This is a genomic window from Alistipes sp. AM16-43 (assembly GCF_003435745.1).
Classification (GTDB): domain Bacteria; phylum Bacteroidota; class Bacteroidia; order Bacteroidales; family Rikenellaceae; genus Alistipes; species Alistipes onderdonkii.
The window spans coordinates 291,592-349,262 of record NZ_QTUQ01000001.1 but is presented as its reverse complement, the minus strand read 5'-3'; the positions used below and the strand labels follow the sequence as shown (position 1 = coordinate 349,262).

Below are 57,671 nucleotides of genomic sequence, written 5' to 3'. Positions count from 1 at the left end.
GATCACCTTCCCGATCAGCATCGGCCCGGGCAGCGTCTCGGTCATCCTGACGCTGATGGCCTCGGTGAGCATGAAGGACGGCTGGGCCAAAGGGCTGCTCTCCTATGCGATCATCGCGCTGGTAGTCGTGCTGATGTGCCTGATCCTCTACCTGTTCCTGTCGCAGGGCGAGCGCATCATACGGAAAATCGGCACCAGCGGCAGCATCGTCATCAACAAGATGGTCGCCTTCTTCACCTTCTGCGTCGGCGTGCAGATCGTCGTGACGGGCATCGCCAAATTATTCCACTTGCACCTATAACCGAAAACCGAGCCGGCAATTTCGCGCGGACACACGAACTTGCCGGGCGCGCAACCCGTAGAAACTATTTATTTTTCTTATTTTGCGGATCGAAATAAACCATGTAACTATGTCATTCTGGTCGCGACTCTTCGGCCCGGATCACAAGCCCCGGATGGGCGGGTTGGAGATTTTCAAATACATCGGCCCCGGACTGCTCGTCACCGTGGGGTTCATCGACCCCGGCAACTGGGCTTCCAACCTGGCCGCAGGCGCACAATACGGATACACGCTGCTATGGATGGTGACGCTCTCGACCGTGATGCTGATCGTATTGCAGCACAACGTCGCACACCTGGGCATCGCCACGGGCCTCTGCCTGTCGGAAGCGGCATCTGCATACCTCAAACCCGCATGGTCGCGCCCGTTGCTGGGTTCGGCCGTGCTGGCGTCGATCTCCACCTCGCTGGCCGAAATCCTGGGCGGGGCGATCGCATTGCAAATGCTGTTCGGCGTACCGGTGCGCATCGGCGCGCTGCTGGTGCTCGTGTTCGTGGTCGTCATGCTCTTCACCAACAGCTACCGGCTGATCGAAAAATGGATCATTGCCTTCGTCTCGATCATCGGGCTGTCGTTCATCTACGAACTGTCGCTGGTAACGATCGACTGGCCGCAAGCCGCCCGGGCATGGGTGACGCCCTCGTTCCCCGAAGGTTCGATGGTCATCATCATGAGCGTATTGGGCGCAGTGGTAATGCCCCACAACCTGTTCCTACATTCGGAGGTGATCCAGAGCCGCCAGTGGAACCTGAGCGACGACGCGGTCATCCGCAGACAACTGCGCTACGAATACGCAGACACGATCTTCTCGATGCTGGTGGGCTGGGCGATCAACAGCGCGATGATCCTGCTGGCCGCAGCGACCTTCTTCGCGACGAAAACACCCGTGGAGGAGTTGCAGCAGGCCGATTCGCTCCTGCAACCGCTCCTGGGGCGAAGCGCAACGCATATCTTTGCCGTCGCCCTGCTCTTCGCGGGGATCTCCTCGACGATCACCTCGGGAATGGCCGCGGGCTCGATCTTCGCCGGGATATTCAAAGAGCCCTACGACATCAGGGACAACCACTCCCGGACGGGCGTGATGGTTTCGCTGGTCGTCGCATTCCTGATCATCCTGCTGATCGGCGACCCGTTCAAAGGACTTATCTACTCCCAGATGATACTCAGCATCCAGCTGCCCTTCACGGTCTTCCTGCAGGTACACCTGACCTCTTCGGAGCGTGTGATGGGCAAATACCGGAACTCGCGGTTCACCAAATACCTGCTCTACGGGATCGGGGCCGTAGTGACCGTCCTGAATGTAATGCTGCTCGTCAGTTTCTTCCGGTAGGCGCGGCACGGCGTCCGGCGAGGATATGCGATATATGTCCCCCGGCAACGGCTGTGGCAGCCGCTTAGGCACCGCCCGGGCAGCTGGGTGAAATCAAAAAAGACGATTGAGACCTCGAATAAGCCCGTTTATCGGGGGAATTGCCGTTGTGCAATCATCGGATTTTTAGTAACTTGCCACGATTTTACGGGCTGCCCGTAAAACCAAGAGCGCTTTCACGCACCAACACATTGTATTATACGGCGTTACAATACACGACACTATATTTTAATGCTGAAAAAGATCATCAAATATACGCTCCGTGCGCTGCTCGTTGTCCTCGTCGTCCTGATACTGGTTCCTGCCCTGCTCTACATACCGGCCGTACAGGATTTCGTTCGGAAGCGCGCGGTCGGCTATGCCTCGCGGGCGCTCGGGATGGATTTGTCCGTCGAACGTCTCCGGCTCTCCTTTCCGCTCCGGTTATCGGTGGACAACACGCTGCTGGTCGACAAGGCCGATACGCTCCTCAGCTGCGGCAGGCTCTCGCTGGATGTCGCCCTGTGGCCCCTGGTTCGGAAAGAGGTCGTCATCCGGAGCTTCGGGCTGGAGCGGGTCGCCGCCCGCTACAAGGATTCGCTGGCGGGCATGGACATGCGCCTTTCGGCGGGCCTGTTGTCCCTGGATGCGGCCAAGGCCGACCTCTCGGCAAATACGGCAGGCATCGCCAGCCTCGTCCTGTCGGATGCCGATGTCCGGCTGGACATAACGCAAGCGGCTCCGAAAGAGGAAGCGGACAGCACGGCCGCACTGCCGTGGACGATCGGCATCGGGAAACTCTCGGTGGGCAACCTGGCTTTCGGGATGCGGACGGCACCTGCCGTATCGGAACTCTCCGTCCGCCTGGCCGAAGGCACGGTGGATGAATGCCGGGTGCGGCTCGACAGCCAGCAGGTATCCGTGAAAAGCGTACTGCTGAACCGGGGCGGCTACTCCTACCTGACAGGGCCGGCAGTGCCCGGAAAAGAGAAACAGGAGGCAGCTCCCGCGCCCGGCGGCAGCACGCCGTCGCTCCCCTGGACGGTTCGGGTCGGCAGCGTCGTGCTGACCGGCAACCGGGCGGAATACGGGCTGCTGAACCATCGTCCCGCAGCGGGATTCGACCCGTCGTTCATCGCCCTCTCGACGCTCGACCTGGCGGTCGATTCGATCTACAACCGGGGTGCGGACATAGCCCTGCAAATCCGCCGCATGGCGTTCACCGAGCGCAGCGGGCTCACGGTGAGCGACATGACCGGGGACATCGGCATGGACGCCTCGGGCATATCACTTGCCGGCGTCACCCTGAAAACGCCCTTTTCCCGGATCGAGGCCAACATCTCCGCCGGGGAGGGGATTCTGGCACTGGCTCCGGATTCGCCGCTCAAGGCAGACCTCATGGCCGACGTGAACACCAAAGACCTAAAATACCTCTATCCGGCGCTGATACCGCCCGTGCTCGACGGACGTATCGTCAGCCTGGCGCTCACCGCAGCGGGGACGCTGGGCGACATCGGAAAAGCCGGGCTGGACATCTCCTCGCCCGGACACGTCGCATTCACGGCGGACGGGGCGGCGAGAAACGTGCTCGACCCCGGCCGCATGGAGGCTTCCGCACGGTTCGAAGGCGATTTCAGGGATATGGCGTTCCTCGAAGCGCTGTTGCCCGACTCCGCCCTGCGGCGGCGCATAGCGATCCCCGACCGCATCCGGCTCCGCGGAACGGCCGGCGCAGACAAAGGGGCGTTCTCGGCCGCTTCGACGCTCTCGGCCGACGGCGGGGAGATAGCCCTGCAAGGCCAGCTGGATACCCGCAGCGAGGCCTATGGCATCGAATTACGGTGCGACAGCTTCCCGTTGAACAGGTTTTTGCCGGCCGATTCGCTGGGCCTTATAGACCTGGTGCTGCAGGCCGGGGGCAGCGGATTCGATCCGCTCCGGGCGCAGACCCGGGGGAACATCCGCCTGCAGGTTGACCGGGCGGAGTTCCGCGGCAGGGATTTCGGAGGCGTGGAGCTGAACGCAAACCTCGAAGGAGGACAGCTTTCCGGCCGCCTGTCCGACCGGGACGAGGCACTGCGGCTGTTGCTGCTGGTCTCGGGCACGCTGACCGAACGGAAACAGGAAGTCAGGCTCACGGGCAACGTCTTTGATTTCGACCTGGCAGAGCTGGGAATCTCCCCGCAGAAAATCGGCGGGTCGTTCGCGCTGGAGGCCGGGGCGTCCGCCTCGGACGCCGGCAGCTATACCGCCCGGATAGCCCTGGACAGCATCGAGGTCAGAACCCGGCACCGCACAGACCGCATCCGTCCGACGAGCCTGTCATTGAGCTCCGACACGACGGCGACGCGGGCCAGACTGGCATCCGGCGACCTGTCGCTGGCATTCGTCTCTCCCGGGCCCGTGGATTCGCTGGTTCCGGCCCTGACGCGGAGCGCCGACATACTCGCACGGCAGATACGGGCACAAAGCGTCGACATGGAAGCCCTGAAACCCGCATTGCCCGATTTCAGCCTGCGGGTCACGGCCGGACGCGAAAATATCCTGAATAATTTTCTGAAAACAAAAAAGGTGTCGTTCGGCGCGCTGGACATCGAAGGCGTGAATTGCGACTCCCTGCCGGTATCCCTCCGGATAAAGGCGGAGAGGCTGGCCTGGGGAGGCGTCGTCCTCGACACGCTGACGGCAGGCATCGCGCAGGACGGCCGCCGGCTGGATTATTTCCTCCGCACGGCGAACGTCCCGGGGAACCTGGACAACGTAGCCCTCGCAGGGCTGTACGGCCATGTGGCCGGAAATAGGGGCCAGGTAAACCTCTGCCAGAAAAACCGGGCGGGACGCGAGGGGTTCCGTTTCGGGCTGGACGTTGAATGGAACGACAGCCTGGTCAGGGCGGGCGTAACGCCGCCCGACCCGGTATTCGGGTACGAACCCTGGACGGTAAACCCCGGCAATTACCTCGTTTACAGGTATGGCAAAAGCATCGACGCCGACCTCGACATGAGGCACGGCGACCAGCGGTTCGCAATCCAAACGGTTTCCGGAGCGGGGGCGTCCGACAACATCCGGCTGGACATCGCGGGCCTGAACATCGGTTCCGCACTGGGGCTGCTGCCCTCCGCCCCGCCCGTCGACGGTGTATTGGGTACGGAAATGACGCTGGGCATGACGCCCGACAGCCTGACCCTGCGCGGCGACCTGTCCATCGCGGAACTGTCGTACGACAAACGGCGCTTCGGCAACGTCGACTTCGGACTCTATTACAAGCAGGATCAGGGACATATGGCCGATGCGCGGCTGACGCTCGACGGCGCCGAGGTACTGACCGTCCGGGGAGATTACCGCGCAGAGCGCGAAAGCCCGCTCGACCTCACGGCGACGATCCCCGGATTCCCGTTGCAGCAGGCCAACGTATTCCTGCCCGACGACCTGATCCGCCTGCGGGGCCGGTTGCAGGCGAAAATCCACGCAGGAGGCACCGCTAACCGGCCGAGGCTGGACGGGGGCGTGCACTTCGCACAGACCGAAATCCGCGTACCGATGATCGGCACGTCGTTCCGGTTGTCGTCCGACACGATCCGCATCGACGACAGCCGCGTCATATTCGACGACTACACGCTCCTCGCCCCGAACAGCAAGCCGCTGACGATCGGCGGCGAGGTCGACTTGGCCGATTTCAGCCGCATGACGGCCGACCTCGCGCTCCGGGCGTCGGATTTCCAGGCAGTCGACGTAGCCCGGAAAGAGGGGACGTCGGTTTACGGAAAGGCCTACCTCGACCTGGACGCGACGGCCAAAGGCCCCCTGGACGAACTCGTCGTCCGCGGGAACGTAGCCCTGCTGGGCGGCACGGACATCAATTACGTCATGCAGGACTCCCCGATGGACGTGAAGGAGCGTCCGCAAAACATCGTGACGTTCGTCTCGTTCCGGGAACTGGATTCCCAGGGACAGGAAGAGACATCGCAGGCAATACGCATCGGAGGCATGGACGTGCTGGTGAATGTCGACATCAACAACGACGTACAGGCGGCCGTAGACCTTTCGGCGGACGGCAACAACCGGATCGACCTGAAGGGAGGCGGCAACCTGACCTATACCATGAATCCGCTGGGCGACGTCCGCCTGTCGGGAAAATATGTGCTTTCGGGCGGAAGCGTACGCTACAATCCGCCCATCATCTCCCAAAAAATCTTCAAGATCACGCCGGACAGCTATGTCGAATGGATAGGGAACATCGCCGACCCGGCTTTCAACATCACGGCCGTGGAGACCGTACGTGCCAATGTCTCCTCGGACGGGCAGGACAACCGTGCGGTGAATTTCGACATCTCCATCAACATCCGCAATTCGCTCGACGACCTGGAGGTCAGCTTCGGACTTTCGGCCCCCGAAGACCTCACCATGCAGAACCAGTTGAATTCGCTCACGGCCGAGCAACGCGCCAACCAGGCTATGAACCTGCTGATATACAACACCTACACGGGCCCCGGAACCACGGCGAAGGTCAGCTCCGAGAACCCGCTCAACTCGTTTATCCAGAAGGAGCTGAACCAGTGGGCGCAGAACAACCTGAAGGGCGTAGACCTGAGCTTCGGCATCAACTCCTACGGCGAGGACGACCCCAACGGCCAGCGCACCGACTACTCCTACCGGTTGTCCAAAAACCTGTTCAGCAACCGCGTGCGCGCCGTCATCGGAGGCAAGTTCAGCACGGACGCCGACCCGTCGCAGAACCTCAAGGAGAACCTGATCGACGACATTTCGCTGGAATACATGCTGACCAAGCGCGACAACATGTATCTGAAAGTATTCCGCCATACCGGGTACGAAAGCATCCTCGAAGGCGAAATCACCGAAACGGGCGTAGGCTTCGTGATCCGGAAAAAACTGCTGAGGCTGGGCGACCTGTTCAAATCGACGAAACCCAAAGCGAAAAAACAGAAACGAGATGAGGCCGGCACACATTAGAAATACCTGCATCCTGGTTTGCGCCGTGTTGTCGGTAGCGGCCTGCTCCACCACCCGCCGGCTGGGGTCGGACGAGGTGTTGTATACGGGCGTGAAGAAAATCCGGATCGAACCCGACTCGGGCGTCGTGCTCTCCGCCGCAGCCGAATCGGCCGTGAAGGAACCGCTGTCGGTCGCCCCGAACAACCCGCTTTACAGCCCCTATATCCGCACCCCGCTGCCGATCGGGCTGTGGGCCTACAACTACCTCTACACGCCCAGGCAAAAGGGATTCAAATACTGGTTATTCAAACGGCTGGCCAAACAGCCCGTGCTGATCTCGAAGGTACAGCCCCGGCTCCGGACGAAGGTCGCGGAACAGGTGCTCGAAAATTACGGCTATTTCGGCTCGCACGCCGCAGACTCCCTGCTCTACCGCAAACACGGGCGGAAGGCAAAGGTGTACTATACGCTCGGCATAGCGCCGCCCTGGCACTATTCGAAGATCGCCTACCCGGAGGTGGACAGCGGCATGGAGCATCTCATGGACAGTCTCCGGGCCACGTCCCTGCTCCGCGTGGGGGCGCAGTACAACATGGACAGCCTCACGCTCGAACGCAAACGGATCTCCCAGCTGCTGCGCAACAGGGGATATTACTATTTCCGTCCCGAATACCTGGAATACCTGGCCGATACGACCTCCGGTCTGCGGCAGGTCGACCTGCGCCTGAACCTCAAGCCCAACCTGCCGGAGGTGGCGCTCAAGCCCTACCGGGTGGGCGGCATCACGGTGCGGCTGACGAACATCAAACCCGGCCCGACGGACACGCTCCGCCTGCGCAATGCGACGGTCATCGCCCAGAAGCCGGTGAAAATCCGCCCCAGGATCCTGTCCAGGGCCCTCACGCTCCGAAGCGGGCAGCTCTTCACGGTAGATGCCCAGAACCGCACGCAGACCGACCTCAACAAGCTTGGCATTTTCCGTTCCGTCAACCTGAGTGTCACGCCGCTCGACTCGCTGCGGGGCTCCGACACGCTGGACGTCGCCATCGACGCGCAGTTCGACTATCCGCTGGAAGCCGCCCTGGAAACGGACGTAACCTCGAAGTCGAACAGCTTCATCGGCCCCGGCATCACCTTCAAGGTCAGCAACAACAACCTGTTCCGGGGCGGCGAAGTCCTCGCCCTGAAACTGAACGGCTCGTACGAATGGCAGACGGGCAACAAAAACTCCGGCGGCCGTTCCTCACGGCTCAACTCCTATGAGCTGGGACTGAATGCGAACCTCAGCATTCCGCGGCTGTTGCTGCCGTCGTTCATCACGCGCAGGCTGAAATACCCCGGGAGCACGACGTTCCAACTCGGGGTCGACCTGATGAACCGCCCCAGCTTCTTCCGGCTGATCGCGTTCAGCGGCTCGGCGGGATACAATTTCCAGACCTCGCCTTACAGCCGCCATTCGCTGACCGTATTCAAACTCACCTACAACAAGCTGCTGCACACGACCGAAGCCTTCGACAAGACGATGGACGAGAACCCGGCCATCGCCATGAGTTTCCGCAACCAGTTCGTACCGTCGATCAACTATACCTATACGTTCGACAAGACCTACGGCAGCACCGGCAACCGCCGCTTCTACTGGCAGAACAGCGTCACCTCGGCCGGGAACCTCCTCTCGGGCATCCTGAGCCTGTTCGGCGAAAAACAGCCCCAGCACCTGTTCGGGAACCGCTTTTCGCAGTTCGTCAAGGAGGTGAGCGAAGTGAAGTTCTACCACCGCATCGGGCGCCGGAACAACTGGCTGGCGACGCGGCTGCTCGTCGGCGTGGGATATGCCTACGGGAATTCCGAGGTGATGCCCTACAGCGAGCAGTTCTACATCGGAGGCGCCAACAGCATCCGCGCCTTCACGATCCGGTCGCTCGGGCCGGGCAGCTACCGTCCCCCGGCCAACGACCGCAACGGCTATCTCGACCAGACGGGCGATTTCAAGCTGGAGGCCAACGTCGAATACCGCTTCGGCATCATGGGACGCCTGAACGGCGCCGTTTTCCTCGACGCCGGGAATATCTGGCTGCTGAAAAAAGACCCCAAACGCCCCGGTGCGGAACTGAAATGGAAAGGGCTGCTCAATGAAATCGCGCTGGGCACCGGATTCGGGTTGCGTTACGACATCAGCTACCTGGTCATCCGTGCCGACCTCGGAATCGGCATCCACACCCCCTATCCCAATCCCGACAAGACGGGGTATTACAACATCTCCAGCTTCAAGGATGGGCTCGGGTTCCACCTGGCGATCGGCTATCCGTTCTAAGGTGTGGGACCAGGTCACCCCTACGAATACGAACAGGCCGGCTGGTAATACCAGCCGGCCTGTTCCATATCTGTCTTTCCTTCTATGGCGAACGGATTTCCCGCCGCATGGACACCGAATCAGAAGACGAACTTTTCGAGTTTCATCTCGCCGAGCTGGTGCAGGCGCGGTACGAGGGTCGTGAAATGCGACGCCTGCTCGTGCGCGGCCAGCGCCTTGGCGTCGCTCCACGTCTCGCAGATCATCAGCACGTCATTGCGCGTAGTGCTTTCGAACAGGTCATAGGCCACGCAGCCTTCGTCCTTGAGCGAAGCCGCCACCAGTTCCTTGGCCGTATTTACCACTTCCTCGCGGTTGGAATCCGTCGTACGGATAAAAACATTCAATCGTATCATTTCGTTCTATTTAATTAAGTTTAAAAGGCTTTCACGGCCTCGACGGCCGCATCGTAATCGGGTTCCTCGGTAATTTCGGGCACGAGCTGGGTGTAGACCACCTTCCCCGCCTTGTCGATCACCACCACGGCACGGGCGAGCAACCCAGCCAGCGGGCCGTCGGCCATCAGCACGCCATAGGCGCCGGCAAAACCCGCAGCACGGAAATCCGACGCGGGAACGACGTTGGCGATACCCTCGGTCGTACAGAACCGGGACTGCGCGAAAGGCAGGTCTTTCGACACGGCCACGACGACCGTGTCGGGCAGCGAAGATGCCAGCTTATTGAATTTTCGCACCGAAGTCGCACAGACGCCCGTATCGAGGCTGGGAAATATGTTCAGCACGACGCGCTTGCCTTTCAGGTCACTGAGTTTCAGCGGGGAGAGATCCCCCTTTACCAATTCGAAATCGGGAGCCTGGGCGCCGGCCCGGATGAATTCGCCGTCGATATGCACGGGCGTGCCCTTGAATTTTGTCGTTGTCATCGTCTTTTTATTTTTCTGTCGTTTCATAAAACGTAAAACCGGCAGGTTTATTGTCCGGCAGGCGACATGCCGCCAACGGAAACCGTGCACGGATGCCGCACCACAAATTTAGTTCCTTTTCGGGAAGATTCCAACGGCTATTTCATATTCTTTTCAGGTTTACCGCCCAACTTTGCAGCGACTTAACCGGGTAAGAGCATATTTTTTGTATTTTTGCCCGAACCCGGCCGAAACGAAACGAAACAAAACGAAACAAACAGACAGACAAGACCGACATGAAAAAGACACTCCTTCTGCTCATGCTGACGTGCAGCTGCGCAATCGCTGCAGCACAGGAACGCTCGCCACTGAGGCAAACCGAATTCATCTCCGCCGATTCGCTCGAAGACGAACACGAACTGTTGGAGCGCATACGCAACATGCCCAACCTCGAAGTCGGCAAGGGCATCACGTTCCGTCCCAAAAGCAACTGGTTCTCACTGACGATGCGCTTCCGGATGCAGAACATGGTGGGACTCTCGTTCGACAAGGATTTCACGCTCACGAAAACCGATGCGCAGGTCAAGCGCCTGCGCCTGCGCTTCGACGGGTACATCTATTCCCCGAAACTGGTCTATTCGGTTCAGCTGGGATTCACCTCCTACGACACGGAACCGCTGCCCAACGGCAATATGAACATCGTCCGCGACGCAATCGTCTACTACGTCCCGAGTCCCAAGTGGAACATCGGGTTCGGGCAGACCAAGATCAAGGCCAACCGGGCGCGCATTAACTCTTCGAGCGCCCTGCAATTTGTCGACCGCAGCATCGTCAACAGCGAGTTCAACCTCGACCGCGATTTCGGGTTCTTCGGCGAATACAACATGCGCGGGGGCGAGGGCTTCAACCTCTCGGCCAAAGGTTCGGTGACGCTGGGCGAAGGCCGCAACTGGGGCAGTTCGTCCAACGGCGGGCTCGCCTACACGGGACGGCTGGAGCTCTACCCGCTGGGGCGGTTCAAGTCGAAAGGCGACGTGATGGAGGGGGATTTCGAAGGCGAGGAGCAGGTCAAGATACTCGTGGCCGGAGCCTACTCCTACAACCACAAGGCATCGCGCCTGAAAGGCCAGCGCGGCGCCGTCATGCCGGACGACGCGACCCGCAACATCGGCTCCTATTTCGCGGATTTCATCCTCAAATACCGGGGCTTCGCATTCTATACCGATTTCATGGGACGCAGCTGCGACCGACCGCTGTTCGACTCCCAGAGCAATGCCTTCGTATACAGCGGGCAGGGGCTCAACATACAGACCAGCTACCTGTTCGACAAGAAATGGGAGGTCGCCCTGCGTAATTCGACGCTCTTCCCCGAGCACGAGGTACAACCCTTTGCGGGGTACAAGCGCTGGAACCAGACGACCGTAGGCATCACCCGTTACATCATCGGCCACAGCCTGAAAGTACAGGCCGACATGTCGTACAACCACCGCAGCGAATCGTTCGACCCCGACTACAACCGCTGGGAAATCCGCTTCCAGCTGGAGCTGGGGCTCTGACCCGGCAACAGGAAAATACGAAAACTCCCGGCTATTGCCGGGAGTTTCTGTTTCGGGGCAGGAGCCCCGTTACAGGATTTTCAGCGCGATCCGCGCGCACGCCTCGGCATCGGCCAGGGCATGGTGGTGGTTGGCAAGGTCGAAACCGCACGCCGCCGACACGGTATGGAGCTGGTGGTTGGGCAGGCGGCTGCCGAACGTCCTGCGCGAGGCGCGGCACGTACAATAGAACCGGTAGCCGGGGTAAGGCATCCCGTACAACTCGAACACGGCGCGCAGGCACCCCTCGTCGAAGGGCGAGTTGTGCGCCACGAGCGGCAGCCCCTCGATGCGGGGTGCAATCTCGCTCCATACGGCCGCGAAGTCGGGCGCCTGGGCCGTATCCTCGTAGCTGAGGCCGTGGATAGCCGTGGTAAAACGGCTGTAAAAATTAGGACGCGGGCGGATCAGGCTGTAAAGCGTGTCGACCACCTCGCCGCCACGCACCACGACGACGCCCACCGAGCAGACGCTCGTACGCCGGCCGTTGGCCGTCTCGAAATCTATGGCTGCAAAATCTTTCATCGGTCAGGAGTGAATATCCGGGGCAAAGATACGGATTTTAACGCTTCCCGGTATCGCCGGCAACGAAAAAACGGCCGCCTTTCCGAGGGCGGCCGTCGTTTCTGCCGGAGCGGGTTATTCGGTATACTCGTCGTCCGACGTGTCGGGCGTAACCCACGAGTCGGCCGGCGTCAGCTGCTCGACTTCCGCCTCCGTCAGGAAGGCGTCTTCATCGAACATGATGTCGTCGAAATAGTTGACCGTGCACTGGTAAGCGCCGTAGTTGTATGTCCAGTCCTTGGAGTAGATGCCGAAGATGGCCATGATATCGCCTTTCGCGCCGTCGCGGACGACGGGATACTGGGCGAAACGCGAATAACCGCTCGTGCGCACCGTATAGACACCCTTCTTGTTGGTCGTCGAAGGCAGGGTGCTGTCATAGGTGAAAAGCACCGAACCGTAGAGGTTCGTACCAGCATTGCTGAACGCCCACCGATACCAGACCTTGTTCATCACCGGGCGGATGTCGGTATACATCCACGCGGGATAGATGTTCGACCCTACCGTCCCGTAACGGCACGTAACGCCGCGCAGGATCACCAGGCGCCCGAAATACTGCTGCCCGTTCTGGCCGAAGAAATCGTCGCAGTTGGCTTCGGTGACCTCGAGGATCTCCTTGCCCAGCTCCAGCTGCGTCTCCCCGCCGAGGAATACGCGCTTGCGGATCTCCGTCGGGTCTTCGATGTTCGAGTTGGCATAGAATTTATGTTCGCCCACCTTGTTGTAGGAATCGGTAGGCCCCTCGCCCAGCGACAGCATCATGCGGTAGTTGCCGATATAAAGGCCCGAGACCTTGACATAGACCCAGTTCGAGGGGATCGTACCCGTGGCCTTGTCGAAACGCCCCATCGGATAGGTAAAATAGAGCCCCGTGGTGAGCTTCACCTCGATGGCACCCGAATCGTCCACCAGGTAGAGCGACTTGTAGACGTTGCCCTCCTCGTCGCTCGACTGCACCTTGCCCTTGATGTAGTAATCCAGCCCGTCGGGCGACTGGCCGATCTGTACGTACTTCGTATCGCCCCAGCTCGAGTTGCTGCCCGTACCGCCGAGCGACTTGTGCTCATCGAGGAACATCTGTTTCACATCGGCGATGGAGATATGCTTCATCCCCGCGAAATCCTCGTCGGTATAGACTTTGGCGGGCTTCGGCGCATCGAAATCATTATAGCACCCCGTAACCGCAAACATCACGGCCAGCACGGCACATAACTGAAATATCTTTTTCATAATCGTCATATCGTATTAGAAGCGGAAATATACATTCAGGTAATAGGTCGTCCCCAGCAGGTAAAAGTACTTCGAATCGAACGGTACGTAGTACTGGATCGGCTGGGCGGCCGCACCCTCCTTGTTCACATAGGTACGGCGCGAAAGGCGCATCTGTTCGTAACCGCCCGTGCGGATCGTCTGGTCGTTGAGGATATTCTTCACCTCGAGGCTGAAGCCCAGCTGGTAGATGCGGTGGATGTACCAGTTCTTGCCGACGCTCAGGTTGAGCGTATAGGCCGAGTCGAATTTCTCCTGCTCGCGCAGGTTCATCAGCGCCGTGTATTTCACGGCGCCGGGAAGCTGTGCCGCCTCGTCGGGGCGCAGTACCGTGGCATAAGCGGCACGGGTACGGCGCGCGGGGTTCATCGAGAGGTAGATACGGTCGTAATAGTTGAAATCGACCGAGGCGAACCAGTTGCGCGGGCCGCGGTAGCTCAGACCGAGGTTGAGCGCCGTCTGCGGCGTGCTTTCGACGTAGAGGTCGTCCCAGAGCACCTTGTCGCCGCGGAGCACCTCCTCGCTGTTGTCGCGCGTCTGCGTGAAGTTGGCGTCCGACGTATAGCGGTAGTCGCCCAGGCTCAGGGCGCCGTTGAACGAGATGCCGCCCCAGATGGGAACCACGACGCCCACTTCGAGGCCGTAGTAACGCTTGTCGATGCCGCTCATGGCAAAGTTGGTGAACGACGACTGCGTATCGTCATAGTACGAGATAACCTTCGACTGGTCGGCGACCGAGGTATAGTAACCCGAAACGCGCGCCGTGATCCACGGCAGGTTGAGGTTGTAGGACAGATCTACGCCGAGTACCTTCTCGGAATCGAGGCCCGGCGTAGTCGTATTGCGGGTACGCGCCGAAACGAAAGCGTCGCGGAACTGCGGGGGATTGACCATGTAGGCCACATTGGCGTCGATGGCGTGCGCACCCGAGAAACGGTACGAGAACTCGCCCTTGAGCTTGTAGGTCAGGTAATCGAGCGTCTTCGATTTGCCGAGCGAGTTGTTCGCGAAGAGGCCCTTGCGCAGCCGGCCGTCGCGCCACATGGCCGTATAGCCGACCTCGCCGCCGAGGCTCATCGTGAAACCGCCGAACGAGGCGTAATACTGCGCCCAGACCTGTGCCTGGCGCAGGTTGGCGTAGTAATCGTAGCTGAACTTATCGCCTTCCCCGACGCGGCGGGCCTCGCCGTGCTTGAGGTAATAATCCAGGTCGTTCTGCGAAAGCAGCGGGTTGTAGTTGCCGTTGTCGCGCAGGGCGAACTTATCCACGTCGAGCCAGTAGTCGGCACCGAGCAGGTCTTTCACCTCGTCGTAGTACTCCGTGCGGTTGACACGCGCCGTCAGGCCTCCGCGCAGCACGGACTGGTTGCGGAACGTATGGGCGATGTTGGCCGCGAAGTTGAAATCGCGCTGGTCGGTATGGCGTTCTTCGATCATGTAGATGCCCGAAGCCCCGGACTTGTTGCGGTTGTAGTTCATGCGGAACATGTTGTCATAATCCATCTGGCTCTTGCTGGGGTCGGTGATCCACTCACGCATCGAACGCAGCGCAAGGTCGTTGTACGTCCCCAGATCCGAACTCTCGATGCCCTCGGACAGCTGGAGGATACGGTTCGTGTAGAAGCTGGGCAGGTAACGGTAGTAGTCGGGGCGCGGGTCGGGGCCGTCCGTCCACGTCAGGGCCGAATAGCCGTTCTTGCCGAAGCGGAACGAAGCCGCGGCGGCAAGTTTGGTATTCGACGAAATGTCGAACCCGTAGTTGAGCATCACGATCGGCTCGTGGTAATCGCGCACGCGCGAGTTGCGCAGCTTGCCGTCCTGCTTGCCCACGTTGGGGTTGTAGTAGTTGTTACTCAACAGGTCGTAGGCCTCCTGCGTCGACGCCTGCTGCGCTCCGCGCTCGGTCGGTGCGCCCAGGATGGTCAGCGCCAGGTTGTGGCGGTCGTCGCCGAAACGCTTTTCGACCGATGCGAAGTAACCGTAGGCATTGTAGTACACCCCGTCGACATAGGAGTTGCCGCCCTGGCGGGTCGAGAACGAGAAGGCGTACGACCATCCGTTGTCGAGCAGGCCCGAAGCGTAGGAAACCATCGCGCGGAAGCGGTACATCGAGTTGCCGTTCACGACGCTGGCACGGAAGCCCTTACGCATCTGCGAAGCGCGCGCATTGACATTGGTCGTGCCGCCGATGCCGTCGATGCCGTAGCCCGACGAGCGCAGCCCGGCGGTATTCTCCTGGTTACGCGTGGCGTCGTTCAGGCCGCTCCACAACGACCAGGGGCCATAGCCCGTCATGGCATCGTTGAACCGGATGCCGTTCAGGTAGATGCTCGAATACTGCGAGTCGTAACCGCGCACGTTGAAACGCATCTCGCTGAATTTATACGAGGCGATGTTGTTGAAGACATCCTTCGACGACGAAAGCGACGAAGGCAGCGACTGCCCGTCGGCCGCCGTGTCGGAGTCGAACTCCGCGAACACGGCATCGTCGATGACATACTGCACATCGGGGGACATCACCACCGAATTGAGGTTCTTGACCATCTTGTCGACACGAACCGCCAGGTCGAGGTTCTCGAACTCGGGGGCTTCGAATTTCAACTGGTATTCCCCTTTGGGCAGCTGGTCGATATTGAAATTACCGTGGTTGTCGGTCATGACGGTGACGCCGAGCGGTTCGACGACCACCTTGACATTGCTCAGTGCGACACGGCCGTCACGCGAGACGACCTTGCCTTTGACGCCCCCGTCCTGGGCATACGCCCCGGCACAGGCCAGCGTGAGCAGGATAACAAGTAAAGCTCTGATCTTCATAATTACTTTGTTGGGTTATTTACCGATGTAAATGAATACGGGAAGGTGGTCGCTGTATCCCCCCTGGAAATTGTTGCCCACGAACGTACGCAGCGGGTAGCCCTTGTACTGGCCTTCCTGCTGGAACAGATAGGGGGCACGGAAAATATTGCCGTAATATTTCCCCTTGGGGGCACGCTCCAGCTTGAGCGAACCTGTCGAGCCGGTAGCGAGGTTCTCCGACACGACGATATTGTCGAACAGGTTCCACTGGTCGCGGTAGGCAAGCGAACCGATACCCGCCTTCAGCATGTCGATAAAAGGATTGTAGTATCCGCCCGGTTGGAGCTTGCGGATGTTGCCTTCGGCGCCGAGCACCTCGGTGATGCTCTTGTCGGTGGCGTCGTCGTTGAAGTCACCCATCATCACGACCTTGGTCGCGGGGTTGATCGCCAGCACCGAGTCGGCGGCATGGCGCATGATCTCGGCGGCGCGCTCGCGCTTGGGAGCCGAAGCCTCCTTGCCGCCCAGGCGCGAAGGCCAGTGGGCCACCATGAAATAGAACGGTTCCCCGTCGATCGTCCCCCACATCGTCACCACGTCGCGCGTGCGGAAATTCGGCAGGCTCTCCATCGTAAACGGGATCGGGGCGCTGCCTTCGAGCTTGAACACGTCGGGACGGTAGTAGAACGCCACGTCCACGCCGCGGGCATCGGGCGAATCGTAGTGCACGATGCGGTAATTGGCCGGGGCGAGTTTGGGCGTAGCGATCACGTCCTCCATGACATTGCGGTTCTCGATCTCCGAAACACCGATCACCACCGGGTAGTCCTTGTTGATGGCGGCGATGTCGAACAACACGCGCGAAAGGTTATTGATCTTTTTGGTGTACTTGGGCGTATTCCACTTCTTGGGCCCTTCGGGCGTAAACTCCTCGTCGTAAATCTCCGGGTTGCGGATCGTATCGAAGAGGTTTTCGAAGTTGTAGAAAACGACCTTGTAGGGTTTCTGGGCGAAGCAGGCGACGATCAGCGCTGCGAAAAGCCCGGTAAAAAGCAGTTTCTTCATATAATTCAGATTAATTTATACCCCAGTCGGAGGGATTGTTCTGTGCCTTCACGTCGGCGGCAATGTCCTCGTCGAGCATCGTAAAGAATTTATAGCCCGTTTTCTCTTCGATGTCGGCGACGCTCGTGAGATATTCCTTCAACCCGTTTTTGCTCGACGAAGCGTTTTTCGCCCAGAACCCGATGGCCATCAGCTGCGACGCATCCGTAATCTGGTCGACCCGTTTCCCCGTCCGGCCGCTCCGGGTACGCAGCAGCACCTTCCAGCAATACTCCGGAACGGCGACCGACGTACCCGCCTTGTCCGAACCGGAACCCTGCACGCCGTAGGTACCCGTCACGATATAAAGCGTATCGGCACACCGTTTCGACGATGCGGTATTCTCCATACTGAGCCAGGAGCCACCGTTAAACGCAGAATTCTGCGGCATGATGTTGGTCGAATAGAAGGTCTGTTCATTCAGCAGCGGGGAATAGGGAACATAGCGGTGGTTGGACATACACTGGTGACCGCGAATACCGCCGCTGCGATAGGAACCGAGCGAGAGGTCGGCTTGATACTGGGACGGTATGTCGGGATCATATGCCCATGTGTCCGCACGGTTGTATGAACCCTGCATATAACAATCGTGGATCGGATAGGCGACCCAGTTGGCGATGCGTTTCTTCGTGTCGTAGCAGATCGTAAAGTTACGTGCCGTCACAGTCGAAGAGAGCGGCGCGTAATGTGTTACGTAACGGTAATCGGAGTCTTCGACATAGGCGGGCAATTCCGCCCACGCGTGATCCATCGACGCCGGAACCGAGTAGTCCGCCTGGTCGATCGTCAACGTGAATTCGTGCCCGCCGTCGAAAACGACATCGACCGCAGCCCGGCGCGAAGCGCCCGTTTCATTATCGTCCAGGTAGAGGTACACGACATCGTTCGCCGAAACGAGTTTCGCCGATTTGGTCGTGGTATGCGTCCTGCGCGACGTCCAGCACCAACTGCCGCCTTCGGTCACGGTGACGGTGTAAGCCGTACCTACGGGCCCCGTCAGTACGAGCCGGGGATCGGTCGCATAACCTTTGGCGTCGAGCGTGGTCGTCTCGGTTTCCATGAACACCGCGGAAATATTCGCCGGGGTGCCGTCGTCGGAGGAACCGCACCGCCCGAAAACCAGCAGGAGCGCCCCGAGCACCATAGCCCGCCCGAAAAGTTTCAATAACCCGTTTGTCAAAATCATGTGGGAATTTGCAGATAAAAATGTCAGGTAGAAAATCCGACAATCATCCCCGGCGGAAGCCAATCCGCCGGGGATGGATTATCGGAATCAGAGAGTTGCTATTCGCTCAATTCATAAAGGGCGACAGTAATATACCCTTTACCTATATTTGAAGTTGCATATCCTCCAAAACGATTGTCATACTCAGTGTCTCCATTTCGGTATAGGAGTGCACGCCCCGTCACCTCGGAATCTTTAATCAAAAATGTCCCTGCAGTTTCTTCATCAGCAACCCATTTTCTTGATGATGCATCAACAATTGCCAACTGCGTCTTACCACTACTATTATTAGCGTACTCAATAAATTTGCCTGCTGTATTTTGGATCGTATACGCACCGTCACTCGCTACAATGGTAACAGCATGGGCATTATTTGCCGCATTTGCTTCGATTTTTCCATTTGCAACCGTAATCGCAATTCCATCAAACAATTTGCTAGCGTTCAACCCCGCAGATGCCGGTAAAACAGCATATTTATCTCCATTTTCAGCCACTATCAGGTATTTTTTACCCGATGTAATAGAGGTTACGCGCACATACCCGCTTCCCACTATTTTCCCGGCCTGCGAAATCGCAACGGTTTTGGTATCCACAGCAGCACCGGCCTTCATCAGTTTGATGGTCAGCGTGGCGGTGATAGCCTGCTCCGTCGTGTTTTCCTTGGGCGTCACGGTTACAACCATCCCCTTTACGGAAGTCGTGAACTGCTCCGATTTATCCGTAGCGGCTTCGATCGTGCAGTCGTCGGCATTGGCAGCCGTGACCGTCACGGTCTTGGCATTGTCCGTCGCAGCGAAAGAAAGCGACGTCGGGTCGAGCTTGGTAATCTTCGGTTCAGCGGGTGCATCACCATCCTTTTCGACCGATACGGCAATCGTGCTAAGCATCTTACTCTGGTTGGTCATACCTAACGTATAACCCTTGACAATAACAACCTGTCCATTAAGGGACGCATCGACAAAACCATCGGCGGGATATGCCAGAGAGCCCTGCAGATCCGTACCATCGACAGCTATATTATAGTAATACCCGTCTATCGTAAGCGTGCCCGAATATTCGATATATTTAATAACGGGAGTGGCTGCCGCATAGGCATCGAAAGCGGCTCCGTCGAACTTCTCGGGAGTAGGCTGTGTGAAGGAACCGTCAGACACCTTTTCTATTACCAGGTCGGTTTCAGAGAACTGTACCAACTTACTGTAAGTAGTCGTCTTGCCGGTCACCTTGACAGTCTGGCCAATCGTAGCGGAATAATCTACCACAGGCTTATTATCTTTCCATCCAAGATAGACCAGAATCTTCCCGCTATTGTCCTGAATCAGGAAACTACGTCCGTTAATCGCCACGACTTGTCCCTGCGTAGTATAGGTCGCGCCTACCGAACCGGCAATGACTTCAGCAATGGTCTTCGTTTCAGTTACAGGAGGAGTAATATTGTCCAGGTCGACCTCCGTACCACCGATGCCCTCGAAAAGTTTCACGTCGTCGATACGGTGTGCGGATGTAAGATCCGAAGTAAATTTAATGTAAAGTTCCGAAGGCACCTGTTTCAGCGTGAAATTGGCCGTCGCCAAAGCCCAGGTACCGTAGTTAGAGTGCTCGTCGTCCCCGACAGGGCGGTCATAGGTAATTTCCGCCCAGTTTTCACCGTCCTTGCTCAGATATACATGGAACTCCGAAGTCTTGAAGGCATTGTCCTTATCTTCAAAAATACTACGGTATGAACCGAACGTAAGTTGAAGGTTCTTCTGGGTAGATTCAAGTGCGATTTTCTGAATCTCAAAAACACCGCTCGTTCCGAAGAACATATTGTTGACACCGGAAGCGTCGTCCTTGTACTTCGAATGGCTATCGTTCGAAGGCGAATTCGAACGAACACTTATACCGCTCGTTTTATAAGCAACATTGTCGGCACCCGTACCGGTCTGATTCTTCCAGCCCTCGAATGCATCTGCGAAGGGGAATTTATTATCCGACCCCTTTTGAGCCTGCTCCTTATCGAAATCGTTAGCATAGATAGCATCGCCCGTGGGGGGGGGTGTAACCCCGCTGCCGTACTGTTTTACGGCTACGGACGACTCGGCCTGACCCCATTTGCCGAATTCGGGGTGGATAAGCGTGAAGGAGATTTTGCCTTCGCGCAGGTTCGTACCGGCGGGCAGCTCGGAAACCGTAACGGAGATCGTTCCGTTGCCTTTGCCGCTCATCGGGGAAATGGTAGCCCAATCCAGGTTACTTGCAGTAACCGTCCATTCGCAGTTCGCCGTGATGGCAACGGTCTGCGTCGTCGCCGTCTCATCGGTGAAATCAAGCGCCGTCGGATCCGCCGTCAACTTCGGCGTCAGCGACTTGTCATCATCATCGGAGCATCCCGTAAATGCCGTGGCAGCCACGAGGAAGAATGCGCCGAACAACAACCTAAAAAGATGTTTACTCATAAAAAATAGTTTTAATTAGGTGATTATAAACTAATATCTGTACACAATAAATGACTTACGATTCTTCCGTTTTTTCAAGGGGAAACTATTACAAAGATAGTTTTTATTTCAAAAATACAAAAGGATTTCGGCATATATTTACTGTTAATATTCCGTTACATAGCAAAAAAAACGTTCCATGCTGCTTCGAAAGGGACAACCCGTCCGGCAGACAGCCTCGCAAGCACCCAAATCAAGGCATCGGCGGAGGCTTCCGTCCGGAACCGCCCCCCTGGCGCACCTTCGGCCAGGCAAAAAAAAAATTCCGCCCCGGAAACCGGGACGGGCGAAGTTTCAAGGCTGGTTGGCGGATTGCATCGGCAGGAGTCATAAACCGGCATCGTTTCCGATGCTGCAAAATTACCCTGCGGCTATTTCATCGTTGCGACAGTCCCGTTACAATCCCGGGAATATGGCATTACACGCACGTTGCAGCAGCCGGCAAAGCCGCTCGACCACACCACCCGGCCACAAAAGCAGCCTGCCCGGACTGTAAACGTCCGGGCAGGCCATGCCGAATAACGGGTTCGGCAACGATTGCAATACGGCGGCGGCCTGCCTCACACAGCGGCCGCGCAGGGATCATACCCTATTCCCACTCGATGGTTGCAGGCGGTTTCGAGGAGATGTCGTAGACGACGCGGTTGACCCCTTTGACTTTATTGATGATGTCGTTCGACACATTGGCAAGGAACTCGTAGGGCAGGTGCACCCAGTCGGCGGTCATGCCGTCGGTCGAGGTCACGGCACGCAGTGCGACGCAGCTCTCGTAGGTTCGCTCGTCGCCCATCACGCCGACGCTCTTCACGGGGAGCAGGATAGCCCCCGCCTGCCACACCTTGTCGTAAAGTCCGGCATCGCGCAGGGCGTCGATGTAGATTTTGTCCACGTCCTGCAGGATTCCGACCTTTTCGGGCGTAATGTCGCCCAGGATACGGATCGCAAGGCCGGGCCCCGGGAAGGGATGGCGCCCGATCAGCTGCTCGGAGATCCCGAGCGAACGGCCTACGCGGCGCACCTCGTCCTTGAAGAGCAGGCGCAGCGGCTCGACGATCCCGAGGTGCATCTTCTCGGGCAGCCCGCCGACGTTGTGGTGCGACTTGATCGTCGCCGAGGGGCCGTTGACCGACACCGACTCGATCACGTCGGGATAGATCGTCCCCTGCGCCAGCCAGCGCACGTCCTCGATCCGGATCGCCTCGTCGTTGAATACCTCGACGAAATCGCGGCCGATGATCTTGCGCTTGGTCTCGGGATCGCTCACGCCGGCCAGGTCACCCAGGAACTTGTCGCCGGCCTTCACGCCCTTGACGTTCAAGCCCATGTTCTTATACGACTCGAGCACGTCCTCGAATTCGTTCTTGCGCAGCAGGCCCGAATCCACGAAGATGCAGTAGAGGTTCTTGCCGATGGCCCTGTGCAGCAGCACGGCGGCCACCGACGAGTCGACGCCGCCCGAAAGCCCGAGCACGACCTTGTCGTCGCCCAGTTTCTCCTGCAACTCGCGCACGGTGGCCTCCACGAAACTCTCCGAGGTCCACTCCTGCCTGCAGCCGCAGATACCCACGACGAAATTCTTCAGCAGGTGCGTGCCGTCGGTCGAATGGTAAACCTCGGGGTGGAACTGGATGCCCCAGGTCTGCTCACCCTCGATGCGGAACGCAGCCACGCGCACCTCCTCGGTGCTGGCCACGACCTTGTAGTCAGCCGGCACGGACGTGATCGTATCGCCGTGCGACATCCACACCTGCGTGGTCGCAGGCAGGCCGCGCATCAGCGGGTCACCGGCATCGCCCACCGTAAGCATCGCACGGCCGTACTCGCGGCTGGGCGCAGGCTGCACTTCGCCGCCGAAGGCCGATGCGAGGAACTGTGCGCCGTAGCAGACCCCCAGCAGGGGCAGTTTGCCCTTGATGGCCGAAAGGTCGGGGGCAGGGGCATGCTCGTCCCTCACGGAGAAGGGACTGCCCGAGAGGATCACGCCCCGCACCGAAGCATCCGGCACCGGAATCTTGTTGAAGGGGTGGATCTCGCAATAGACATTCAGTTCGCGTACGCGCCGCGCGATGAGCTGCGTATACTGCGACCCGAAGTCGAGAATCAGGATTTTTTCCATAATATAATGTAAGTCCGACGAATCTGGGTTCATCAATTTCGGAAGGTTTACAAGCCATGAAACTCGCCGGACTCACTCTACGGCGTCTCCGACGCCGGTTCCAGGCTTAATATCCCTCTGAATCTCCCTTTGGCAAGGAAGACCCCGAATCCTTATTATTTTCTTTTTACCGGACGGTTGTAGCTTCCCGAAAGGCGCATCTCCGCGGCGAAAGCCTCGTTCCCGACTTCGCGGATGCGTTCTATGCAACCTCGGCGGTCTGAGCGAAAAACGACCTGAAAAACCCCGGCGATGAAATTATTGAACTTTCCGCAGGCATCCAGCGGCACCAGCGTGCATTCGGCGCAACTCTGCCAGCCGTTCTCCCGGCAGCAGGAACGAACCTTGCACCACACGGCCTTTTCGTTATCGCGGCACCCCGGACAACTCCCTTTCCGGAATTTCCGGCATGAACCGCAAAAAAGCCCGCAGGCCGCAATCCCGGGATCGGAACTATTCACCGCGGGAATAATTGGGCGTTTCACTCGTGATGGTCACGTCGTGCGGGTGGTTCTCCGTAACGCCGTTCGAGGTGATGCGGATGAACTGCGCACGCTGCAAAGCCGCGATGTCCCTGGCACCGCAATAACCCATGCCCGAACGGATGCCGCCGATAAGCTGGAAGACAGCCTCGCTCAACGTGCCCTTGAAGGGTACGCGCGCCACGATCCCTTCGGGAACGAGCTTGTTGATATTGCCTTCGCAGCCCTTCTGGAAATAGCGGTCGGCGGAACCCGCCTTCATGGCGTCGATCGAGCCCATGCCGCGGTAGGTCTTGAACTTACGGCCATTGTAGATGATCGTCTCGCCGGGAGACTCCTCCGTGCCGGCGAACATCGAGCCGATCATCACGCAGTCGCCGCCCGCAGCCAGCGCCTTGACGATGTCGCCCGAATAACGCAGGCCGCCGTCGGCGATAACCGGGACGCCCGTATCTTTGGCGGCCGACGCCGCGGCATAGATGGCCGACAACTGGGGAACGCCCACGCCCGCGATCACGCGGGTGGTGCAGATCGAGCCGGGGCCGATGCCGACCTTGATGCCGTCGGCGCCGTTCTCGATCAGGAACCGTGCGGCCCCTGCCGTGGCGATATTTCCGACCACCACGTCGAGCGACGGATAGGCAGCCTTGATCTCCTTGAGCTTATTGACGATATTCATCGAATGCCCATGCGCGGAGTCGAGCACCACGGCATCCACATCCTCCTCGACGAGCGCCTTCACGCGATCCAGCGCATCGGGCGTGATGCCCACGCCGGCAGCGACGCGCAGACGGCCTTTGGCATCCTTGCAGGCGTTGGGATGATCCTGCACCTTCGTGATATCCTTATAAGTAATAAGCCCCACCAGATGGCCTTCGTCGTCGACCACGGGGAGCTTTTCGATCTTGCAGTTGAGCAACACCTCCGAAGCGTTGGACAATTCGGAGCTATGCGTGGTGATGAGGCGGTCGCCGGGGGTCATCACCTCCTCGATACGGCGCGACATGTCGCGCTGGAACCGCAGGTCGCGGTTGGTGACGATACCGATCAGCTTCCGATCCGCGTCCACGACCGGGATACCCCCGATCTTGTTCTCTTTCATCAGGTTGAGCGCATCGCCGACCGTATGGTCTTTCGAGATGGTCACCGGGTCGTAAATCATGCCGTTCTCGGCCCGCTTCACCCGGCGCACGTGGGCGGCCTGCTCGGCGATGGACATGTTCTTGTGGATCACGCCGATCCCGCCTTCACGAGCCAGCGCAATAGCCATCGGCGCTTCGGTAACGGTGTCCATGGCAGCGGACACAATGGGGATGTTGAGTTTGATATTTCGCGAGAAACGGGTCTGGACACTGACCTCTCGCGGCAACACTTCCGAATAGGCGGGTATAAGCAGCACATCGTCGAACGTAAGTCCTTCGGGCTGAACCCTTTCATTGATAAAAGACATAATGAACGTGGATTTTTGTTGCTCGCAAATGTAGTGATAATTTTCGAAACGGCCTAATATCCGGGGCAACGCGACGATTTTTTTTATCAACAATTTATCAAAGCCGCCGGGTGCGGGCGAAATCCGGAGCCCCCGGGACAACGCCCGGCCAGCCCCGCGACGGGTAAATACACACGCCTGCGTCCGGGACAGCCCCCGGCTTCCCGGCCCGGGGCGCCGGGAAGCCGCCCGCGCAGTCCCGTACAAGCCGGAGGGGACGCTCCGCGCCCGGAATCCCCGGACAGCAATCGGGGGCATCCTCCCGCCGCCGACTTCCCGGACAGGAAAAATCCCCGGCCTCAGGGTCGGGGATCGAAATTATTCCGTCACGGCGGCCTGCGCACCCGGCGGGGTCAGTACTGCTCCTGCCCGTTGGGGAAATCGCACGACTTGACGTCCGTGATATACTGCGACACAGCGTCCGACATGACGGTATACAGGTCGGCATAGCGGCGCAGGAAGCGCGGCGAGAAACCCTTGTTGATGCCCAGCATGTCGTGGATCACCAACACCTGCCCGTCGCAGCCGTTACCGGCGCCGATGCCGATGGTCGGCGCGGAGATTTCGGAGGTGACGCGGGCGGCCAGCGCCGCAGGAATCTTTTCGAGCACGATGCCGAAGCACCCCGCATCGCTCAGCAGGTGGGCGTCGCGGACGAGTTTCGCTGCCTCGGCCTCCTCCTTGGCACGCACGCTGTACGTCCCGAACTTATGGATCGACTGCGGCGTCAGCCCCAGGTGCCCCATGACGGGTATTCCGGCCGAAAGGATGCGGTTGACCGATTCGAGGATCTCTTCGCCGCCCTCGATCTTCACGGCATCGGCCTCGGTCTCCTTCATGATGCGGATGGCCGAGTCGAGCGCCACCTTCGAATTGCCCTGGTAGGTTCCGAACGGCAGGTCGACGACGACCAGTGCACGGCTAACGGCACGCACGACCGAACGCGCATGGTAAATCATCATATCGAGGGTAATGGGAAGCGTGGTTTCGTAACCGGCCATCACGTTGGCCGCCGAGTCGCCCACGAGGATCACGTCGATACCCGCGGCGTCGACGATCCTGGCCATCGAATAATCGTACGAGGTCAGCATGGCGATCTTCTCGCCGCGCTGCTTCATCTCCGTCAGACGGTAGGTGGTCACTGCCCTGACAGTACTTTCTACAGACATAGTTTACTACGAACCCGATGGATTATTCAACATTTCATTCGTTCGCAAGGTTCCGGTATGGAATCCATCGGATTCGTATTACGGCGCAAAAACGCCAATTCCATATCGACAATCCTTCCAAACCTCCCTTTGAAAAGGGAGACTTATCAACACCTGTAAACCGGGGTGATAGCGCAAGCCGGGTGCAAAGCCAAATTTATCTGTTTTGCCGGGGCGCAGCTAAACCGAGGTTCAGCGCGGCAAAGTTAACGCTTCGGCCGGATTTGGCAAAAAAAATCCCACAAAACGACACCGCCCGAGACCGAAACGTTGATCGAATGCTTCGTCCCGGCCTGAGGGATCTCGATCGCGCCGTGGCACATGTCCACGGCCTGCTGCCCCACGCCCATCACCTCGTTGCCGAACACGAGCGCATATTTCACGCCCGGCTCCGCCCGGAAATCGCCGAGCATCACGGCACCTTCGACCTGCTCGACGGCATAGACCCGGTAGCCTTCGGCGCGCAGGCGGGCGATGCACTCCTCCGTCGTCTTGTGATAAGTCCACGGCACGGTCAGTTCGGCACCGAGCGCCGTCTTGTGGATGTCGCGGTTGGGCGGCGTCGCGGTGATGCCGCAGAGGGCGATGCGTTCCACGGCGAAAGCATCCCCCGTGCGGAAGAAAGCCCCTACGTTCTGCAACGAACGGACGTTGTCGAGCACCACCGCGACGGGCATTTTCTCCATCGCGGCGAACTCCCCGGCCGAGGGCCGGTTCAGCTCTTCGTTGGTGATTTTACGCATAACGTATGCAAATGAGTGATTTCGGGGTCAAAAGTAGTCAAATAATAAATATTTTACCTATTTTTGGGGTCTCAATTCAAAAGAATTATGTCACTCAAAAAAGTCTTGATGCTATCGTTCGCCGCCCTTGTCGCGGGAGGAAGCCTCAGCGCACAGAATCTGATCGTCGGCGCCGACTTCGCGACCCGCTTCGACAACCGGGAATACGCTAACAACGATTTCAACGAATCGCAGACGCTCTTCAGCGCCCGCTTCACACCCCGCATCGGCGTGGAATGGATGGAGAAAAACCGGCTGATCTTCGGCGTAGACCTCCTGCAGAACTTCGGGCAGCACAACGGCGCCCGCGAACCGTTCCTGAGCGACGTAAAACCGCTGATATATTACCAGTTCAACAGCAAGAACGTACAGGCCAACGCCGGTATCTTCGACCGCAAGGAGCTGTTGGGCGACTATTCGAGGGCGTTCTTCAGCGACTCGACGGCGTTCTACCACAACCGCCTGTCGGGTTTCCTCGGGCATTATAAATCCACCGAGCGCGAGAATACCTATGTAGAAATGGCGATCGACTGGGAAGGCATGTATTCCGAGCAGTCGCGCGAAATGTTCCGCATCATCTCGGCGGGACGCTACACGCTCGAGCGGGGCTTCTACTTCGGTTATGCCTTCTCGATGTTCCATTTCGCAGGTTCGAAGCTCAACGAGAACGTCACGGACAACCTGCTGGTAAACCCCTATGCGGGCTGGGGATTCAACGCCTTCTTCGACTTCGACATCAAGGCCGGGTTCCTCTTCGCCCCGCAGCGCGGCCGCAGCGTAGACCACAACTGGAAAAAACCGTGCGGTGCACAGATCGACTTCGTGCTGACCAAGTGGGGCGTGAAACTCGAGAACAACCTCTATCTGGGCGAAAACCTGCAACCCCTGCGCAACATCGCGGTCGGCGAAGACATCCCCATTACCTACGGACAGGACGGACTGTACGCCGGCGAACCGTTCTATGCCACGACGGAGCACATCTACAACCGCACGTGGGTCGGCTACGACCGCCGATTCTTCAAGGGCACGCTGGCCGTCGAGGCGGGCATGGTGTTCCACTACGACGGCACGGGCATGGGCACCCAGCAGGTCGTGAAGCTCTCGGTGGACATCCAGAAGCTGTTCAACATCGGCCCCAAGGCAAAGAAATAAAGCATACAACAAGCGAAACATACACATATGGCAAGCGAAACAAACGAAACACGGGAGAAGTCGCTGAACTTCCTCGAAGAGATCATCGAAGAGTCGATCGCCAAGGGCGAAACGCGCGTCCAGACCCGTTTCCCGCCCGAACCGAACGGCTACCTGCATATCGGACACGCCAAGAGCATCTGCATCAACTTTGGGCTGGCGAAAAAATACGGAGGCAAGTGCAACCTCCGTTTCGACGATACGAATCCCGTCAAGGAGGATGTAGAGTATGTCGATTCGATCAAGCGCGACATCCAGTGGCTCGGGTTCGACTGGGCCGTCGAACGCTATGCGTCGGACTATTTCGACCAGCTCTACGACTGGGCGATCGTACTGATTAAAAAAGGGTTGGCATACGTCGACGACCAGACACAGGAGCAGATCCGCGAAAACCGCGGTACGGTTTCCGTACCGGGCACTCCGTCGCCGTGGCGCGAACGCTCCGTGGAGGAAAACCTCGACCTGTTCGTCCGCATGAAAAACGGCGAATTCCCCGACGGGGCCAAGGTGCTGCGTGCCAAGATCGACATGGCGCACCCCAACATGCTCTTCCGCGACCCGATCATGTACCGCATCATCCATGCCGAGCATCACCGCACGGGCAACAAATGGTGCATCTACCCGATGTACGACTATGCCCACGGGCAGAGCGACTCGATCGAGCAGATCACCCACTCGATCTGCACGCTCGAATTCGACGTGCACCGTCCGCTCTACGACTGGTTCATCCAGGCGCTGGAGATCTACCCTTCGCACCAGTACGAATTCGCCCGGCTGAACCTCACCTACACGATGATGTCGAAGCGCAAGCTGCTCAAACTCGTGCAGGAAGGCGCCGTGATGGGCTGGGACGACCCCCGCATGCCGACGATCTGCGCTTTACGCCGCAAGGGCTATACCCCGGCCTCGGTGCGGAACTTCGCCGAGATGGTGGGCGTCGCCAAGCGCGACAACGTGATCGACCTGGGCAAACTCGAATACTGCGTGCGCGAAGACCTGAACAAGATCGCAGAGCGCCGCATGGCAGTGCTCAATCCGCTGAAAGTGGTCATCACCAACTACGAGGAAGGCAAGACCGAGCTCTTCACGGCGATCAACAACCCCGAAGACGAATCGGCCGGCACGCGGCAGGTGCCTTTCTCGAAGGTCATCTACATCGAGCGCGACGATTTCATGGAGGAGCCTCCCAAAAAGTTCTTCCGCCTGGCACCCGGCGGCGAGGTGCGCCTGCGCTATTCGTACCTGATCAGGTGCGAGGAGGTCGTCAAAGATGCCGCGGGCAACATCACCGAGCTGCGCTGCACCTACGACCCGATGTCGGGCGGCGGGTCGTCGAGCGACGGCCGCCGCGTAAAGGGCGTCATCCACTGGGTATCGGCCAAAGATGCCGTGGAGGCTGAAATCCGCCTGTTCAACCCGCTCTTCACGAAGGAGAACCCCGACGACGTGGAGGAAGGACAGACCTGGGAGGACAACCTCAACCCCGAATCCATGGTCAAGGTCACGGGCTACCTGGAGCCGTCGCTGCGCGACATACCCATAGGGCAGGCCGTGCAGTTCGAGCGCGTAGGCTACTTCTGCCCCGACACCGACTCGACACCCGAACACCCCGTGTTCAACCGCACGGTGACGCTCAAGGATTCGTGGGCGAAAATCAACAAGTAGGAAAACACGGAATACTATTTATAAAAACAAGACCTCCCGGTTCTGCCGAGAGGTCTTGTTTTAAATTATTTCACCCACCGGGAGGTAGATCTCCGTCCTGAGCTTTTCCGCCGGGTCACATCATCCGCCCGAAGGTCTTTCGCCCCAAAAGGTAACGCAGGACTACGGAACCGCGGTAAACCTTCCCGGCGACCGTTCCCCTGCACTGCTGCCGAATCTCCTTCCGCTTGCGCGACAGGCTGCCGTGCCAGCGGAGGAAATCGCGCCAGGCGCGGAATACGGCACGGAAATTATCGCCCCGCCCCTGTGCCAGATACGACAATGCCGCCATCAGGTCGAGCACGGGGCGTACGATGGCCACGACGGCACGCTGTACGGGAGAAGCACACTTGTAGAGCATCGCCAGGTTATTGCGATGGTTGTAGAACACCTTGGTCGGGGAATCGGTCGTCAGCGTCCCGCCGCCGAGGTGGTAGACCGTACTCCCGGGCACGACCCGCACGCGGTAACCCGCGAGCTGCATGCGCCAGCAGAGGTCGATCTCCTCCATGTGGGCGAAGAAATCGTCGTCGAAGCCCCCCAATGCGCGGAACACGTCGGCACGGCAGCAAAAAGCCGCTCCGCTGACCCAGAATACGTCGCGGGCATCGTCGTACTGCCCCTCGTCGGCTTCGACCCGCTTGAGGATACGCCCCCGGCAAAAAGGATAGCCCAGGAAGTCGATAAAGCCCCCGGAAGCCCCTGCGTACTCGAATTTCGTACGGTCGAGCCACGAAACCAGCTTGGGCGAAACGACCGCCACGTCGGGCTCACGCTCCAGAACGCCGAGGATCGGCTCCAGCCATCCCCGGGGTGTCTCGACATCGGAATTGAGCAGCAGGTAATAATCCGCCTCGACCTGCGCCAAAGCGCGGTTGTAACCGCCCGCGAAACCGTAATTCCGGTCGAGGCGCACCACAGCGACGGTCGGGAACTCCTCCGCCAGCACCGCCAGCGACCCGTCCGTCGAACCGTTGTCGGCGACGACGACCCCGACCCCGGCGGGAGCCGCGGCCACGACGCTCGGCAGGAAGCGGCGCAGGTGTTCCGCGCCGTTCCAGTTGAGTATGACGATTTTAACGATTGGCATTCGTGCGTTTGTGTTTCCAGCGGCGGTGCGACCACATCCAGAGCTCGGGATGCTCGCGGATCATGGCTTCCAAACGTCTAACGTAGCGTTCCGTGATTTCGTATTCGGCGACCTCCTCCACACCGTCATAGATCGGTTCGAACGACATCTGGTAACGTCCCCGCTGCAAGCGCTCCATCCGGACGAAATAGACCGGCAGGTTACAGCGCAGTGCCAGTTTCTCGCCGCCGTCGAAGAAGATCGTATCCTGGTTGAGAAAGCGGAACCAATGGCTGTCGGGGCGGCGCGGCGGGTTCTGGTCGGCTATAAGTCCCATCACGAGGTTCTTGCCCTCGATGCCGCGCTCCCGGTTGCGCAGGTAGAAGCGCAGCGAATCCTTCATCGCCACGGTCATCGAATTCTCGTAGTTGCGCAGGCGCTGGTAAAGGCGTTCCATCACTTTGCTGCGCAACGGGTGGTAAACGGCCACGAGCATCTGCGAGCGTTCGTAAAGTCCCCAATAGGAGCAATACTCCCAGCAGCCGAAATGGGCCGTCATGGCGATCCAGTCGCGGCCGTGCACCTGCGCATAATGTTCCTCGAACCCTTTTACGGTGAGTACCGTACGGCCTTTTTCCTCGCTCATGTGGGCCATATTGACCGTATCGACGAAAATCTCGGCAAGCGTACGGTAAAAACTGCGGCAGACGGCCGCCCGTTCCTGCTCGCTTTTTTCGGGGAACGAGTTCCACAAATTGGCCTTCACGACCTTCATGCGGTAGCGCAGGCAATAATATATGATGAAAAAGAGCAGGTTTTCAACAATGTAGTACTTGAACCAGTAAGGCATCACAGCAAATACCCGCGCCCCAAGCCACAGGAACTCCAACCATATCTTTTGTATGAAATTCAGCTCTGTACGTTTCATCCGGCAAATCAACGGTTACGGTTCGACGAAAAGTTTTACATTGGCGACCTTGGTGCGGATTCTCAGCCAGTTCGCGAGCGTCGTCCGGTCGATGGAATCAGATGCGACTTTCGGCGTGACCACACAGACGAGCGTCGTATCGAGCGGTGCGCCCGAAACGTCGAACGTAATGCCCTTCATGAGCGATATGGCCCTGACGTTCGTGGTCATGGCACCCACCTCGCGCGAAATGTCGTCCACCTCGACATTCGTGACGCGGTAGCGTTTCAGCTGCGCAGCCATCTCGCCTATGCGCCTGTTCTTCTCCTCCAGAAGCTCGAGGTAACTTTGTTGCAGCGACGCCACGTCGATCTTGTCCGTGGTGTTTGCCTGGCGGACGACCAGCTCGGCCTTGTCGAGCCCGAAGCTACCCATCTGCGTGCGGGCGTTTTCTATGGTTCCGTCGTCGAGCGGCTCCCCCAGGAGCAGCAGTTCGATCTGCGACGGATGTCCGTGGTGTGCGTAACGCTTATTGCACTCGATCACACGCGTATGGGGAAAATTGAATACCTGCGAGACATATTTGTCGGCCGCCGCCTCGAAAAGCGACACCCTGACCATGTGGAACCCGATGACGACGCTCGGGATGAAGGTCACCAGCGTGATGACCATCATCAGCCGCTTCACGTTGCGCTCGCGCACCTTGTCTATGAACGCCTTTTTCTCGTATTTCAGGAACCGCACCATGGCATAGGTCGCCAGGGCGATGAATACCGAGTTGATGAAAAAGAGGTAGAACGCCCCGAAGAAGAAGCGCATCTGCCCCGTGGCAAGGCCGAAGCCCGCGGTACAAAGGGGCGGGATCAGCGCCGTAGCGATCGCCACGCCCGGGATCACGGTCGAAGTGCGATCCTGCCGCGTCTGCGCCACGATACCAGCCAGGCCGCCGAACAATGCGATCAGCACGTCGTAGGTCGTCGGCACGGTGCGTGCCAGCAACTCGCTGCTGTTCGACGACAGGGGCGACACCAGGAAATAGACCGTCGAGGTGACGATCGCCACGACGAACATCAGCGCATAATTGCGCAGCGACTTTTTGAGCAGTTCGAAATCGTTGATACCCAGCGAAAGGCCGATGCCCATGATCGGCCCCATGATGGGCGAGATGAGCATGGCGCCGATGATCACGGCGGCCGAGTTGACATTCAGGCCCAGCGACGCGATCATCGTCGCAAAGATCAGTACCCACAGGTTGACCCCGCGAAATACCACCCCCTTGGAAATCGACGCCACGACCTCGTCGCGCTGCGCCTTGTCCTCATCGAGGCTGAAACGCCCCCGGAGGAATTCGCGCATCTCCCCCAGCCATGCCGAGGAAGAACGTTTGATCCGCTGCGTATCGTTGTTGTTTTCCATTTTCCAGTCCTTTATTCAGTCTCCTCATCCGGTAATTCCCTCTTCGGTTTGGGTTTCCCGGCCAATACGATCACAAATTCGCCTTTGGGTTCCGTCGTACGAAAATGTTCCAGCACTTCGGCGACAGTGCCCCGCACGGTCTGCTCGAACTTCTTGGTCAGCTCACGCGATACGGACACCCTGCGTTCCGATCCGAAAACTTCGGCGAACTGTTCGAGGCATTTCACCACCCGGTAGGGCGATTCGTAGAATACCATCGTGCGCTCCTCGTCGGCGAGCGACTGCAACTGCTTCGCACGCCCTTTTTTCTGGGGCAGGAACCCCTCGAAACAAAACCGGTCGCACGGGAATCCGCTCTGCACAAGGGCGGGAACGAGCGCCGTGGCACCGGGGAGCGTCTCGACCTCGATGCCGGCCTCGACACACGTCCTGACCAGCAGAAACCCCGGATCGGAGATCCCGGGCGTCCCGGCGTCCGAGACCAGCGCGGCATTGCGTCCGGCGGCAATCGACCCGGCCACCATCTTGACCGTGGCGTGTTCGTTGAACTTGTGGTGCGAATGGAGTTTTTTCTCGATACCGAGGTGTCTGAGCAGGAACGACGTAGTACGCGTATCCTCGGCGAGGATGAAATCCACCTCGCGCAGCACATTGACCGCCCGCAGCGTGATATCGTCGAGGTTCCCGATCGGGGTAGGTACGATATAGAGCTTGGCCATGGGGCTATGCGAATTTACGTTCGAGCAGTTCCATCAGGAACTTCGCGCCGTCGGAATTGGCATTCCAGACATAATTCTCGGCAATGTAAATCATGCAGTCGTCGAAATCGCCGAAGGCATCGAGCTTGTCGAGCGCCGCTTCGTAAGCCCGGGCATCGCCGTCGAACAAGTCGCGGATCATCAGGAACTTGTCGTTGATGCCGATGGCGCGCCTCAGGTCGGTGACGGGCTCGCTGCGGCGCAGTTCCGAGGCCATGTCGCGCGGCGGCACAATCGTATCGGCCAGCGTCTGTTTGTCATGGTTGATCACTTCGCCCAGTACGGCCCCGTTATTCGGCGCCCCGTTCCCTGCAAGGGTAATCTCCTCGAAATCGGGCTCTTCGTCGTCATTCCCGGTGTCGGGCACGGGTGCCGGACGCTGCGACACGGACGCCGCATACACCCCTTCCGCAGGAGCTTCATCCCCGGCGAACATACGCGGGGTGTCCGGGACAGAAACGCCAGGGCCGGATACCGGTTCCGGGCTGTCGGTTGCCAGACTGTCGGTTGGAAGCTGCGGCCGCCCGGCCGCGGTTCTTGCGGCGTCCCCCGCGGCAGGTGCCGGAGCAGGCTTTTCGGCCGTCGGCCGTGCAGCCGTGGGTTCGGGATTGTAAAGCGACATGATTACCCGCTGTTTATGGCGGTGGCGCTGGGTCTCCTCTTCGATGCCGAACAAGGTCGGCGCGATCGGCTGCGGCGCTGCCGCAGGATGCGTCCCCGCTCCGGGAGCCGGGTGGGTAACGCCCGTTTCCGCCCCTGATCCGGCAATTGCTTCCGGTTCGGGCATCCCCGAGGGTGCTTCCCGGTGTGCGGGCTCGTCCCGGGGGGCGGTTGCCCCTTGCGGCCCGGATGCCCCCGGCACACGGGCAAGCTCCTGCGAACCGGAATCCCCATACGATTCGGATGCCGCCGCAATATTTTCAGCCGGCACTTCCTTGCCGGCGCTATTTCCAGTCGATTCGGGCGCAGGAATTTCTTCCGCAGCCGGGGTTTCAGGATCGGAAACCAGCCCGGCAACCGGGGGTTCAGCCTCCGCAATCGGCCCCGCAGCCGGTTCAGCCGGGATTTCGGCAGGTTCCGCAACAACCCCGGCCGGCTCTTGTCCGTCCGCCGGCACGGAATCCAGCACGGATTCGGCCACCGTTTCCGCCACCGCGGTATCGCAATCGGGGAAATCTGCCCCGGACTCCGCCACGGGCAGGCCGGCCAGGGGCGCAATGAACCCTGATTCGGGTTCCGGCCCGGATCCGGAGAGCGACGGTAATTCGGGTTCCGCCACGGACAGCGACTCGATCGAAAGCACCTCGCCGAGGTCTAAGCTGACCGGAATCTCCGTCGGGAAGGGTTCCTGTCCGGAGGCATCTGCCGCGGGAGGTTCCGCCTCCGCACCGAAACGCACGGCCTCGTAGAGTGTCCGCAACTTATCGAGTACGAGATCCCGCTCGAGGGAGCCGATCTCCTGGTTCGCATTCCAGCCTTCAACGATTTCCGAGAGCTTGCGCAATTCGCTCCGCACGTATTTCAAATCCATAATCCGCACACTTTTTGCCTCCAAAGATAGGAAAAATTTACGAACACGCCGCCCAAAACCCGAGATAATATCCCCGAGGGCCTGCGGCGCCGCTGCGGGGCACAAAAAACGGGGATCGACACACAGCCGATCCCCGTTCGTATGCGGGAGTAGTCTACTCCCCGAAAATATGCCGCGCATAATTATACCCGCAGGCATCGTAGATCCGCGCCAGGCGGCGGACACGGTGCAGATAGCCGGCATAATCCTTCCGGTCGAGGCTCCACCCCACTTCGGCCAGCGCGCTCAGGCGCGGCAGAAGCATATATTCGGCATGGGGCCATGTCGCGATATACTCCGTCCACAGGTTGGCCTGCACGCCCAGGATACAAACCTGCTCGGCAGGCGTCAGCTGCTCGTAAGGATCGAGTTCGTAGACCTTCTCCACAGGTAGGTACCCGCCGATGGCAAGGGGTTCGCGGGCCGTATCGCGCGTCTGGTAGTAATCCAGGTAGCAGTTCGTGGTCGGCGCCATGATGGCATGGTTGCCCTGCCTGGCGGCCTCGATCCCCCCTTTCGCTCCGCGCCACGACATGATGGTCGCCGTCGGGGTGACATCGCCTTCGAGAATCTCATCCCAGCCGATCAGGCGGCGTCCGCGGGCGTTCAGAAACTTTTCGACGCGCGCCGTAGCGTAATTCTGCAACTGGCGCGGGCGCCTCAGCCCTTCGGCCTTCATGCGCGCCTTGCAATGCGGGCACTTCTCCCACATCACCGTCGGACATTCGTCGCCGCCGATATGGATGTATTCCGACGGGAAAAGGCCGACGACCTCTTCCAGCACCCCCTCGATGAATTCGAAGGTCGTCTCCTTGCCGATGCAGAACACCCTGTCGTCGATATCCCAGGTCTGGCGCACCTCGTATTGTTCGCCCGTGCAGCCGAGCCACGGATAGGAGGCCAGCGCGCCCACGGCATGTCCGGGGAATTCGATCTCGGGGATCACCGTGATAAAACGCTTCGCGGCGTAGTCCACGATGTCGCGGATCTCGTCCTGCGTATAGTAACCGCCATAGGGCGTTTCGTCGAACTTGCAGTTTTCGTCGTACTCGCCGCCCGGGTCGCGGCCGATCAGCGTACGGCTGCGTACGGAACCCACCTCGGTCAGTTTCGGGTATTTCTTAATCTCGATACGCCATCCCTGGTCGTCGGTCAGGTGCCAGTGGAACACGTTGAGCTTATGCAGGGCCATGATATCGAGCGCCTCCTTCACTTCGTCGACCGTGAAGAAATGGCGGCAGACGTCGAGCATCATGCCCCGGTAGCCCAGGCACGGTTTGTCCTCGATCGTCACGACGGGCAGCTCCACGGCCCGCACGTTGGCCGCACCGTAAGCCGCAGCGGGGATCAGCTGGCGGAGGGTCTGCACCGCATAGAACGCCCCGGCTGCGCTCCCGGCAACAATCTCCGCACGCCCGGGCGTAATCTCCAGGCGGTAGCCATCCGCCGGCATCGCCGCGTCGCACGAGATATTCAGCGCCCCGTCGAGGGGCACGTCGGCATGCCGCACCCGCAACCCTTTGCCGAACACCGGTTCCAGCACCTGGTCGAGTGCCCCGGTCACACAGGCCAGACTGTCGTCGCCGGACAGCAGCACCGCTTCGGTCGAAGCGGTCAGCAAAAAAGTTCCCTGCCCCTTCGCGACGCGTTCGGGGAGCGGTACCACCGCGACTTCATCGTCGGCGGGGATTACCTTACCGCAGCCGCAGAGGGCTGCACAAAGGACAACGAGGGGTATAAGTCTCTTCATATCCGGGTTATTTTAAATGGAGGTTCCTCCGAAACACAAGGTAAAAATAAGGCAAAAAACGGACAAATCAAAACCCCGGCCCGTTATTCGCACGCCGAAGCCCCCAAAAGCCCCACGTGTTCGACCGACGAACAGCAGATATGGAGCCGTTCGACCGTCTTAGCATACGGGAACTGTTTCAACTGCTCGTACATCGCTTCCCGGAAAAACCCGAAGGCATGGGCGATGCTCCCGCCGAAAACGATCGCTTCGGGGTCGTAGGCATAGAGGATCATCATCACCAGCCGCCCGATATGTCCGCCGAATTCGTGCCACAGCGCCAGCGCCGCGGGATCGCCCGCCAGGGCACGCTCGTAGGCTTCCTTGCCCGTCGTGCCGCGGCCTACGAAGAAACGGCTGCTGCAATAGTATTCGTAATCGCGGTCGAGGTACGGAATGCTCCCGATCTCCCCGGCGCCCGTATCGTGCCCGCAATAGAGTTCGCCGCCGATCACGATCCCCGCGCCGACACCCGTGCCGAGCGCCACGCACACCACGTCGCTGTATGCGCTCGCCTCGCCGAAGCGGCTGACGCCCAAAGCAAAGCAATTGCAGTCGTTATTGACATATACCGGGACGCCGAACCGTTTTTCGAGCAGATCCTTCAGGTACACCTCGCGCCACGACGGGATGCCTACGACATTGTAGACGATCCCGCGCGCCGCATCCACGACCGACGGCACGCCAATGCCGATGCGGGCGACGTCGGGGGTGATGAGCTTCCCGATGAGCGAGGCAATATGATCCACGACCTCCCCTTCGGGGCGGTCGGCTTTGCAGGGTTCGGAGAGCAACCGCACGATGCGGCCATCCTTCACCAGGCCGGCGCGCACGTTCGTGCCGCCCAAATCCACACCAATCCTCATCGTGCAATCAGTTGTTATTTTTGACTTTCGCAACTTTCCCGCCGCGGAATTCCACATGGTCTGCAATCCGGCCGTCGCGCTCGTGTATCCACGTCTCGAAGCCTCGTTCGCCCTCGGTCAGCACGAGGATGCGCACCCCCGGCCGCAGGTTGTTGTAGGTCGTATCGTCGCCCGAAAAACGGCCGTAACCGAGGGCGATACCCTTCTCGGCCACCACATAGTCGATGTCGTGGTCGTGCCCCACGAAGATGCCCATCACATCGCCGCACTCGGCCATCGCGGCGAACATGCCGGGGTTCAGCGCCCCGGGGCATTCATCCTCGGCGGCACGGCCGACATGCGTATTGTCGGGGTTCCGCCATGCAGCGACGTATTCGGGCAGGGCGATATGGAAAAACGCCAGCGCCGGCAGCGGCTTCCCGCCGTTGGCCGCGGTATAGGTGGCGCTGCGGGCGCGGTACCAGCCCACCTGCTCCTGCGTGAACCAGCCGTAGCCGTCGATAGACGGGATTGTTGAATAATCGTGCGAATCGAGGCAGTAGAGCAATGCCGCAGGTTGCGTCGTCCCGGCGATCTCCAGCACCACGTCGGCCAGTTCGCCCCCGGCGCCGAGCGTATTGAGCGTGCCGGCATACGAGGTGACGATGCGGCCGATCTCCGCCCGCGTCAGATCCTGCTCGGCGTCGTGGTTCCCCAGCACCACGCAAAACGGCAGGTTGCGTTCCGCGACGGGCTCCAACACGCGGTGCCACGCTTCGGCAGCGGGCTTGCCCGTCACCACGTCGCCCGTGAAGACCACCAGGTCGGGATGCTCCGCATCGAGGATGTAGCGCATCTGGGCGATGGTTTTTTCCGCCTGCGCCCGGCGGTAAGGCGTACCGAGGTCGAGGTGCACGTCGGTGAACTGTGCGATCCGGAATTTGCCGTCCCGGCCGAAATGCAGGGCGGGCGCCTGCGCCTGTGCCGAACACCACAAGGCGACGGCACACATAAGAGTCGTTATCTTTTTCATAGGTAGGTTAGGTTCCTTAATTCAGTTTCACACTGCCGCTCTTCTCCACGCGGACGGTGCGGCTCTGCCCGTCGCCCCACGTCACCGTCAGGTCGAACGGCACGTTGGTCGTAACGCTCACCGCAGGCACGTCCCCGGCTGAATTGCGGCCCTTGACCTTCAGCCCTACGACGCCCTCGGGGCCATAGGGATAGCGGTCGATGCCGTGGGCCTCGGTATGGTTGATATCCCATACGATACGCCCCTCGGAATAGTCGGATTTGATGCCGAGGATATACTCGATGAACACCGCGATCGGCGGCAGCCCTGCCCAGCCCACGAAGTCCTTGCGGGCCATGAACCCGGGTTCGATCTTCTCCGGGGCATAGTACTCCCAGAAAGTCCCGGTATTCTTCCACACTTCGAATACGGCGTTGAAATGGTTTTCGGCCACCTCCAGCGCAAGGTCATGGTAGCCCTTGCGGTAGAGGCCGTCGATGACCATGTAATTGGCACCCGGCCATACGCCACCCTGCCAGTAACGGCCCGTCGGGTTGTATTTCGGGTGGTCGGCCGAGAGCGACGGCACGCGGTGCGGACGGTCGAATTCGGCCGTGTCCGCCAGGTGCGCCACCATGCGATCCATCCGCCCCTTGTCCAGCGCGTCGGCCTGCAGGGCCCAGAAGGCGCCGATCCCCTTGGTCGTGCAGAGCGACCCGTCGCCGTAGCGGTCGTAGAGGAAACCCGTCGCATCGTCCCACAGGTGTTCGTTGACATAGGCGCGCAGCCGTTTCATCTCGTCCTCCATGTCCTCGATCTCCTGCCAGCGTTCGATGTGGAAACCGATGTTGAGCAGCGACTCGTCGACCAGCATCTGCTGCAGGTTGGTGTCAAGCCATACCATGTGGCCGTGCGAGAAGATCGGGTTGTATTCGGGCTTCACGCGGGGCATGTTGTCCATGCCCGTCCCCCACCCGCTCGACCAGTAGGTGCCGTCGGGCCACGTGCGGTTGAGCCGCCACCACTTGGCATAGGCGCACAGGGCGGGGAAAACCTTGTGCAGGCGGTCGATGTCGCCGAACTGGCGGTAATACATCAGTTCGACCCACGGCAGCAGGTTGGGCCCCGTCGAGGTGGGATCGTAGCGCTCGAAGCAGTCGGAGCCGTCGGCACGGATCTCGCGGCAGATAAACCCGTCGGGATGCTGCTTGGCGTAGAAGTTGTCCAGCGTGCGCTGGAACGGGAAAAAGCGGTAACCGTAGCGGGCGAACATCATCATGAACGAAGCGTCCCACATGAAGATATTGCCGTTGTAGGCAATATCGAGGTAAGGCGACACGAACCCGGAGCCCTCCTGCGGCTGGCGGATGTTGCCCACGGCGATCTGCCAGGCGTGCCAGTACATCTCGACCTCCTTTTCATGCCCTTCCCACACGGGCGAGGGCAGGATCTTGCGCGCCTCGGCGAACGTCCGGGGTTTGATGTGTTCGGGTTTGGCCGTGCGGAACTCGTTCTCGGCCACGAATACCTCCTTTACATAGGTGTTTTTGTAGGGCAGCTTGTAGGGCCCCGATTTGAGGTCTTGCGCCCCTGCCGTGCCCGCTGCGAAGACCAGCGACATGAATGCCGCGATTTGTTTGCGTAGCGTCATAGTATGCGGTTATTTTATCAGTGATTTTATCCTGCGTGCAATCTCGGTATTCATGTAGGTGCCGCAGAACTTGTCGGCGCCCGGGCCGTAGGCGAATACCGGAAGCATAGCGGGCGTATGGTCGTCGGAGACATAGACGCCCGTCACGCGCCCCGTATGCTCGTCGCCGTCGACCACCACCAGGCCGCCGGTTTCATGGTCAGCCGTGACGATGACGAGCGTCTCGCCGTTCGTGTCGGCGAATTTCAGCGCCTCGGCAACGGCCAGGTCGAAGCTCAACATTTCGATAATAGAACCGGGCAGGCAGCGCGAGTGCCCCGCATAGTCGATCTTGGCACCCTCGACCATCAGGAAAAACCCTTCGCCGCCGCGTTCCCGCAATTTGGCGATCGAAGCACGCGTGGCATCGGCCAGCAGTGTCAGGTTGGTCTCCTCGGCCGCGTCGTCCATCGCCTCGTCGATGCAGATGACCTTGCCCTTCGCGGCATCGATCCCATCGACCGAACGCACGAAATCGTATTGTTTCTCCAGCTCCCCGACCAGGTCGATCCCGTCCTTGCGGCGTGTAAATTCACGGATGCCGCTGCCGCAAAGCAGGTCGATACGCCCGTCCATGAGGCAGCGGGTCAGCTCGTCGGCATTGTCGCGCTCGACCGAATGCCCGTAGAAGGCCGTCGGCGTGGCATCGGCGATGTTACCCAGCGTCACGACGCCCACGGGCAGCCCCCTGTCGTGGAAGAAATCGCTCAGCGAGGGATAGGGCACGCCCTCCGGGCTCATCGAGATATGGCGGTTATCGTGACGTTCGCCCGTGGCCAGGGCGCTGCCGCCGGCGGCCGAATCGGTCGTGAAGGCATCCAGCGCATTGTTCTGTTGCAGGCCGATATATTTCATCTGCAGGGTCGACAGCCCCTTGTTGGCATAGAAAGCCGCCACGATCTGCGACAGCCCCATGCCGTCGCCGATCAGGTAGATCACGTTGCGAACCCGTCCCCGGCCCCCGTCGTTGCGGTAAGTCGGGGTGTAGACGTCGATGCCCTTGGAGAGTTGCAGCTTGTCGTTCTGGAAGCCCCGGAAATCGCGCGTGGTCTTGTCCAGGCGCTTGGTGCCCGTCACGCCTTCGGCGGCCGTGCGGCGTTCGCCGATCTGGAAATTCTTGTTGCCGAAATCATCGAAGAACGCGGCGCACGCCTCGGGATGGTCGGTATTGAGGTAGTCGATACCCATATTATAAAAGGTATAGTAAACCGTCGTCCCTTCGGGGGCGCCCCAGAAACGCACGGGTTTTCCCCAGGCGTGCGCGCGGTCGATGACTTTCTCCAGTTCCGCACGCTCGGCCGGGATGATCGAGCCCTTGCCGTTCCACTGCGAATAGTCGCTGAAATCGGCGCTTACGAGGGCGATGCGCTCCAGTTGCGCGGGCGTATAGTCGGCATCCCACACCCCGTCGAAACGGATATAGGAGGGATATTTACCGAAATCGGCCGGTGCCGGGACACGCCCCGTGACAACGATCCGCACGGCCTCGGGATTCACCGCCGGGTCGAACACCTCGGGATAGCGGCCCAGCAATGCCGCAACGGCCTGTAAAGTCGGTTCGGTAGCAGACTTGAGCTCGACCATCAGTTGAAGGTGTTCGCCGGAATCCTTCCACGCCCGCCCGCCGTTACGCCCGAAGAGCGTCACCAGCGGTTCGACGTAGAGCGCCTCGAAGGTCATGCCGGGCGAAAGGTCTTCGACCTCGTGCCCCACGAGCAGCTTGCCGTCGTGCAGGAACACGTCGGCCTCGATGGAATAGACCTGCTGGGCGTACGCCTGCCAGAAGGGGGCACGGCGGCAATAATCGTTGTGCGAATGGATCAGGATGGGGCGCTCGGCCACAGCCGTGGCGCAGGTGCACAGTGCTGCGAACAGCAGCCAGATTTTGAGTATCTTTTTCATTGCGGGATGTTATTTTTCGAATTTGACGATGGCCATCACGGGGGCATGGTCGGAGACATAACCGCCACCGAGCGTATCGGGCAGCACCTCGTAAAGGTCGGCGGCGATGCCGTCGCTCACGAAGATGTAGTCGAGCAACGGGCGTTCGGCCTCGGGTATCTGCCCGAAGTCGGAAAAGCTCCACTCCGTGCCGGATTTACGGGCGGCGACCTGCTTCACGTCATGCAGTACGCCGTCTTTCTGCACGTGCGCCACGACCGACGAGCCGGGCTCGGAATTGAAATCGCCCGTCAGGATCACAGGCCGATCCCCGCGCAGCGCTTCGATGCGCTCCCTGAGCAGGTTCACGCCTTCGTCGCGGGCAACCTGCCCTACATGGTCGAGGTGGGTGTTGACGAAGAGGAACTCCCGGCCCCCTTCCCTGTCATGCAGTACGACCCAGGTTGCCACGCGCTCGCAGGCGCCGTCCCACCCTTTCGAGCCTGCGACGTCGGGGGTTTCGCTCAGCCAGAAAGTCCCGGATTCGAGGGGCGTAAAACGATCCCGCCGGTAAAATACGGCACTGAACTCGCCCGCCTCGGCACCGTCCTCACGGCCGACGCCCACCGCAGCATAGCCGGGCAGCAAACGCTTCAGGTCGCCGAGCTGGTTGGCAAGCAGCTCCTGCGTGCCGAAAACGTCGACGCCGTGCGAAGCGATCACCTCGGCGACCCGCCCGCGGCGGAAACGCCAGTTGTTCGCCCCGTCTTCGGGGTTGTCGTAACGCATGTTGAAGGTCATGACGCCGAGCGTCGTGGCCGAACCGCAGGCAGTGAACGCCGCTGCCGCAAGAAGATAGAACAATCGTTTCATAACTTTATAGTTTAATCAGCGGGACAATCGGGAAATTCAACGTACAAACGCTCCGCGGGGATCTGCTCGAAGCCAGCCGCCCCGGGTGCCCTCCAGCCCCAGGAGAGATCCTGCCCCTCGTAATCCTCGAAATACATGAGCGTATAGGGATGCAGACCCGCTTCGAGCGCCACGCGCCCGGTCGCCATGACCGAAGCGTGCGACCCGTCGTTGTCGACCACCTTCCGGTCTCCGATCACGAGCACGCTACCGTCGTCGCTCTTGGTCATGAACTCCCACACGCCCCGTTCGGGAATACGGATCCAGCCGCTGAAAATATATCCGAAATGGTCTTCCTGCGGGGCATCGGCAATCGACGGCTCGGGCATTGTCCCGGACGCCACGAGCTTCCCCCGGCGAATCTCGTCCACATGCGAGAACACGCCTTCGTAACAGGCATAGGCGACGCCCGGACGCATGGCCGCGCCCGCTTCGGGCAGCCCTTTGCGGAATACGGCCTTCTCGGCTTGGAGCGTCAGCGTACGGCTCGGTGCGGCCCCGGGTTTGAATCCCCGCGCTTTGAGCGTCAGCGAGCGGTCGACAACGACGGGCCCGGCATAGAGCACCGAGGTTTCGTCCGGCTCCGAGCCGTCGAGCGTATAGCGGATTTCGGCTCCGGCCGTCGTCGTGGCCAGGGCGACGGCCACAGGCTCGGTGAAGAGGCTCACGTTCTGCGTGGTATAGGGAATCGAAACGACCTGGCCGCGCGTAAGCGAATAGGGCTCTGCTGCGGCATCCGTTCCACGGGCGTAATCGGGTTCCGCACGGAGTTCGAAATGCAGTTCCCCACCCTGCATCAGTTGTTCGTAGGTGATGAAATTTTCGGTCACGGGCACTCCGTCGAGCGTCACCGAAGCGATATAGGTATTGCGGCGGGGGTTGTTTGCCGTAACGGTCAGCGTGCGGCCGTTGGCCAGGCGCACGACGGCCTTCGGGAATTGGGGTGCGGTCAGCGCAAACTGGTTCGAGCCGGGGCAGACGGGATAGAAGCCCAGGCTGGAGAAGATGTACCACGCCGACATCTGGCCGCAGTCCTCGTTGCCGATGATCCCCGCGGGCGTCGGGGCGTACATCCCGTGCAGCAGGCTGCGCGTGAGCTCCTGTGTCCGCCACGGCTGCCCGACATAATTGTAGAGGTAGGCCATGTGGTGGCTGGGTTCGTTGCCGTGGGCATACTGCCCCATGAGCCCCGTCACGTCGCTTACGTCGAGCTGCATCTCGTCCGATTCGAGCGTAAAGAGCCGATCCAGTTCACGGACGAATGCCTCGCGGCTGCCGAAAAGCCCGGCGAGCCCGTTCACGTCGTGCGGCACGAAGAAACGGTAGTGCCACGGCGTGGCCTCGGTATAGTCGCGCCCCGTGGCGAACTCTTCGAACGGCTCAGACCAGTTGCCGTCCGTCCCGCGGCCGCGGAAGAAACAGGTCGACCCGTCGAAGACATTGGCGTAGTTGAGCGCCCGCTGCGCATACTCCCGGGCGACGTCGTCCCGGCCCATGGCCCCGGCCATGCGGGAGATCGCCCAGTCGTCGTAGGCATATTCCAGCGTGCAGGAGACCGACTCGCGCTTGATATTGGAAGGTATAAACCCCTGTGCCACATAGTAATCGGAACCTTTCTTATTGATGTTCGACGAGCGGATCATCGCATCGAGCGCCTTTTCGGCATCGTATCCGCGGATACCTTTCAGGTAGGCGTCGGCAATGACCGACGCGGCATGGTAGCCGATCATCGTCCCCGTCTCGCCCGACGCGAGCGGCCAGATCGGAAGCTCGCCCGTTATGTCGTACATGTCGAGCATACTGCGGATCATGTCGTTGACTAACGTCGTATCCACCAGCGTCTGCAACGGGTTCCACGCGCGGAAAGTGTCCCACAGCGAGAATGTCGAATAGTAGGCACCGCCCTGCGGCATACGCGCGATGCGCTGGTCGTGACGACGGTACTCGCCGTTGACATCGCTCATCAGATTGGGCGTCAGCTTGGTATGGTACTGCGCCGTATAGAAATTGACCATTTCGTCGCGCGAACCGCCCTCGACGACGATGTCGCCCAGCGCTTCGCGCCACAGCGCGGCGGCACGCGCATGCACGGCATCGAAATCCAGCTCCGGCACCTCGGCGACGCTGTTGAGACGGGCATTCTCAGCGCTGACCGACGACAACCCGACGGCTATCGTAAGCGTTTCGGTGTCCGGCGCAAAGGTCAGCACGGCCTGTTTGTCGCCCAGCAGCCGCACGTCGGCGAAAGGCTCCGAAAAACGGGCGGAGAAAAAGACATACTGGTCGGGCACCCACCCCTGCGTGCGGCGCATCCCGGCGATCTCATCGGGCGCCGTCGTCCGCAATTCACGCATGTCGACCTGCTCCTCGGCGATCGTGTGCATCAGGTCGACGACCACCTGCCGCGGCCCCTTGCCCGTAAAGGTATAGCGGTGCACGCCCGTACGGAGCGCCGCCGTAAGCTCCACCCGGATATTTTCACCGGGTAACTCCACGGCATAATAGCCGCAGGAGGCCTTCTCGTCCCCGTGCGAAAAGAAATAGGGCTGCAGGACGCAGGCGCCGTCGTGCAACACGATTTCGCGCGTGGTGGGATGGAACAGGACATCGGCCAGGTCGGCACACCCCGTACCGCTGAGGTGCGTATGCGAAAAACCGTCGATGGTCGTATCGTCATAATGGTAACCGGCGCAGGCGTCCCAGTCCCCGGCACGCGTGTCGGGGCTGAGCTGCACCATGCCGAACGGCGTCGTTGCGCCCGGGTAGGTATGCCCGTGGTAGCCCGTGCCGATGAACGGGTCTACATAATCGACCGGGCCGGCCGGCCGCGGCGCGCACGCAAGGAGCCCGAGGGCCAGCAAGGCGATGATAAGGTTTTTGGTCATGGCAGTTTCGGTGTATGCATCCCGTCCGTAAAGCGTTCCATCAAAGATAAGGATTCCGGGGCGGTATTGCAACCCCCGGCAGCCGTATCTGCGCAACATCGGAACCGGTCGCAGTTTAGGTTACACAAATATAAGAGAAGAGAAGCGTCCCGTCCGTGGCTATTTGCGCTTTTACATCCTCACATCGCGCAGAACCTTCCTATCCGGCGCCGAAACCCCGGCAGGAGTGCCTTTTCGCCCGAAATTCCGTCCTGGGGCAGAAAATTCCCGAAAAAAAGCTATCTTTACCCTCGAAGAGACCCAACCAGACCATGGCACGCGTAATTTTCCTGACCGATTTTTCCGAAGCCTATGCCCGCGAACTGCTGCTCGGCATGGCCCGCTATGCGCACGACACGGCGCAGGCGTGGAGCCTTTGCCGGCTGCCGTTGTCGATACGCGACAAGTTCGGCATAGAGGCGGTGGTCGAATGGGCCGTGCGGATGAAGGCCGACGCCGTGATCGGGCAGTTCTACAACACGGACAACGTCGGTCTGTTCCGCGAAAACGGCATCATCGCCATCGCGCAGGATTTCAAGAAGCGTTTCACGACGATCCCCAACATCACCGGGCCGCACCACCTTGCCGGCCGCATGGCCGCGGAGTATTTCCTGAAAAAGGGGTTCCGCAATTTCGCCTTCTACGGGACGCGGGGCATCGACTTCTCGGACGAACGCTGCCAGGGTTTCCGCGAGACCGTCGAACAGGCAAACCCCGATTTCACCTTCTCGTCACTGCGCAGCGGCGCCCAGAACGACCTGTGGTACTACGACACGGCGCAGCTCATCACATGGCTGCAATCGCTGCCCAAACCGGTGGCCATCATGGCCTGCGACGACAACCAGGCGTACCATATCACCGAGGCGTGCCTCCAGATCGAGGGGGGGGGAAATTCGCGTATTCCGAACGACATAGCCATCCTGGGGGTAGACAACGACGAGACGATCTGCAAACTCTCCGCCCCAAACCTTTCGTCGCTCAGCCAGGGTGTCGAGCAGGGCGGCTACGACGTGGCACGGCTGATCGACCGGCTGATCCGCAACCCCGAAGCGGAATGGGAAGACGTCATGGTGATGCCGCTCAATATCATCACCCGACAGTCGACGGACATCTATGCCAACAACGACCCGCACATCGCAGAGGTATTGCGCTACATCCATGAGAACATCAGTCAGAAGATCACAGTGGACGATCTGGTGAAGCTGGTACCCCTGTCGCGCCGCCTGCTCGAAACCCGTTTCAAAAAGAGCATGGGCACCTCGATCTACGATTACATCATCCAGACTCGCATCGAAAAGATGATGCAGCTGCTGTGCGAAGGGCTGAGCGTATCCGAGGCGGCCGCCGAGCTGGGCTTCTCCGACATCAAGAACGTCTCGCGCACCTTCAGGCAGCTGAAGGGCATCACCCCGTCGGAATACCGCGAACAGGTCGCCCCGAAAAGGCGTTAGCACCGTCCCGCAAACAGGTGTCCCGCCCCTTCCGTTCCGCGCAGAGATCAAAATTCAGGCATATCGGCCGTTTTTTGCGGAGGATTTACTATCTTCGGGGCAAATTAACCTTCAAACCGAATCTATGTCCTTAAAACCGTTATTCCTATTCGCATGCACCGTGTGCGCGCTGCCGCTCATGGCACAGAAAAACTACACGCTCACCTCGCCCGACGGCACGCTGCAGGCCACCGTCGCCACCGGCTCCGACCTGAGGATCTCGCTCTCGGCCGACGGCGAAACGCTGCTCGCCCCGTCGCCCGTCTCGATGACGCTCGGCGGCGGCGAAGTGCTGGGCAGCAACCCCAAAGTCACCAGGGCCAGGAAAAATACGGCCGACGCACGGATCGCCTCGCCGTTCTACAAGAAGAGCAGCGTCCGCGACCACTACAACGAACTTGAGCTTACGATGCGCGGCGATTACGGGCTGGTAGTCCGCCTTTACGACGACGGGCTGGCCTACCGTTTCACGACCCGGAAAAAGGACGGCATCCTGGTCGAGAACGAGCAGGTCGCCTATACCTTCCCGGCCGATTATACGGCGTACGCCCCCTATGTCGGGCACAAGCGGCTGCTCGATTTCGAAGGGCAGTTCCGCAATTCGTTCGAGAACACCTACACCCGTCTCCCGCTGACGCAGCTCGACCCCCGCAAACTGATCTTCCTGCCCGTGCTGGTGGAACTTCCCGGCGGCCGCAAGATGGTCATCACCGAGGCCGACCTGCAGGGTTATCCGGGCCTCTTCCTCAACAACTCGACGGAGGCCCCCGTGCTGAAGGGCGTGTTCGCCCCCTATCCTAAAAAGGAGGAACAGGGCGGCCACAACCAGTTGCAGATGCTGGTCACGGAGCGCGAACCTTACATCGCCGCGACCGAAGGCACCCGGTCGTTCCCGTGGCGCGTAATGGCCGTATCGAAGGACGACAGCCAGTTGCTCGACAACGATCTGGTCTACCGCCTCGCCCCGGCCTCGAAGATCGCCGACACCTCGTGGATCAAACCCGGAAAAGTGGCCTGGGAGTGGTGGAATGCATGGAACCTCTACGACGTCGATTTCAAGGCGGGCATCAACAACGAAACCTATAAGTATTATATCTGGTTCGCCTCGCAGCACGGGATCGAATACGTGATCCTCGACGAGGGATGGGCCGTGAACAAACAGGCAGACCTGATGCAGGTAGTGCCGGAGATCGACCTGGAAGAACTGGTCGAATATGGCCGCGAGCGCAATGTGGGCATCATCCTCTGGGCGGGCTACTACGCCTTCGAGCGCGACATGGAACGCGTCGTGAAACATTATGCCGACATGGGCGTCAAGGGTTTCAAGGTCGATTTCATGGATCGTGACGACCAACGGATGGTCGATTTCCTGCACCGCGCCGCCGAAGTCTGCGCCGAACATAAGATGCTGCTCGATTTCCACGGCGTATTCAAGCCCACGGGGCTCAACCGCACATGGCCCAACGTACTCAATTACGAGGGCGTGTTCGGCCTCGAACAGCTGAAATGGTCGGCCGAATCGACCGACATGGTGAAATACGACGTCACGATGCCGTTCATCCGCATGGTCGCCGGGCCGATGGACTATACGCAGGGAGCCATGCGCAATGCCTCGCGCGGCAACTACCGCCCGGTGCACAGCGAACCCATGAGCCAGGGCACCCGCTGCCGCCAGCTGGCCGAGTACGTGGTCTTCGAGTCGCCGATCACGATGCTCTGCGATTCGCCGTCGAACTACATGAAGGAACCCGAGTGCTTCGCTTTCATGGCCTCAGTCCCGACCGTATGGGATGAAACGGTGGCCCTCACGGGTTCGGTAGGCGAATATATCGCCATCGCCCGCCGCTCGGGCGACACGTGGTACATCGGCGCCATGACCGACTGGACACCCCGCGAACTGGAGCTGGATCTGTCGTTCATCGGCAACGGCAACTACGACATCGAGAGTTTCGCCGACGGCATCAACGCCGACCGGGCAGCCCGCGACTTCAGGAAGACCGTATCGGAGCTGCCGCAGGATCGCAGGCTTAAGATCCGGATGGCCCCGGGCGGAGGCTATGCGGCCCGCATCTACGCACGATAAACCAGCCTGCCCCCAAAAGGCAGCGGCCTGCACAGGCCGCTGCCTTTTCATTGCGGGCAATCCGTCCGGCGCTGCCCTGCAAAGCGGGAAATCGCAGGCGGAACCGTGCGAAAGCCCCTGCCTGCGATGACAATATGAAAAGAATTTCGTATCTTTGCAGGCGTTATTGAAATCTAACGACAAATAAATAGAATGGCTTTACAATGCGGCATCGTAGGTTTGCCCAACGTGGGTAAATCGACCCTTTTCAACTGCCTGTCCAATGCGAAGGCGCAGGCGGCGAACTTTCCTTTCTGTACCATCGAGCCCAATGTGGGCGTCATCACGGTTCCCGACCAGCGGCTTGTCAAACTGGCGGAGATCGACAATCCCAAACGGGTGATCCCGACCACGATCGAGATCGTGGACATCGCCGGGCTGGTGAAAGGGGCGTCGAAAGGCGAAGGGCTCGGCAACAAATTCCTGGCCAACATCCGCAACACGCACGCCATCATCCATGTATTGCGCTGCTTCGACAACGGCAACATCACCCATGTGGACGGGTCGATCGACCCCGTGCGCGACAAGGGCATCATCGACACGGAGTTGCAGCTCAAAGACCTCGAAACCGTCGAAAACCGCCTCGCCAAAACGCAGAAGCAGGCCACCTCGGGCGGCGACAAGAACGCCAGGCGTGCCGTGGAGCTGCTGCTGCAATACAAAGCCGCGCTCGAACAGGGGAACAGCGCCCGCACGGTGGAACTGGAGAAGGAAGACCGCAAGCTGGTCGCCGATCTCAACCTGCTGACCGACAAACCGGTGCTCTACGTCTGCAACGTAGACGAGAAAAGCGCCGTGACGGGCAATGCCTATACCGAAGCGGTGAAGGCGGCCATCGCGGGCGAGAAAGCCGAAATGCTCGTCGTCGCAGCAGCGACGGAGGCCGACATCGCCGAACTGGAAAGCTACGAGGAGAGGCAGATGTTCCTCGAAGACCTCGGCCTCGAGGAATCGGGCGTGGCACGCCTGATAAAATCGGCCTACAAATTGCTGAACCTCGAAACGTTCTTCACCACGGGCGCCGACGAGTCGCGGGCCTGGACATACGTGCGCGGCATGAAAGCCCCGCAGACGGCAGGTATCATCCACACCGACTTCGAAAAAGGATTCATCCGCGCCGAGGTCATCAAGTACGACGACTACGTGGCGCTGGGCTCGGAGAAAGCGTGCCGCGACGCCGGTAAAATAGGCATCGAGGGCAAGGAATACGTCGTGCAGGACGGCGACATCATGCACTTCCTGTTCAACGTCTGACGTCCCCATCCGGCACACCGAAACGCAGCGGACACCCGCAATAAGGACACCCCGGACATGGACACGTTGTGCAGCATACTGTTCTCCCGCCGGACGCAGGGAGTGCTTTTCGGCCTGATCCTCGCCGCTGCGATCCTGCGTAACCGCACGATGTGGATTATCACGGCGGCAATCGTGGGAACAGCCTGCGCGGGCATGGCAATCGTCGCGGCCGCCGGGCTGCGCAGGTGCGGCAGGGCGTGGCGCGATTTCCCGGATACGCCCGAATACGACGCTTACGCCCGGCGCAGGGAAGACGAACTGAAACGAAACGACAAAAACAAAATAGAATCATAACATGGCAAGACCCGTAAGAGTGCGCTTTGCACCGAGCCCCACGGGGCCGCTGCATATCGGCGGCGTCCGCACGGCCCTTTACAACTACCTATTCGCCCGCAAGATGGGCGGCACAATGATCCTCCGCATCGAGGACACCGACTCGCAGCGTTTCGTACCGGGCGCCGAAGAGTATATCCTCGAATCGCTCGAGTGGTGCGGCATCCGGATCGACGAAGGCGTCGGCGCGGGCGGCCCCCACGCCCCCTACCGCCAGAGCGAACGGCGTGAGATATACCTCAAATACGCCCTGCAGCTGGTCGAAGCCGGGTGGGCGTACTATGCGTTCGACACGGCCGAAGAGCTGGACGCCCTGCGCAGGGAGGCCGAAGGACGCGGCGAGGCATTCGCCTACAATTACACCGTGCGCGAAAAGCTGGCCACCTCGCTGGCGCTGCCCGCCGAAGAGGTCAGGGCGCGTATCGACCGCGGCGACCAGTGGGTGATCCGTTTCAGGATGCCTGAAAACGAAGTCGTCGAAATGGACGACCTGATCCGCGGCCACGTGGAGGTCAACACCTCGACGCTCGACGACAAGGTGCTCTACAAATCGGCCGACGCACTGCCCACCTACCACCTTGCCAACATCGTCGACGACCACCTGATGGAGGTCTCGCACGTCATCCGCGGCGAGGAGTGGCTTCCTTCGCTGCCGCTGCACTACCTGCTATACAAGGCATTCGGATGGACGGCGACGCAGCCCGCGTTCGCCCACCTGCCCCTGCTGCTCAAACCCACGGGCGGCGGCAAGCTCTCGAAACGCGACGGCGACAAGATGGGATTCCCCGTATTCCCGCTCTTCTGGAAATCCCCCACGACGGGCGAGACCGCGCACGGATACCGCGAGGACGGCTATTTCCCCGAGGCATTCATCAACATGCTGGCGCTGCTGGGGTGGAACCCCGGCACCGAACAGGAGATTTTCTCGATGCAGGAGCTGATCGACAATTTCTCGCTGGAACGCGTTTCCAAGTCGGGCGCACGCTTCCAGCCCGACAAGGCAAAATGGTTCAATGCACAGTACATGCACCATAAGAGCGACGCCGAACTGGCCGCGCTCTACCAGCCGATCCTGCGCGGGCACGGCATCGAGGTCGCGGACGAGGTCGCAGGCCGCGCCGCCGGCATCATGAAGGAGCGCGCCACGTTCATCACCGACCTGTGGGATCTGACGTCGTTCTTTTTCGTGGCCCCGGCCGAATACGAGGAGAAGCAGACCAGGAAATACTGGAAGGGGCAGAACCCTGAAATCCTGCGCGAACTGCGCAGCGTACTGGCCGCGATCGACGATTTCTCGCTGGAAAATACCGAGCGGATCGTACACGGCTGGATCGAGCAGAAAGGCTACGGCATGGGGCAGGTGATGAACACGCTGCGCCTGGCCCTGGTCGGCGCCGGCAAGGGCCCCGGCATGTACGACGTGACGTCGTTCATCGGCAAGGAGGAGACCCTGCGCCGCATCGACCATATCCTGGCAACCTTAAAACCCGCAGAATAATATGGTAACTATCGAACAACACGTATGGGGCATGACGCCCGAAGGAGAGGCGATCATCCTCTACACGATGCGCAACGACAAGGGCGCCGAAGTGAAGCTCTCGAATTTCGGGGCCGCGATCGTCTCCGTGACGATGCCCGACCGCGAAGGCCGCATGGACGACGTGGTGCTCGGTTACAAACATCCCGAAGGCTACTTCTTCGACGGCGCCGCCTCGGGCAAGAGCGTCGGCCGCTGTGCCAACCGTATCGCATCGGGACGCATGACCATCGAAGGCAAAGAATACTCGCTGGAGGTCAACAACGGCCCCAACCACCTGCACGGCGGCACGAAGAATTTCGCCAACCGTCTTTGGGAAAGCCGTGTCGAGACCAACCGCGTCGTCATGTCGCTCCTGTCGGAGGACGGCGACCAGAATTACCCCGGCGAGCTGAACGTCGAAGCCGTATTCGATTTCGACGACGACAATGCCCTAGAGATCACCTACCTCGCCAAGACGGACAAGACGACGGTCGTGAACCTCACGAACCACGTCTATTTCAATCTCGCGGGCGACGGAAGCGGTTCGATCCTCGACCACGAACTGCGCCTGAACAGCTCGAAGGTGCTCGAAATGAACGACAAGCAAATTCCGACCGGGAAATTGCTCGACGCAGCGGGCACTCCGCAGGACTTCCGCCAATTCAGGCCCTTCCGCCCCGGCATCGGCTCGGAGTTCAACCATATCCGCGATTTCAAGGGGTACGACCATCCTTTTGTCATCGACGGGTGGCAGCCCAACATCCTGGGCGAGGTCGGCGAACTGCGCGAAAAAGGCTCGGGGCGCTGCGTAAAGGTACTTTCGTCGCAGCCCAGCGTGATGGTCTACACCGGCAACTGGCTCGCAGGCGGATGCCCCGAAACCAAGACCGGCGGACGTTACGACGACTACGACGGCGTGGCGATCGAATGCCAGAACTACCCCGACGCCGTGAACCATCCCGATTTCCCGTCGCCGCTGCTCAGACCCGGCGAACTCTATTGCCAGAAGATCGTCTTCCGGTTCGGCACCTTTTAGGCTGCCCCGGCAAAACGAAAATCCCTGCTACATGTAGCAGGGATTTTTCGTACAAGAACCCGGCGTGAACGAGCGGACGGACACGGGAGATTCCGCTCCGTATATGCGGCCTGCAGGGTTTCTTACTTCTTTTCCGTCCTACCTTTTTCCGCCCTACTTCCCCGTCCCGGACTGGGCGGCCAACGCCCGGGCGCGCTCGAGCGCCGCATGGATGTCGGGGCAAATGTTCTCCTCGCCGAGCAGGTTGCAGATCCCGGCATTCTCCAGCGTAGCGCGCACGCCCGGGTTCACGCCCGACAGCACGAGGGTACTCCCCGCCCGCTGCGACATCCGGCACAGGGTTTCCAAGTTATGGAGCCCCGTGGAGTCGATAAACGGCACGCGACGCATACGAATGATCCGCACCCGGGGACGGTCGCCCATCTGCATCATCAACTCCTCGAAGCGAGTAGCGATGCCGAAGAAATAGGGGCCGTCGATCTCATACACCTCGATCCCGGAGGGTATGGCCAGCGGCTCTTCGTGCAGCCGGGCGTCGGAACCCGCTGAGGGGTCGATTTCATTGCGGATCACCGATATTTCGGTCGTCTCCATCACACGCCGCAGGAACAGCACGCAGGCGATGAGCAGCCCCACCTCGATGGCCACCGTCAGGTCGAAGACGACCGTCAGGAAGAAGGTAACCAGCAGGACGGCCCTGTCGGAAAGGGGCGTGCGCAGCAAAGCCCGGAAAGTCCGCCAGCCGCTCATGTTATAGGAAACGACCACCAGTACGCCCGCAAGGCAGGCCATCGGGATATACTGCGCCAACGGCATCATCAGCAACAGGATCAGCAGCAGCACCCCGGCATGGATAATGCCCGCCACGGGCGTCCGGCCGCCGTTGTTGATATTGGTCATCGTCCGGGCGATGGCACCCGTGGCCGGAATGCCGCCGAACAGCGGAGTGAGCAGGTTGGCGGCACCCTGCGCCATAAGCTCGGTATTCGAATCGTGGCGGTCGCCGGTCACACCGTCGGCTACCGTCGCCGAAAGCAGGGATTCGATAGCCCCCAGCAGCGCAATGGTCAAAGCCACGGGGAACAGGCTGCGCATCACCTCCCAATCCATCGCGGGCATGGCCGCGGCAGGCAATTCGGCGCGGATCGTAAAGCGGTCGCCGATGGTATCGACGCCCTCCATGCCCGCATACGTCCGAAGCGCCCAAACCCCGGCCGTCAGCACGACGATGGCCACCAGCGACCCCGGGATACGGCGCGAGAACCTGGGTGTGAGGACAATCAGCAGGATGCTGCACAGCCCCACGGCCAGGTTCGCCCAGTTGACCGAACCGAAATGGCGGAAATAGAGCATCCACTTGCCAATGAAATCCCCCGGCACGGGCTCCCCGCCGAAATCCATCCCGAACAGGTCTGCGATCTGCGTCGTGAAAATCGTCAGGGCGATACCGGCCGTGAACCCCACCACGACGGGATAGGGAATGAACCGGATGACGGCGCCGAGTTTGAACAGCCCCATCGCGACCAGCAGCACACCGGCCATGAACGTCGCAACCAGCAGCCCCGTTTCGCCGTATTGCTGGACGACGCCGTAGACAATGACGATGAAGGCGCCCGTAGGGCCGCCGATCTGTACCCGGCTTCCGCCCAGCAGCGAGACGACGAACCCCGCGACCACGGCCGTGATGATTCCCTTTTCGGGCGACACGCCCGAAGCGATACCGAAGGCGATAGCCAGCGGCAGGGCCACGATGCCAACGACCAGGCCGGCCATCAGGTCAGCCGAAAACGTCTGACGCGAATAGCCCCGGAACACTTCGAAGAACCGGGGACGGAACGATGCGATATGTTTCATAGACCGTTAAAAAAATTTGAAAGTGCAAAAGTAGGCATTTTTCGGCTTATATCCCCCTTTTCGGCATTTAATTATTCGGGCCTGCACGGGCCGGGACAAATAAATTTGGTATTGCCCCGGACAATCACTACCTTTGCCGTCGAATTTCTAAGGGGTGCTCGCAGTGCGCGGGCTGAGATTATACCCATTGAACCGGACACGGGTAATGCCGAGACCGGGATGCATAATCAACATTACATACCCCTTTTCAGTTCTTTAACTTTAAAAAGTTTAAACATGAAAAGGTTTTTACTACCCATTGCGGCCGCCGTCATAGGCACCGCCGCACATGCCCAGGCCGTGGAGGCCGGGCAGGAAGACTCGCTGCGCATGTACCGGTTGCAGGAGATCGAAGTCACCGCCACACGCGCCGACGCGGCCACGCCCGTGGCCTACACGGACATCGCGCGCGACGAGATCGCCCGCAACAGCTTCGGATCCGACATCCCGTCGGTACTGGCGCTGACCCCCTCGATGGTCGCCACCAACGAAACCGGCATCGGCATCGGCGCCACCTCGGTACGGCTGCGCGGCACGGACGCCACGCGCCTGAACGTGACGATCAACGGCGTTTCGATGAACAACCCCGACTCGCACTCGATGTACTGGTACGACACGCCCGACCTGATCTCGTCGGTAGGGACGGTGCAGGTGCAGCGCGGCGCAGGCATCTCGACCAACGGCACGGGTGCCTTCGGCGGCGCGGTGAACATGACCACCGAGGCACTCCCGACCGATTTCAACGGCTCGGCATCGCTCTCCTACGGATCGTACAACACCAACAAGCAGGCCGTGCAGGTTTCGTCGGGCCTCATGGGCGGCCACTGGGCCGTGGATGCACGCCTGACCCATATCGGTTCGGACGGCTACATCGACCGCGGAGCCACGGATCTTAAATCCTACATGTTCCAGGGTGCCTATTACAACGGCAATACGATGCTGAAACTGGTATCGTTCGGCGGCAAGGCCAAGACCTACCTCACCTATAACGGCGTCACGAAGGAGGACATGAAGCGCTACGGACGCCGGTACCACGACAGCGGGCAGTACGTCACCTCGGACGGCCCCTTCGTACTGGCCGACGGCACGCACGTCGACTACTACGACGACCAGACGGACAACTACCTGCAAATCAACAACCAGCTGATCCTCAATCACCGCATCGATGACCGCTGGGTGATGAACGCCACGGCGTTCTACACGTACGGGTACGGTTATTACAAGCAGTACAAGGACGACGCATGGCTTGCGGGCTACACCAACCTGCAGAGCGACATCGAACAGGCCGACCTGATCCGCGAAAAGATCATGCGCA

Annotated in this window: 40 protein-coding genes and 1 riboswitch (2 of these 41 only partly in view); of the genes, 14 read left to right on the top strand and 26 right to left on the bottom strand. The window is 60.0% G+C overall.

All coding sequences use genetic code 11. The features are described from left to right. From DW189_RS01395 to DW189_RS01380, 4 genes are all read left to right on the top strand, one after another. Positions 1-301, top strand: the end of a protein-coding gene (locus DW189_RS01395) for a MarC family protein (RefSeq protein WP_117506617.1). Its footprint begins 371 nt before the window's first position; 301 of the gene's 672 nt are visible here — the last part of the coding sequence; the start codon falls outside the window, past its left edge; it ends in the stop codon at positions 299-301. Positions 302-410: 109 nt separating this feature from the next. Next, positions 411-1,670 (top strand): Nramp family divalent metal transporter, encoded by a 1,260-nt coding sequence (locus DW189_RS01390; RefSeq protein WP_117506616.1) that lies wholly within the window; start codon positions 411-413, stop codon positions 1,668-1,670. Positions 1,671-1,940: 270 nt separating this feature from the next. Continuing rightward, on the top strand, positions 1,941-6,659 hold the full coding sequence (locus tag DW189_RS01385) for a translocation/assembly module TamB domain-containing protein (protein ID WP_117506615.1): 4,719 nt from the start codon (positions 1,941-1,943) through the stop codon (positions 6,657-6,659). After that, a complete protein-coding gene (locus DW189_RS01380) occupies positions 6,640-8,952 on the top strand; it encodes a BamA/TamA family outer membrane protein (RefSeq protein WP_117506614.1) in 2,313 nt (770 codons plus the stop codon). Before DW189_RS01385 ends, DW189_RS01380 begins: the two co-directional genes overlap by 20 nt. A gap of 119 nt (positions 8,953-9,071) precedes the next feature. Here DW189_RS01380 and DW189_RS01375 read toward each other — a convergent pair whose 3' ends face one another. Both DW189_RS01375 and tpx read right to left on the bottom strand, forming a co-directional pair. Beyond that, positions 9,072-9,347, bottom strand: a complete 276-nt coding sequence (locus tag DW189_RS01375; RefSeq protein WP_117506613.1) for a putative quinol monooxygenase — start codon at positions 9,345-9,347, stop codon at positions 9,072-9,074. Positions 9,348-9,367: 20 nt separating this feature from the next. Then, entirely contained in the window at positions 9,368-9,874 is a 507-nt protein-coding gene (gene tpx, locus DW189_RS01370) for a thiol peroxidase (protein ID WP_022332999.1), read from the bottom strand. Between the two features lie 275 nt (positions 9,875-10,149). Here tpx and DW189_RS01365 point away from each other — a divergent pair, with 275 nt between their 5' ends. Next, positions 10,150-11,409, top strand: coding sequence for a porin (locus DW189_RS01365; protein ID WP_117506612.1), 1,260 nt, complete (start codon positions 10,150-10,152; stop codon positions 11,407-11,409). 69 nt (positions 11,410-11,478) lie between these two features. On the opposite strand, the gene DW189_RS01360 is transcribed toward DW189_RS01365, so the two are convergent. The 11 genes from DW189_RS01360 to DW189_RS01310 form a co-directional block, all read right to left on the bottom strand. After that, on the bottom strand, positions 11,479-11,973 hold the full coding sequence (locus DW189_RS01360) for a 3'-5' exonuclease (protein WP_018696864.1): 495 nt from the start codon (positions 11,971-11,973) through the stop codon (positions 11,479-11,481). Between the two features lie 114 nt (positions 11,974-12,087). Next, positions 12,088-13,242: a DUF5689 domain-containing protein gene (locus DW189_RS01355; RefSeq protein WP_141417515.1), complete on the bottom strand. Its 1,155-nt coding sequence runs from the start codon at positions 13,240-13,242 to the stop codon at positions 12,088-12,090. Positions 13,243-13,257: 15 nt separating this feature from the next. Next, positions 13,258-16,095, bottom strand: a complete 2,838-nt coding sequence (locus DW189_RS01350) for a TonB-dependent receptor (RefSeq protein WP_117506610.1) — start codon at positions 16,093-16,095, stop codon at positions 13,258-13,260. 15 nt (positions 16,096-16,110) lie between these two features. After that, positions 16,111-17,142: a nuclease gene (locus DW189_RS01345; RefSeq protein ID WP_032134329.1), complete on the bottom strand. Its 1,032-nt coding sequence runs from the start codon at positions 17,140-17,142 to the stop codon at positions 16,111-16,113. A 10-nt stretch (positions 17,143-17,152) separates the two neighbouring features. Beyond that, a complete protein-coding gene (locus tag DW189_RS01340) occupies positions 17,153-18,361 on the bottom strand; it encodes a DNA/RNA non-specific endonuclease (protein ID WP_181969285.1) in 1,209 nt (402 codons plus the stop codon). Positions 18,362-18,465: 104 nt separating this feature from the next. Next, positions 18,466-20,844, bottom strand: a complete 2,379-nt coding sequence (locus tag DW189_RS01335; RefSeq protein WP_117506608.1) for a BACON domain-containing protein — start codon at positions 20,842-20,844, stop codon at positions 18,466-18,468. A gap of 628 nt (positions 20,845-21,472) precedes the next feature. Continuing rightward, on the bottom strand, positions 21,473-23,002 hold the full coding sequence (guaA, locus tag DW189_RS01330; protein WP_197408215.1) for a glutamine-hydrolyzing GMP synthase: 1,530 nt from the start codon (positions 23,000-23,002) through the stop codon (positions 21,473-21,475). Between the two features lie 152 nt (positions 23,003-23,154). Beyond that, on the bottom strand, positions 23,155-23,499 hold the full coding sequence (locus DW189_RS01325; RefSeq protein ID WP_117506607.1) for a DUF3795 domain-containing protein: 345 nt from the start codon (positions 23,497-23,499) through the stop codon (positions 23,155-23,157). Then, positions 23,492-24,970, bottom strand: a complete 1,479-nt coding sequence (gene guaB, locus DW189_RS01320; protein ID WP_055203249.1) for an IMP dehydrogenase — start codon at positions 24,968-24,970, stop codon at positions 23,492-23,494. The genes DW189_RS01325 and guaB overlap by 8 nt, the downstream gene beginning before the upstream one ends. 392 nt (positions 24,971-25,362) lie before the next feature. Next, on the bottom strand, positions 25,363-26,178 hold the full coding sequence (gene panB, locus DW189_RS01315; protein WP_055203247.1) for a 3-methyl-2-oxobutanoate hydroxymethyltransferase: 816 nt from the start codon (positions 26,176-26,178) through the stop codon (positions 25,363-25,365). Positions 26,179-26,423: 245 nt separating this feature from the next. Further along, complete coding sequence (locus DW189_RS01310) at positions 26,424-26,960, bottom strand: RNA methyltransferase (protein WP_022333009.1); 537 nt, start codon at positions 26,958-26,960, stop codon at positions 26,424-26,426. An 87-nt stretch (positions 26,961-27,047) separates the two neighbouring features. On the opposite strand from DW189_RS01310, the gene DW189_RS01305 reads away from it, so the two are divergent. Both DW189_RS01305 and DW189_RS01300 read left to right on the top strand, forming a co-directional pair. Then, positions 27,048-28,151, top strand: coding sequence for a hypothetical protein (locus DW189_RS01305; RefSeq protein WP_055211149.1), 1,104 nt, complete (start codon positions 27,048-27,050; stop codon positions 28,149-28,151). A 27-nt stretch (positions 28,152-28,178) separates the two neighbouring features. Continuing rightward, complete coding sequence (locus tag DW189_RS01300) at positions 28,179-29,855, top strand: glutamine--tRNA ligase/YqeY domain fusion protein (RefSeq protein WP_117506606.1); 1,677 nt, start codon at positions 28,179-28,181, stop codon at positions 29,853-29,855. Between the two features lie 115 nt (positions 29,856-29,970). Here DW189_RS01300 and DW189_RS01295 read toward each other — a convergent pair whose 3' ends face one another. From DW189_RS01295 to DW189_RS01240, 12 genes are all read right to left on the bottom strand, one after another. Beyond that, entirely contained in the window at positions 29,971-30,984 is a 1,014-nt protein-coding gene (locus tag DW189_RS01295; RefSeq protein ID WP_117506605.1) for a glycosyltransferase family 2 protein, read from the bottom strand. Continuing rightward, positions 30,971-31,891, bottom strand: a complete 921-nt coding sequence (locus DW189_RS01290) for a lysophospholipid acyltransferase family protein (protein ID WP_117506604.1) — start codon at positions 31,889-31,891, stop codon at positions 30,971-30,973. The genes DW189_RS01295 and DW189_RS01290 overlap by 14 nt, the downstream gene beginning before the upstream one ends. A 15-nt stretch (positions 31,892-31,906) precedes the next feature. Then, entirely contained in the window at positions 31,907-33,286 is a 1,380-nt protein-coding gene (locus DW189_RS01285) for a TIGR00341 family protein (RefSeq protein WP_117506603.1), read from the bottom strand. A gap of 11 nt (positions 33,287-33,297) precedes the next feature. Beyond that, positions 33,298-34,005, bottom strand: coding sequence for a 16S rRNA (cytidine(1402)-2'-O)-methyltransferase (rsmI, locus tag DW189_RS01280; protein WP_022333463.1), 708 nt, complete (start codon positions 34,003-34,005; stop codon positions 33,298-33,300). 4 nt (positions 34,006-34,009) lie between these two features. Beyond that, positions 34,010-35,575, bottom strand: coding sequence for a hypothetical protein (locus DW189_RS01275; protein ID WP_117506602.1), 1,566 nt, complete (start codon positions 35,573-35,575; stop codon positions 34,010-34,012). Between the two features lie 154 nt (positions 35,576-35,729). Continuing rightward, complete coding sequence (locus DW189_RS01270) at positions 35,730-37,364, bottom strand: beta-N-acetylhexosaminidase (protein WP_022333461.1); 1,635 nt, start codon at positions 37,362-37,364, stop codon at positions 35,730-35,732. Between the two features lie 83 nt (positions 37,365-37,447). Further along, entirely contained in the window at positions 37,448-38,269 is an 822-nt protein-coding gene (locus DW189_RS01265; protein ID WP_117506601.1) for an ROK family protein, read from the bottom strand. 7 nt (positions 38,270-38,276) lie between these two features. After that, the gene (locus tag DW189_RS01260; protein ID WP_232045599.1) at positions 38,277-39,281 is read right to left on the bottom strand and encodes a metallophosphoesterase family protein; all 1,005 of its coding nucleotides are present in this window, start codon (positions 39,279-39,281) and stop codon (positions 38,277-38,279) included. A gap of 16 nt (positions 39,282-39,297) precedes the next feature. Next, positions 39,298-40,881 carry an MGH1-like glycoside hydrolase domain-containing protein gene (locus DW189_RS01255; protein WP_229107387.1) on the bottom strand — a complete coding sequence of 528 codons (1,584 nt, stop codon included), beginning with the start codon at positions 40,879-40,881 and terminating at the stop codon, positions 39,298-39,300. A gap of 39 nt (positions 40,882-40,920) precedes the next feature. After that, positions 40,921-42,852, bottom strand: coding sequence for an alkaline phosphatase (locus tag DW189_RS01250; RefSeq protein WP_117506598.1), 1,932 nt, complete (start codon positions 42,850-42,852; stop codon positions 40,921-40,923). Between the two features lie 9 nt (positions 42,853-42,861). Beyond that, the gene (locus DW189_RS01245; RefSeq protein WP_117506597.1) at positions 42,862-43,704 is read right to left on the bottom strand and encodes an endonuclease/exonuclease/phosphatase family protein; all 843 of its coding nucleotides are present in this window, start codon (positions 43,702-43,704) and stop codon (positions 42,862-42,864) included. 11 nt (positions 43,705-43,715) lie between these two features. Next, complete coding sequence (locus DW189_RS01240) at positions 43,716-46,628, bottom strand: GH92 family glycosyl hydrolase (RefSeq protein ID WP_117506596.1); 2,913 nt, start codon at positions 46,626-46,628, stop codon at positions 43,716-43,718. 311 nt (positions 46,629-46,939) lie between these two features. Between DW189_RS01240 and DW189_RS01235 the strand changes: the two genes are divergently transcribed. The 6 genes from DW189_RS01235 to DW189_RS01210 all read left to right on the top strand — a co-directional run bounded on the left by DW189_RS01235 (position 46,940) and on the right by DW189_RS01210 (position 54,463). Beyond that, complete coding sequence (locus DW189_RS01235) at positions 46,940-48,118, top strand: xylose operon transcription regulator XylR (RefSeq protein WP_117506595.1); 1,179 nt, start codon at positions 46,940-46,942, stop codon at positions 48,116-48,118. 124 nt (positions 48,119-48,242) lie between these two features. Further along, positions 48,243-50,240 carry a glycoside hydrolase family 97 protein gene (locus tag DW189_RS01230; protein ID WP_055203219.1) on the top strand — a complete coding sequence of 666 codons (1,998 nt, stop codon included), beginning with the start codon at positions 48,243-48,245 and terminating at the stop codon, positions 50,238-50,240. A 192-nt stretch (positions 50,241-50,432) separates the two neighbouring features. Then, complete coding sequence (gene ychF / locus DW189_RS01225; protein ID WP_032134313.1) at positions 50,433-51,533, top strand: redox-regulated ATPase YchF; 1,101 nt, start codon at positions 50,433-50,435, stop codon at positions 51,531-51,533. 57 nt (positions 51,534-51,590) lie between these two features. Beyond that, positions 51,591-51,869 (top strand): hypothetical protein, encoded by a 279-nt coding sequence (locus DW189_RS01220; protein ID WP_087403273.1) that lies wholly within the window; start codon positions 51,591-51,593, stop codon positions 51,867-51,869. Position 51,870: 1 nt separating this feature from the next. Beyond that, the gene (gene gltX / locus DW189_RS01215; RefSeq protein WP_022333451.1) at positions 51,871-53,406 is read left to right on the top strand and encodes a glutamate--tRNA ligase; all 1,536 of its coding nucleotides are present in this window, start codon (positions 51,871-51,873) and stop codon (positions 53,404-53,406) included. 1 nt (position 53,407) lies between these two features. Next, positions 53,408-54,463 (top strand): aldose epimerase family protein, encoded by a 1,056-nt coding sequence (locus DW189_RS01210; RefSeq protein WP_117506594.1) that lies wholly within the window; start codon positions 53,408-53,410, stop codon positions 54,461-54,463. Between the two features lie 153 nt (positions 54,464-54,616). Here DW189_RS01210 and DW189_RS01205 read toward each other — a convergent pair whose 3' ends face one another. After that, a complete protein-coding gene (locus tag DW189_RS01205) occupies positions 54,617-56,317 on the bottom strand; it encodes a SulP family inorganic anion transporter (protein WP_117506593.1) in 1,701 nt (566 codons plus the stop codon). A 140-nt stretch (positions 56,318-56,457) separates the two neighbouring features. After that, positions 56,458-56,554: riboswitch (TPP riboswitch) on the top strand. A 39-nt stretch (positions 56,555-56,593) separates the two neighbouring features. Between DW189_RS01205 and DW189_RS01200 the strand changes: the two genes are divergently transcribed. Further along, positions 56,594-57,671: the 5' portion of a TonB-dependent receptor gene (locus DW189_RS01200; protein WP_117506592.1), read on the top strand. 1,151 nt of this gene lie beyond the right edge of the window; the window shows 1,078 of its 2,229 coding nt (coding positions 1-1,078); the start codon lies at positions 56,594-56,596; its stop codon lies beyond the right edge, outside the window.

Coding starts and splice junctions, on each gene's coding strand:
- DW189_RS01390 (WP_117506616.1), top strand. CDS start 411: ATGTCATTCTGGTCGCGACTCTTCGGCCCGGATCACAAGCCCCGGATG.
- DW189_RS01385 (WP_117506615.1), top strand. CDS start 1,941: ATGCTGAAAAAGATCATCAAATATACGCTCCGTGCGCTGCTCGTTGTC.
- DW189_RS01380 (WP_117506614.1), top strand. CDS start 6,640: ATGAGGCCGGCACACATTAGAAATACCTGCATCCTGGTTTGCGCCGTG.
- DW189_RS01375 (WP_117506613.1), bottom strand. CDS start 9,347: ATGATACGATTGAATGTTTTTATCCGTACGACGGATTCCAACCGCGAG.
- tpx (WP_022332999.1), bottom strand. CDS start 9,874: ATGACAACGACAAAATTCAAGGGCACGCCCGTGCATATCGACGGCGAA.
- DW189_RS01365 (WP_117506612.1), top strand. CDS start 10,150: ATGAAAAAGACACTCCTTCTGCTCATGCTGACGTGCAGCTGCGCAATC.
- DW189_RS01360 (WP_018696864.1), bottom strand. CDS start 11,973: ATGAAAGATTTTGCAGCCATAGATTTCGAGACGGCCAACGGCCGGCGT.
- DW189_RS01355 (WP_141417515.1), bottom strand. CDS start 13,242: ATGAAAAAGATATTTCAGTTATGTGCCGTGCTGGCCGTGATGTTTGCG.
- DW189_RS01350 (WP_117506610.1), bottom strand. CDS start 16,095: ATGAAGATCAGAGCTTTACTTGTTATCCTGCTCACGCTGGCCTGTGCC.
- DW189_RS01345 (WP_032134329.1), bottom strand. CDS start 17,142: ATGAAGAAACTGCTTTTTACCGGGCTTTTCGCAGCGCTGATCGTCGCC.
- DW189_RS01335 (WP_117506608.1), bottom strand. CDS start 20,844: ATGAGTAAACATCTTTTTAGGTTGTTGTTCGGCGCATTCTTCCTCGTG.
- guaB (WP_055203249.1), bottom strand. CDS start 24,970: ATGTCTTTTATCAATGAAAGGGTTCAGCCCGAAGGACTTACGTTCGAC.
- panB (WP_055203247.1), bottom strand. CDS start 26,178: ATGTCTGTAGAAAGTACTGTCAGGGCAGTGACCACCTACCGTCTGACG.
- DW189_RS01310 (WP_022333009.1), bottom strand. CDS start 26,960: ATGCGTAAAATCACCAACGAAGAGCTGAACCGGCCCTCGGCCGGGGAG.
- DW189_RS01305 (WP_055211149.1), top strand. CDS start 27,048: ATGTCACTCAAAAAAGTCTTGATGCTATCGTTCGCCGCCCTTGTCGCG.
- DW189_RS01300 (WP_117506606.1), top strand. CDS start 28,179: ATGGCAAGCGAAACAAACGAAACACGGGAGAAGTCGCTGAACTTCCTC.
- DW189_RS01295 (WP_117506605.1), bottom strand. CDS start 30,984: ATGCCAATCGTTAAAATCGTCATACTCAACTGGAACGGCGCGGAACAC.
- DW189_RS01290 (WP_117506604.1), bottom strand. CDS start 31,891: ATGAAACGTACAGAGCTGAATTTCATACAAAAGATATGGTTGGAGTTC.
- DW189_RS01285 (WP_117506603.1), bottom strand. CDS start 33,286: ATGGAAAACAACAACGATACGCAGCGGATCAAACGTTCTTCCTCGGCA.
- rsmI (WP_022333463.1), bottom strand. CDS start 34,005: ATGGCCAAGCTCTATATCGTACCTACCCCGATCGGGAACCTCGACGAT.
- DW189_RS01275 (WP_117506602.1), bottom strand. CDS start 35,575: ATGGATTTGAAATACGTGCGGAGCGAATTGCGCAAGCTCTCGGAAATC.
- DW189_RS01270 (WP_022333461.1), bottom strand. CDS start 37,364: ATGAAGAGACTTATACCCCTCGTTGTCCTTTGTGCAGCCCTCTGCGGC.
- DW189_RS01265 (WP_117506601.1), bottom strand. CDS start 38,269: ATGAGGATTGGTGTGGATTTGGGCGGCACGAACGTGCGCGCCGGCCTG.
- DW189_RS01260 (WP_232045599.1), bottom strand. CDS start 39,281: ATGAAAAAGATAACGACTCTTATGTGTGCCGTCGCCTTGTGGTGTTCG.
- DW189_RS01255 (WP_229107387.1), bottom strand. CDS start 40,881: ATGTCGCTGGTCTTCGCAGCGGGCACGGCAGGGGCGCAAGACCTCAAA.
- DW189_RS01250 (WP_117506598.1), bottom strand. CDS start 42,852: ATGAAAAAGATACTCAAAATCTGGCTGCTGTTCGCAGCACTGTGCACC.
- DW189_RS01245 (WP_117506597.1), bottom strand. CDS start 43,704: ATGAAACGATTGTTCTATCTTCTTGCGGCAGCGGCGTTCACTGCCTGC.
- DW189_RS01240 (WP_117506596.1), bottom strand. CDS start 46,628: ATGACCAAAAACCTTATCATCGCCTTGCTGGCCCTCGGGCTCCTTGCG.
- DW189_RS01235 (WP_117506595.1), top strand. CDS start 46,940: ATGGCACGCGTAATTTTCCTGACCGATTTTTCCGAAGCCTATGCCCGC.
- DW189_RS01230 (WP_055203219.1), top strand. CDS start 48,243: ATGTCCTTAAAACCGTTATTCCTATTCGCATGCACCGTGTGCGCGCTG.
- ychF (WP_032134313.1), top strand. CDS start 50,433: ATGGCTTTACAATGCGGCATCGTAGGTTTGCCCAACGTGGGTAAATCG.
- DW189_RS01220 (WP_087403273.1), top strand. CDS start 51,591: ATGGACACGTTGTGCAGCATACTGTTCTCCCGCCGGACGCAGGGAGTG.
- gltX (WP_022333451.1), top strand. CDS start 51,871: ATGGCAAGACCCGTAAGAGTGCGCTTTGCACCGAGCCCCACGGGGCCG.
- DW189_RS01210 (WP_117506594.1), top strand. CDS start 53,408: ATGGTAACTATCGAACAACACGTATGGGGCATGACGCCCGAAGGAGAG.
- DW189_RS01205 (WP_117506593.1), bottom strand. CDS start 56,317: ATGAAACATATCGCATCGTTCCGTCCCCGGTTCTTCGAAGTGTTCCGG.